49 protein-coding genes, 1 pseudogene and 1 riboswitch (2 of these 51 only partly in view) are annotated in these 57,671 nt (G+C 40.4%); of the genes and pseudogenes, 38 read left to right on the top strand and 12 right to left on the bottom strand.

Features of this window, described 5'->3' with window-relative positions:
- From M3204_RS23980 to M3204_RS04230, 10 genes and pseudogenes are all read left to right on the top strand, one after another.
- Positions 1-26: pseudogene (locus tag M3204_RS23980) on the top strand (transposase) (its annotated part extends 96 nt beyond the left edge of the window); the annotation flags it as partial.
- 702 nt (positions 27-728) lie between these two features.
- Complete coding sequence (locus tag M3204_RS04270) at positions 729-1,805, top strand: MraY family glycosyltransferase (RefSeq protein WP_251478876.1); 1,077 nt, start codon at positions 729-731, stop codon at positions 1,803-1,805.
- A gap of 215 nt (positions 1,806-2,020) precedes the next feature.
- Positions 2,021-3,133, top strand: coding sequence for a DegT/DnrJ/EryC1/StrS family aminotransferase (locus M3204_RS04265; protein ID WP_251478875.1), 1,113 nt, complete (start codon positions 2,021-2,023; stop codon positions 3,131-3,133).
- Positions 3,134-3,229: 96 nt separating this feature from the next.
- Positions 3,230-4,243, top strand: coding sequence for a Gfo/Idh/MocA family protein (locus tag M3204_RS04260; protein ID WP_251478874.1), 1,014 nt, complete (start codon positions 3,230-3,232; stop codon positions 4,241-4,243).
- 13 nt (positions 4,244-4,256) lie between these two features.
- Positions 4,257-5,570: a nucleotide sugar dehydrogenase gene (locus M3204_RS04255; RefSeq protein WP_251478871.1), complete on the top strand. Its 1,314-nt coding sequence runs from the start codon at positions 4,257-4,259 to the stop codon at positions 5,568-5,570.
- A 24-nt stretch (positions 5,571-5,594) separates the two neighbouring features.
- Positions 5,595-6,326, top strand: coding sequence for an N-acetyltransferase (locus tag M3204_RS04250; protein ID WP_251478869.1), 732 nt, complete (start codon positions 5,595-5,597; stop codon positions 6,324-6,326).
- A 123-nt stretch (positions 6,327-6,449) separates the two neighbouring features.
- On the top strand, positions 6,450-7,517 hold the full coding sequence (gene wecB / locus M3204_RS04245) for a non-hydrolyzing UDP-N-acetylglucosamine 2-epimerase (RefSeq protein WP_251478867.1): 1,068 nt from the start codon (positions 6,450-6,452) through the stop codon (positions 7,515-7,517).
- A gap of 34 nt (positions 7,518-7,551) precedes the next feature.
- Positions 7,552-8,661, top strand: coding sequence for a glycosyltransferase (locus M3204_RS04240; RefSeq protein ID WP_251478865.1), 1,110 nt, complete (start codon positions 7,552-7,554; stop codon positions 8,659-8,661).
- 1 nt (position 8,662) lies between these two features.
- Positions 8,663-9,721 (top strand): glycosyltransferase, encoded by a 1,059-nt coding sequence (locus M3204_RS04235; protein WP_251478863.1) that lies wholly within the window; start codon positions 8,663-8,665, stop codon positions 9,719-9,721.
- A gap of 314 nt (positions 9,722-10,035) precedes the next feature.
- Entirely contained in the window at positions 10,036-11,277 is a 1,242-nt protein-coding gene (locus M3204_RS04230) for a glycosyltransferase family 4 protein (RefSeq protein ID WP_251478860.1), read from the top strand.
- Between the two features lie 22 nt (positions 11,278-11,299).
- Here the strand turns inward: M3204_RS04230 and M3204_RS04225 are convergent, their stop codons facing one another.
- From M3204_RS04225 to M3204_RS04205, 5 genes are all read right to left on the bottom strand, one after another.
- Positions 11,300-12,829 carry a SpoIID/LytB domain-containing protein gene (locus M3204_RS04225; RefSeq protein ID WP_251478858.1) on the bottom strand — a complete coding sequence of 510 codons (1,530 nt, stop codon included), beginning with the start codon at positions 12,827-12,829 and terminating at the stop codon, positions 11,300-11,302.
- Position 12,830: 1 nt separating this feature from the next.
- Positions 12,831-13,556 (bottom strand): SH3 domain-containing protein, encoded by a 726-nt coding sequence (locus tag M3204_RS04220; RefSeq protein WP_251478855.1) that lies wholly within the window; start codon positions 13,554-13,556, stop codon positions 12,831-12,833.
- Between the two features lie 118 nt (positions 13,557-13,674).
- Positions 13,675-16,299 (bottom strand): SH3 domain-containing protein, encoded by a 2,625-nt coding sequence (locus M3204_RS04215; protein WP_251478852.1) that lies wholly within the window; start codon positions 16,297-16,299, stop codon positions 13,675-13,677.
- Between the two features lie 180 nt (positions 16,300-16,479).
- The gene (locus M3204_RS04210; protein WP_251478850.1) at positions 16,480-17,493 is read right to left on the bottom strand and encodes an LCP family protein; all 1,014 of its coding nucleotides are present in this window, start codon (positions 17,491-17,493) and stop codon (positions 16,480-16,482) included.
- A gap of 93 nt (positions 17,494-17,586) precedes the next feature.
- Positions 17,587-18,222 (bottom strand): YigZ family protein, encoded by a 636-nt coding sequence (locus tag M3204_RS04205; protein WP_251478848.1) that lies wholly within the window; start codon positions 18,220-18,222, stop codon positions 17,587-17,589.
- A 413-nt stretch (positions 18,223-18,635) separates the two neighbouring features.
- On the opposite strand from M3204_RS04205, the gene M3204_RS04200 reads away from it, so the two are divergent.
- The 26 genes from M3204_RS04200 (at position 18,636) to M3204_RS04075 (ending at position 45,647) form a co-directional block, all read left to right on the top strand.
- Positions 18,636-19,778 carry a sensor histidine kinase gene (locus M3204_RS04200; protein WP_251478846.1) on the top strand — a complete coding sequence of 381 codons (1,143 nt, stop codon included), beginning with the start codon at positions 18,636-18,638 and terminating at the stop codon, positions 19,776-19,778.
- A 106-nt stretch (positions 19,779-19,884) separates the two neighbouring features.
- Positions 19,885-20,568 (top strand): response regulator, encoded by a 684-nt coding sequence (locus M3204_RS04195; RefSeq protein WP_251478843.1) that lies wholly within the window; start codon positions 19,885-19,887, stop codon positions 20,566-20,568.
- 166 nt (positions 20,569-20,734) lie between these two features.
- Positions 20,735-20,887, top strand: coding sequence for a sporulation histidine kinase inhibitor Sda (gene sda, locus M3204_RS04190; RefSeq protein ID WP_251478841.1), 153 nt, complete (start codon positions 20,735-20,737; stop codon positions 20,885-20,887).
- A 127-nt stretch (positions 20,888-21,014) separates the two neighbouring features.
- Positions 21,015-21,854, top strand: coding sequence for a DegV family protein (locus M3204_RS04185; protein ID WP_251478838.1), 840 nt, complete (start codon positions 21,015-21,017; stop codon positions 21,852-21,854).
- Positions 21,855-22,164: 310 nt separating this feature from the next.
- Positions 22,165-23,661, top strand: a complete 1,497-nt coding sequence (locus tag M3204_RS04180; protein ID WP_285856894.1) for a DEAD/DEAH box helicase — start codon at positions 22,165-22,167, stop codon at positions 23,659-23,661.
- Entirely contained in the window at positions 23,658-24,374 is a 717-nt protein-coding gene (locus tag M3204_RS04175; RefSeq protein WP_251478835.1) for a ComF family protein, read from the top strand. Before M3204_RS04180 ends, M3204_RS04175 begins: the two co-directional genes overlap by 4 nt.
- A 32-nt stretch (positions 24,375-24,406) precedes the next feature.
- Positions 24,407-24,811, top strand: coding sequence for a TIGR03826 family flagellar region protein (locus tag M3204_RS04170; RefSeq protein ID WP_251478833.1), 405 nt, complete (start codon positions 24,407-24,409; stop codon positions 24,809-24,811).
- A 77-nt stretch (positions 24,812-24,888) separates the two neighbouring features.
- Entirely contained in the window at positions 24,889-25,155 is a 267-nt protein-coding gene (flgM, locus tag M3204_RS04165; protein WP_251478831.1) for a flagellar biosynthesis anti-sigma factor FlgM, read from the top strand.
- A 56-nt stretch (positions 25,156-25,211) separates the two neighbouring features.
- Positions 25,212-25,694 (top strand): flagellar protein FlgN, encoded by a 483-nt coding sequence (locus tag M3204_RS04160; RefSeq protein WP_251478829.1) that lies wholly within the window; start codon positions 25,212-25,214, stop codon positions 25,692-25,694.
- Between the two features lie 18 nt (positions 25,695-25,712).
- Complete coding sequence (flgK, locus tag M3204_RS04155; RefSeq protein ID WP_251478826.1) at positions 25,713-27,260, top strand: flagellar hook-associated protein FlgK; 1,548 nt, start codon at positions 25,713-25,715, stop codon at positions 27,258-27,260.
- A gap of 10 nt (positions 27,261-27,270) precedes the next feature.
- A complete protein-coding gene (gene flgL, locus M3204_RS04150; protein ID WP_251478824.1) occupies positions 27,271-28,161 on the top strand; it encodes a flagellar hook-associated protein FlgL in 891 nt (296 codons plus the stop codon).
- Positions 28,162-28,205: 44 nt separating this feature from the next.
- Positions 28,206-28,796 (top strand): DUF6470 family protein, encoded by a 591-nt coding sequence (locus tag M3204_RS04145; protein WP_251478822.1) that lies wholly within the window; start codon positions 28,206-28,208, stop codon positions 28,794-28,796.
- Positions 28,797-28,811: 15 nt separating this feature from the next.
- Positions 28,812-29,252, top strand: a complete 441-nt coding sequence (fliW, locus tag M3204_RS04140) for a flagellar assembly protein FliW (RefSeq protein ID WP_251478820.1) — start codon at positions 28,812-28,814, stop codon at positions 29,250-29,252.
- A 6-nt stretch (positions 29,253-29,258) separates the two neighbouring features.
- Positions 29,259-29,483 carry a carbon storage regulator CsrA gene (csrA, locus tag M3204_RS04135; protein ID WP_251478818.1) on the top strand — a complete coding sequence of 75 codons (225 nt, stop codon included), beginning with the start codon at positions 29,259-29,261 and terminating at the stop codon, positions 29,481-29,483.
- A gap of 152 nt (positions 29,484-29,635) precedes the next feature.
- The gene (hag, locus tag M3204_RS04130; protein WP_251478815.1) at positions 29,636-30,451 is read left to right on the top strand and encodes a flagellin Hag; all 816 of its coding nucleotides are present in this window, start codon (positions 29,636-29,638) and stop codon (positions 30,449-30,451) included.
- A 72-nt stretch (positions 30,452-30,523) separates the two neighbouring features.
- On the top strand, positions 30,524-32,287 hold the full coding sequence (locus M3204_RS04125; RefSeq protein WP_251478813.1) for a motility associated factor glycosyltransferase family protein: 1,764 nt from the start codon (positions 30,524-30,526) through the stop codon (positions 32,285-32,287).
- A 16-nt stretch (positions 32,288-32,303) separates the two neighbouring features.
- Positions 32,304-32,666 carry a hypothetical protein gene (locus M3204_RS04120; protein ID WP_251478811.1) on the top strand — a complete coding sequence of 121 codons (363 nt, stop codon included), beginning with the start codon at positions 32,304-32,306 and terminating at the stop codon, positions 32,664-32,666.
- Positions 32,667-33,947 carry a motility associated factor glycosyltransferase family protein gene (locus M3204_RS04115; RefSeq protein ID WP_251478809.1) on the top strand — a complete coding sequence of 427 codons (1,281 nt, stop codon included), beginning with the start codon at positions 32,667-32,669 and terminating at the stop codon, positions 33,945-33,947.
- A complete protein-coding gene (locus M3204_RS04110; protein WP_251478807.1) occupies positions 33,940-35,559 on the top strand; it encodes a CgeB family protein in 1,620 nt (539 codons plus the stop codon). The genes M3204_RS04115 and M3204_RS04110 overlap by 8 nt, the downstream gene beginning before the upstream one ends.
- Before the next feature lie 182 nt (positions 35,560-35,741).
- Positions 35,742-35,838, top strand: a riboswitch (cyclic di-GMP riboswitch).
- A gap of 81 nt (positions 35,839-35,919) precedes the next feature.
- Complete coding sequence (locus tag M3204_RS04105) at positions 35,920-41,013, top strand: OmpL47-type beta-barrel domain-containing protein (protein WP_251478805.1); 5,094 nt, start codon at positions 35,920-35,922, stop codon at positions 41,011-41,013.
- A gap of 246 nt (positions 41,014-41,259) precedes the next feature.
- Entirely contained in the window at positions 41,260-41,631 is a 372-nt protein-coding gene (flaG, locus tag M3204_RS04100; RefSeq protein ID WP_353056026.1) for a flagellar protein FlaG, read from the top strand.
- A 10-nt stretch (positions 41,632-41,641) separates the two neighbouring features.
- Positions 41,642-43,132, top strand: coding sequence for a flagellar hook-associated protein 2 (locus M3204_RS04095; protein WP_353056025.1), 1,491 nt, complete (start codon positions 41,642-41,644; stop codon positions 43,130-43,132).
- Positions 43,133-43,168: 36 nt separating this feature from the next.
- Positions 43,169-43,570 carry a flagellar export chaperone FliS gene (gene fliS, locus M3204_RS04090; protein ID WP_251478802.1) on the top strand — a complete coding sequence of 134 codons (402 nt, stop codon included), beginning with the start codon at positions 43,169-43,171 and terminating at the stop codon, positions 43,568-43,570.
- Positions 43,570-43,914, top strand: coding sequence for a flagellar protein FliT (locus tag M3204_RS04085; RefSeq protein ID WP_251478801.1), 345 nt, complete (start codon positions 43,570-43,572; stop codon positions 43,912-43,914). Before fliS ends, M3204_RS04085 begins: the two co-directional genes overlap by 1 nt.
- A 219-nt stretch (positions 43,915-44,133) precedes the next feature.
- On the top strand, positions 44,134-44,679 hold the full coding sequence (gene hpf / locus M3204_RS04080) for a ribosome hibernation-promoting factor, HPF/YfiA family (protein WP_251478800.1): 546 nt from the start codon (positions 44,134-44,136) through the stop codon (positions 44,677-44,679).
- Positions 44,680-44,804: 125 nt separating this feature from the next.
- On the top strand, positions 44,805-45,647 hold the full coding sequence (locus tag M3204_RS04075) for a DUF1028 domain-containing protein (RefSeq protein ID WP_251478799.1): 843 nt from the start codon (positions 44,805-44,807) through the stop codon (positions 45,645-45,647).
- Positions 45,648-45,685: 38 nt separating this feature from the next.
- On the opposite strand, the gene M3204_RS04070 is transcribed toward M3204_RS04075, so the two are convergent.
- The 7 genes from M3204_RS04070 to M3204_RS04040 form a co-directional block, all read right to left on the bottom strand.
- A complete protein-coding gene (locus M3204_RS04070) occupies positions 45,686-47,485 on the bottom strand; it encodes an Ig-like domain-containing protein (RefSeq protein WP_251478797.1) in 1,800 nt (599 codons plus the stop codon).
- A gap of 297 nt (positions 47,486-47,782) precedes the next feature.
- Positions 47,783-49,744, bottom strand: a complete 1,962-nt coding sequence (locus tag M3204_RS04065) for a cytochrome c3 family protein (protein WP_251478795.1) — start codon at positions 49,742-49,744, stop codon at positions 47,783-47,785.
- Positions 49,745-49,866: 122 nt separating this feature from the next.
- Positions 49,867-50,841: a 6-bladed beta-propeller gene (locus tag M3204_RS04060; protein ID WP_251478794.1), complete on the bottom strand. Its 975-nt coding sequence runs from the start codon at positions 50,839-50,841 to the stop codon at positions 49,867-49,869.
- 19 nt (positions 50,842-50,860) lie between these two features.
- The gene (locus tag M3204_RS04055) at positions 50,861-51,577 is read right to left on the bottom strand and encodes a tetratricopeptide repeat protein (RefSeq protein ID WP_251478792.1); all 717 of its coding nucleotides are present in this window, start codon (positions 51,575-51,577) and stop codon (positions 50,861-50,863) included.
- Positions 51,578-51,589: 12 nt separating this feature from the next.
- The gene (locus tag M3204_RS04050) at positions 51,590-52,765 is read right to left on the bottom strand and encodes a NapC/NirT family cytochrome c (RefSeq protein ID WP_251478790.1); all 1,176 of its coding nucleotides are present in this window, start codon (positions 52,763-52,765) and stop codon (positions 51,590-51,592) included.
- A gap of 32 nt (positions 52,766-52,797) precedes the next feature.
- Entirely contained in the window at positions 52,798-54,189 is a 1,392-nt protein-coding gene (locus M3204_RS04045) for a cytochrome c3 family protein (RefSeq protein WP_251478788.1), read from the bottom strand.
- A gap of 171 nt (positions 54,190-54,360) precedes the next feature.
- Positions 54,361-54,612 (bottom strand): hypothetical protein, encoded by a 252-nt coding sequence (locus M3204_RS04040; protein ID WP_251478786.1) that lies wholly within the window; start codon positions 54,610-54,612, stop codon positions 54,361-54,363.
- Positions 54,613-54,778: 166 nt separating this feature from the next.
- On the opposite strand from M3204_RS04040, the gene secA reads away from it, so the two are divergent.
- Positions 54,779-57,292 carry a preprotein translocase subunit SecA gene (secA, locus tag M3204_RS04035; RefSeq protein WP_251478784.1) on the top strand — a complete coding sequence of 838 codons (2,514 nt, stop codon included), beginning with the start codon at positions 54,779-54,781 and terminating at the stop codon, positions 57,290-57,292.
- 232 nt (positions 57,293-57,524) lie between these two features.
- Positions 57,525-57,671 (top strand): peptide chain release factor 2 gene (prfB, locus tag M3204_RS04030; protein WP_251478782.1). Its coding sequence is split into 2 segments (ribosomal slippage): positions 57,525-57,596 and positions 57,598-57,671, totalling 1,110 coding nucleotides; it runs 964 nt beyond the window's last position; the frame shifts between segments, so codons are not numbered across the junction.

The raw sequence follows: 57,671 nt of genomic DNA, 5'->3' as shown, positions 1-57,671 counted from the left end.
ATGATAAAGTGCCCCACTTCTCAACAGTGTTTATGCTTGGGCGGCCTTTTTCAAATTACACATCCTTCACCAAGTCATAAATATCTATTTTAAAATAGACTTTGGTATAGTTCCACGCTACTTTTAGAAGACCTGTTGATTGGAGTGGAAGGCGCGCAGACTCCTCCGAAAATGCTAACGCATTTCCCTCGTGCGCGTGGGCAGGCCCGATGAAGCTCAATCAATGTCCTGCGGGATCAGCTGGAGAAGTGAGACCCCGCAGGAGCTTGCGACGAGGAGCCACATTTCCCCTACAACCCCAAAAGACTGTAGACAAGCTCGATTTTCCTCGAGTTTGTCGTCTCAAACCTCCCTTTTCTAAGGAGGTTGTATGCGCAGTTGCAACATTAAAGTAATAAAAGTTACGAAAATGAAAACTTCGATGGCAAATTTAACTCGTATGAAATGGCTAATTCGACAAATTTCGTCTAAAGTTAAAACTGTGGGATTAATTATAGAAAAGTCGAGACCATATCTTGAAACTTTTCCGAATATCCGACGTCTATACTATTGTTGTTTGAAACGAATCATTTAGGGGAAAGAAAAGAGAGGCTTTCCAGGAGAAGAAGAAGAAGAAAACCAAACACCCGGGTTCCATTTAAAAAATCGTTGCTTAAATAAGTAAATGTGTTACGATATGAATGGATTGGGAAGGATAAAACAAACTGATACAACAGGTGATTAATTATATGTACATTCAAGCGTTTATTGCTTTTTTTGTCTCCTTGGTCACAGTCCTGGTTGTAACACCGTTAGTAATAAAATTAGCGATAAAAATTGGAGCAGTTGATAAACCGAATTACCGCAAAGTCCATGAAAAAGTCATGCCGCGTTTAGGAGGCCTGGCGATTTTTATTGGCGCCGCAGCTGGTTATTTTGCTGGCGGACTATACAATGAGAAGGTTACGGCCATAACGGTTGGAGCGATTTTAATTGTGATCCTTGGAATGCTTGATGATAAGTATGAGCTATCGGCAAAGATTAAATTTGCAGGACAGATCCTTGTAGCGAGTTTAATCGTCTTCAGTGGACTGACTGTGGAACTTTTGACGATTCCATATGTGGGGAATTTCGAGTTGGGCATTTTGAGTTATCCCATTACAATCTTTTGGATTGTAGCGTTTACGAATGCCATCAATTTAATTGATGGATTGGATGGGCTTTCTGCAGGGATTTCCGCAATAGGGATTGCGACAATTGCTGTGATGGCAGGAATAGCTGGGGCACCGCTGATTTTTACGTTCTCGCTTATCCTGATTGGCAGTATAATTGGATTCCTCTTTTATAATTTTCATCCAGCGAAAATTTTCATGGGTGACACAGGGGCATTGTTTCTCGGATACTGCATTTCGATTTTGTCGTTACTTGGTTTATATAAGAGCGTTACGTTATTTAGTTTTATCGTACCGGTCATCATTCTTGGCGTGCCGGTATTCGATACAACGTTCGCGATTATCCGCAGGATAGCAAACAACAGGCCTATTTCATCACCGGATAAGTCGCATTTGCATCACCGTCTATTAGCTCTTGGGTTGTCGCACCGAAATACTGTACTTTTAATTTATGCGTTTGGAATCCTTTTCGGAATCAGTGCGCTAATTTTATCAGAGTCCACTATGTGGGGCACGATCTTCATCATTTTCGGGCTTCTTGTCATAACCGAAGTCATTGCTGAAGTAATCGGGCTCGTCCATGAGCGATACAGACCATTTTTAACGATTTATAAAAAAATGACTCGAAAAGGGTCATATGGCAGGAATAACTGAATATGCCGTTTGTGTGGCAGACGCACAAACGGTCTCTTTCATTTTTACAAGGTTATTATTTCCCCTGATTCCTGATTTATACATATAAATTACGGATTTCTGAACATCGGCTAAAATAACCTGAAATATTCAAATGTCTAATTAATGATTTTTTATAAAATGTGTTAAACTAAGACGTGATTTTCAATACATTCATATAGCGTGGAGGTAAACAAATGAAAGTACCTATGTTAGACCTTAGTGAGCAATACCAGGAATTAAGATCAGAAGTATTGGAAGTATTGGACCAGGTAATGGGATCTTCGCGTTTCATTCTTGGAGATAATGTAAAAAAATTAGAAGAAGATGTAGCTAAATATAGTAATGTGGCACATGGTATCGGGTGCGGTAACGGAAGTGACGCTATACATATTGCATTACAGGCTATGGGCGTTGGACCTGGAGATGAAGTCATCACTACTGCTTTCACTTTCTTTGCGACAGGTGGAGCAATTGCACGTGCAGGAGCTAAGCCGGTATATGTTGATATTGATCCGGTAACCTTCAATATTGATCCGAAAAAAATTGAAGCAGCGATTACAGAAAAAACAAAAGCAATCATTCCTGTCCACTTGTATGGTCAAATGGCAGATATGGAAAGGATTGCCGAGATTGCAAAGAAGCACAATCTTGGAGTAGTAGAAGATGCTGCACAGGCAATTGGCGCGAAGCATAACGGCAAATCTGTTGGAGAGCTTGGCACTGCGGCTACTTACAGCTTCTTCCCAACAAAGAATCTTGGTGCATATGGTGACGGTGGTATGGTTGTCACTGACGATGCTGACATCGCTGAAAAGTCCCGTGTTATCCGGGTACATGGCAGCAAGCCGAAATATTATCATCATGTTCTTGGTTATAATAGCCGTCTTGATGAATTGCAAGCAGCTGTTCTTAATGTCAAATTCCCTCATCTTGATAGATGGAGTGACTTGAGAAGGGAAAAAGCAAGCACATATACTTCGTTACTTAAAGAAAAACTGGGTGATTTAGTAGTAACCCCTGTTGAAAAAGAAGGCAACTATCACGTGTTCCACCAGTATACATTGCGTGTTGAAAATCGTGATGAGCTACAGAACTACTTGAAAGAACAGGGAGTAGCGACCATGGTATACTATCCACTTCCTCTTCATATCCAGCCTGTGTTTGCAGATCTTGGATACAAGGAAGGCGACCTGCCTGAAACTGAAAAGGCCGCTAGAGAAGCTATTTCTCTTCCGATGTTCCCTGAGTTGAAAACGGAACAGCAAGAATATGTTGTGGCGAAAATTGCCGAATTTTATGGTAAATAATTAGTGGGGAAAGCGCCGCCATATATTAGGGGGCGTTTTCTTTACGTTACATTTTTAGAATTGTGAATTAAATATAAGTGCGGGAGGATTTTTACCTTGATTAATTTTGCGGTAGTAGGCATGGGGCATATAGCCAAGAAACATATTGAAGCAATTGAAAAAACAGAAGGCGCAAATCTGTTTGCAATTTGCGATACTAATCCAGATAGGCTTGAGGAAGCAGGCGATGGTGTCAAAAAATACACTGACCTCGGCCAATTGCTTGCAGAAAATCCGGATATTGATGTAGTCAATATATGCGTGCCATCCGGCCTTCATGCAAGATTGACCAAAATCGTGGCTGAGCACAAGCGCCATATCATTGTTGAAAAGCCAATGGCACTTAAATTAGAGGATGCAGAAAGTATGCTGAAAGACGCGGAACAGCACGGTGTTAAGCTGGCGGTCGTCCACCCGAACCGATTCCGTCCAGCAATCCAGGCGTTAAAGGAAAAGATGGATAGTGGTTCATTCGGTACTTTAAGCCATGCAAACGCAACAGTCCGCTGGAATCGCAACCAGGCATATTATAATCAAGCTGAATGGCGTGGAACGAAGGAATTTGACGGCGGGGTATTAATGAACCAGGCGATTCATGATTTAGACCTTATGCTCTGGCTGATGGGCCCTGTTGAATCCGTCCAGGCAATGGCAGCAACCCGCCTGCGAAAAATAGAGACTGAAGATGTTGCAGCGGCAATTGTCCAATTCAAAAACGGCGCATTAGGTGTAATCGAAGCTGCTACAACAGTTTATCCGCAAAACCTAGAAGAGTCCCTGGCAATTTTCGGGGAAACGGGGTCTGCTAAGGTAAGCGGCAAGACAGCAAATTTCATTGAAACATGGAATTTTGAAGATACTACTGAGGAAGACTCAAAGTCGCTCGCTGACAGGGTCAAGGGAAATCCTTTTGGAAAGCCAGGCCATCAGTGTATTATTGAAGATATGATTGTAGCAATTAACCAGGAAAGAAACCCGATTGTGACTGGGGAAGATGGCCTTGCACCTGTAAAGCTGATCCTTGCAATCCTGGAATCAGCAGAAACCGGAAAAAAAGTAGTACTACAATAAAGGAGAACTTAAAATGAGCCATTATGAAACTCTTACAAAGAAGATTGAAAATAAAGAAGCGGTAATCGGAGTAGTTGGATTAGGCTATGTCGGCCTGCCATTAGCTGTTGAGAAAGCAAAAGCTGGTTATAAAGTTATTGGTTTTGACGTACAGGCTGCTCGTGTAGAGCAAGTGAACATGGGTGTTAACTATATTGGGGATGTTGTCGACCAGGATCTTGCTGATATGATCAAGCAAGGAATGCTTGTTGCTACCACTGATTATGCAATGATCCAGGAAGTGGACGCAGTAGCGATTTGCGTACCTACTCCATTGGATGTCTATCAACAGCCAGATACATCGTATGTTGAAAGTTCTTCAAGAGAAATCGCGAAGTATGCGCACGAGGGAATGCTTGTTGTTCTTGAATCAACTACTTATCCAGGAACAACGGAAGAAATTGTTAAGCCTGCTTTAGAGGAAAAAGGACTAGTTACAGGAGAAACTGTTTTCATTGCTTATTCACCTGAGCGTGTTGACCCAGGTAACAAAGAATTCAAAACGAAGAACACTCCTAAAGTCGTTGGCGGAATCACTGAGAACTGTACAAAGGTTGCGTCTGCACTGTATCGCAATGTTCTTGAGGGTGATGTATTCGAAGTATCCAGTCCTGCTATTGCTGAAATGGAAAAGATTTTTGAAAATACATTCCGTCATATCAATATTGCGCTTGCAAACGAAATGGCTATTTTGTGCGAAAAAATGGGCATTGATGTCTGGGAAGTAATTGATGCAGCTAAAACAAAACCATACGGATTCATGGCCTTCTATCCAGGACCAGGGCTTGGCGGTCACTGTATCCCGATCGATCCTTTCTATCTGACTTGGAAAGCTCGTGAATATAACTACCACACTCGCTTGATCGAGCTTGCCGGAGAAATCAACAACAGCATGCCGGAATACGTTATCACTCGTTCTATGCAGGTATTGAACGAGGATGGAAAAGCACTGCGCGGAGCTAAAGTAGTTATCCTTGGTGTAGCGTACAAGAAGGACATTGACGATGTGCGCGAATCCCCGGTATTAAAAATTGTCGAGCTTTTGAACCAGCATGGTGCAGACTATACAGTTGTTGACCCATATGTTGCTTCATTTAAATCTTGTGGTGCAAAAGTTGAAACTGTAGCTCTTACAAAAGAATTATTAAATGCTGCAGACCTTGTAATGGTAACTACAGATCACACTGATTTCGATTATGAAATGATCGCACGCGAAAGCAAGGTTATTTTTGACACTCGAAATGCTCTTAAAGATATTGAAAAGCCAAACAAATACATTAAACTATAAAACCATGTTAAGGGAGAGCCTTTTATGAATTTTATCGATCAATCGGCTGTACTGGATGAAACTGTAAAGGTTGGTTATTTTTCTGTAATTGAAAAAGATGTTAAGCTCGGAAAAAATGTTGTTATCGGAAACCGTGTTACAGTTCATGAGGGAACTGTAATTGGCGATGATACTACTGTTGCAGATGGAGCGGTCCTTGGGAAACCGCCAAAGCCTGCAAAAACGAGTACTGTGAAATTATCTGACTCGATTCCTGCGCTAGAGCTTGGTGAAGGTGTTACTATCGGAGCCAATGCTGTCATCTACCGTGGGGCTACAATTGGATCAAATACTTTAGTTGCAGACCTTGCAAGTGTCCGTGAAAATGTAGAGATTGGCAATTACGTCATTGTCGGCCGTGGAGTTACAGTCGAGAACTTCGTGAAGATTGGCGATCGTACAAAAATCCAGTCCAATTCGTATATCACTGCTTATACCACATTGGAAGAGCAAGTCTTCATTGCTCCTTGCGTGACAACTACGAATGACAACTTTATGGGAAGAACGGAAGAGCGATTCGATAAAATCAAAGGTGCAACTGTAAAGAAGGGTGCGCGTGTAGGCGGTGCGTCAATTCTTCTGCCGGGAATTGTAGTAGAAGAAGAAACGTTCATCGCCGCTGGCGCGCTTGTAACGAAAAATACAGAGCCAAAGACACTAATCAAGGGTGTACCGGCTAAATTCGTCCGCATGGTTGACGAGCGTGAACTGTTATAGAATGGATTTTTATCCAGGATTGAACGTTTAGGAGCGGATTCGCTCCTTTACGTATTTTAACGAAGGTTTTTATCAGGTTTAGGAAATCCTTAAAATAAGATTACTTATAAAGGAAGGTTCGAGATGAAAATTTTAACTGTACTTGGAGCAAGGCCGCAATTCATTAAAGCTGCTCCTGTCTCACGTGTTTTAAGAGAAGCTCATGAGGAATTGATTATCCATACTGGCCAGCATTATGACAGCAACATGTCTGACATATTCTTTGATGAGCTCAACATACCCAAGCCGGATTACTATCTAGGTGTCGGCTCTGGGAATCATGGCAAACAAACAGGCGAAATGATGGCTAAAATCGAAGAAATCGTCCTTAATGAAAACCCGGACTATTTGATGGTTTATGGCGATACAAATTCAACTCTAGCCGGCTCACTTGTAGCTGCAAAGCTTCATGTGCCAGTCATACATATCGAAGCTGGCTTGCGAAGCTTTAACAAGAAGATGCCTGAAGAAATCAATAGGATCATGACTGATCATGTATCGGAATATTTATTCAGTCCTACCGACACAGGGGTAGAAAACCTGAAGAATGAAAACATCACTAGAAATGTTTATAATATTGGCGATGTGATGTATGATGCCGTTCTTTACAATCAAGGCCTGGCAGAAGAAAAATCATCTGTCCTAGAGGACAACAGCCTCGAGAAGAAGGGATATCACCTAATCACAATTCATCGTGCGGAAAATACAGATGATATCGAAAAAATGAATAATATCCTGGATGCTTTCGCTCAGATAGAAGAAACAAAGGTTTGGCCGATCCACCCACGAACAAAGCATAAGCTTTCAGCATATGGCATCAATTTAGATTCCGTCCCGGGCTTGAAGGTAATCGATCCTGTAGGATATCTTGATATGCTTACGCTTGTTTCAAACGCGAAAAAAATCGTTACGGATTCCGGCGGAGTACAAAAGGAAGCTTACTTCATGAAAGTCCCTTGTGTAACAGTAAGGGAGCAGACTGAGTGGGTAGAAACGCTAGAATCAGAAGCGAATATTCTTGTCGGTACAGACACTGCTAAGATAGTAAAAGCAGTTAATAAGCAGGTTTCTCCAGAATACAAGGATGTTTTTGGTGATGGAAAAGCTGCAGATAAAATTGTAGAAATACTGGCTACACGTGAACAAAATTAAAGCAGACCACTAAATGTCAGTGGGGAGAATGAAAATGAAAACCGTACTTGTATATTATCCTTTTGCTCTTGCCAAAGATGCGAATAGCGGATCGAAGCTTCGCCCATTAGAAATGAAAAAGGCTTTTGAGGCATGGGGAAAATTAAATGATGTCAAAGTGATATTGATTTCCGGGACAACGGCAGAACGGCGCCAGCAGTTTCAGGAACATTTAGCTTCAGGCGCATTGGATAATCTCTGGTTTTGCTATATGGAAAACCAGACAATCCCACTTTGGCTGACAGATCCAGGCCATAAGCCTAAACATCCTTTTATCGACCGGCAGATTCTAAAGTTTTTAAAATCGAAGAATGTTCCAACTGGGGTATTCTACCGGGATGTCTATTGGAAGTTTGACCATATCTATCCGCTCAAGGGCTATAAAAAAACCATCATGCAATCCATTTATAAAATTGAAGAGAAATTTTATGAAAAGTACTGTGATGTCATTTTCCTTCCGAGCTTAGAGATGGGGAAGTATGTGGACATTGATAGGCCAATGGTTGACTTGCCACCTGGCGGCAAGAAAGTGGAGCTCTCTCAAAAGGAAAGCCATGGAGAACCGTTCCACGCGATTTACGTAGGGGCCATAAAGGGAGCAGACTACGGCTTCGATTTGCTCTTGGGAGCCTTTGATATTATTAACCGAGAGCAGCAAAGATGTGATTTAACGATTGTCTGCAGACAGCCGGAATATGAATCGTTAACTGCCCAGCAAAAGGAGCAGCTTACAAAATTGGGAATCAAAGTGATGCACATAAGCGGTGAAAAGCTTGATGAATTGTATAAAGAGGTCGATTTTGCCCTCATCCCGCGCAAGTGTACTGAATACCAGAACTTTTCAATGCCTGTAAAGCTTGTTGAATATTTATCCAATAATCTCCCGATTGTTGCGACCGCCTGTGATGCACAGAAACGTTTCCTTGGAGAAAATGGATATGGAATCATCTGTGGCGATGAGGAAAAATCAATGGCAGCAGCAATCGAAGAAATGATGGGCAGCCTTGAGCAATATCAGGAAAATATCCAACAAACCTTCATGAAAAATCATTCCTGGCTGGCAAGAGTTGAAAAAGTGAAAAGTTCTCTTGTTGGGAGCGAATAGCATGAAAGTCGTTTTATTTTCACCTGGCAAGTCTTCACATACGCACAAATGGGCTATGTATTACAAGGAGCATGGCATTGACGTTACGGTGATTACCTTTAAGGATCACTACTCAGAGGAAAACGCCAAAGAAGTAAAAACTTTGGTATTGCCTAAGTTCTTGCCTGGAAAGCTGTCCTATTTGCCTGCTGTTTTGGCCCTTAAAAAACTGCTCGCTAAAATAAAGCCAGATATTTTGCATGCACATTTCATTTCAAGCTACGGATTTGTCGGAGCGCTAGCCAATTATCATCCGTTCTTTGTCTCAGTATGGGGGACAGATATTTACAAGTTTCCTGCAAAGAGTATGCTGAATCGAAGAATCGTAGAGTTTACTCTTGACAAAGCGGACGTCATTTGCTCAACCAGCAGGACCATGGCTTCTGAAACATCCAAGTATACCAATAAAAAGATTGAAGTCACGCCATTTGGTGTCAACATGTCGCTTTTTTCACCTAAGGAAGGTGGGAATGAAGAGAAACTGGTAATTGGGATTGCAAAGGGACTTGATGACATATATGGATTCCGAGATTTATTCAAGGCATTCGCAATCCTAAAGACCAAGTTTGACAACCTCGAGCTCCATCTCATTGGAGATGGACCAATGCGCGAGGAATATAAAGCTCTTTGCCGCACATTGCAAATTGACGGTGCAGTAAAGTTTATCGGGCGTATTCCTAATACTGAGGTTCCTATATACATGAACCGCATGGATATCGTTGCATTACCTTCCTATGAAGACAGCTTCGGCGTTACAGCAGTAGAAGCAATGGCATGTGGGATCCCTGTCGTTGTATCCGATGTCGCTGGCCTTAGAGAGGTTGTGCTCGAAAATGAGACAGGCCTCGTCGTACCACAAGGCAATCCTGAAGAACTAACAGCGGCCATTGAAAAGCTGTTGAAGGACAAAGACCTTCGGTTGAGGATGGGGAAGAAAGGCATAGAGCATGTCCGTCAAAACTACGACTGGAATGATAATGCAGCATATATGGTTAAACTATATGAAAGTTCTATGAAATAGGTTTGTTGACCGGAATTCATTTACAGCAAGAAAAAAGTGCCGGCAAGAAGGCATATTTGATCCCGAATTCAAGTTGTTGCAAGAAAAAAGATCCTTAATAAGTCATTAAAGGACTTTAATTTTTTGGCTGTGTTAAAGATCATTTTTGATTTTCAGCACCTGATGATTGGAGCGGAGGGAACTCGACTCCTGCGGGATTAGCGGCTCACCGGGCGCCCCGCGGAAAGCGAGTGACCGGAGCGGAAATCAACAGTAAAATTTAACACAGCAAATTTTTTAAATATCTTGAAAATTTATTTAATGGAGTTGGGAAAATGAGAATTATCTATCTATGTCAGCATTTTCCCCCTGAAACGGGTGCGCCCCAAATTAGGGTGTATGAAGTCAGTAAAGAATTGATCCAGCGGGGACACCAGGTGGAAGTCTTAACTGCATTTCCTCATCATCCTAAAGGTGTCATCCCGGATGAATACAAGGGAATGTTTTATTTATATGAAAATTGGGATGGAATACCTGTTCACCGCTCCTGGATTTATCCGTCGCCAAAGGGCAGCTTTTGGAAGAGGCTTGCTTCTTATTTTTCTTTTACATTCAGTGCATTTTATTCTATAGCAAAATCTAAGCCTACAGATGTGATCATTTGTAATTCGCCGCCATTATTCCTGGGAATCACCGGTTATGTCGGAGCAAAGCTGAAAAGGGCAAAATTCGTCTTTAATGTGGCAGACATTTGGCCAGAGTCTGCAGTGGAACTGGGTATCCTGAAAAATAAATCATTTATCCGTCTGGCTGAGGGGCTGGAGAGTTTCCTTTATAAAAAATCATGGAAAATCGCAACTGCGACTGATGGAATCAGGGATTATATGATCAGGAAAGGAAAGGATCCCGAAGATGTATTCCTGCTGCCAAATGGCGTAAATACCAATACATTCAGCCCAATGCCGCAGGATTCAGAATTAATTGAGGAGTTAAACCTTCAAGGCAAAAAGGTGTTTATGTATGGAGGTACGCTAGGTTATGCACAGGGTCTTGACTCGGTGCTGGAGGCTGCTGCCTTGCTAAAGGAAAGTACACCGGACGCCCATTTCCTTTTTGTAGGGGATGGACAGGAACGGGAAAAGCTATTATCCATGAAGGATGAGCTACAGCTTGATAATGTGACCTTTTACGGAGCTGTTCCGGTATCAGAAATGCCAAGAATGTTTTCCGTTGCCGATTACAGCATCGTTTCACTAAGGAATATCGATCTCTTCAAGGGTGCTAGACCGTCGAAGATTTTCCCAGCCATCTCTACTGGCACACCAGTATTGTATTGCGGGGAAGGAGAGAGTGCTTCCATTCTCGAAGATTATAACTGCGGTAAAATTGCCCCTCCTGAAAATCCAGAAGGTATTGCGGCTGCAGTGCGAGAATTGATGAAGATTTCTGATGCTGAGTATAAACTCATGTCCCAGAACGGGCGCGAGTTGGCGATTAATCAATACTCATGGCAAAGTATCGTCGATGATTTAGTCACCCAATTAAATGAAGGTAAAATGGAAAAAGCATCGACGTAAATTTCGTCGATGCTTTTTTATCTTATCTGGATACTGTTGTACCTGTGAAGTAATGCATTAAGATTCTTTCAGCAGTCCAGCCGTTTTCAGCAAAGCCTTTGGCGCCGTATTGACTCATGCCAATTCTGTGGCCCCATCCTTTGCCGTTTAATGTAACGGAGGATACTTCACCATTTCCTTCAGTCGAGATTACACCTGAAGCGGTTTGGATAGAAACATTTGAATCGCTCAATGTGATTTGTCCGCTTGCAGTCTGTACAGTTTGTCCAGAGAGTTCCGGAACAGATACCGTTCCAGAAGTTGTTTGGGCAGTAATATCGATGGCTTTTTTAGCGACATTCATTGTGAACCAGTTTGAATATAAATATCCATAGACACTAGAGTTTTGGATCGGGAAGAGCTTCCTGATGACACTCTCATTGCCAGTGACAGTCTTGTCGCCGGCAGATGTTTTTACAGTCACACTTCCGATTTCCCCGTTAACCCCTTTTTTGGTAACGGTAATTTCATTCAGCTTTGCTGTTTCACTGAATCCAAAGGATTTTAAGATTGTAGCAGCTGAATATGTTTCAGTCCAGGTGCTATATGGGGACTTCTCATAAGGATCGCTTACCGAAGCGAGGTAAGGAAAGGATTCCTTGCTTGAGTTCCATACATCCCATACGTTTGCAGTACGTCCGCCGCTTGTTGAATGGAAAAATGTCTGGATTGGCTTGCCATTATAGCGCACCATTACACCTTTAGTTTCTTCAATGGCCGCATTAGAACGAGAGTCTTCAGCTGTATAGCCTCTATAAACTTGGCTTGCCGCGCTGTCTGTCAGGGTCATCATTTTAGATGCATAGCTTCTTGCAGCGATTGCCTGTGCTTTTACCGCTTCCTTAGGCCAGGAAGCCGGCATTTCACTTGGGACTACACCCTTTAAGTAGTCTTCCATATCGAGGTAGTTGATCACTTGTACCTGTGATCCGTTAGGGTAAAGGTAGAAGCTGCCTCTATAAGTAAGTCCGTTACTAAGTTTTGTAAGCGGAGTGGCGTTAGTTGTATCAAGAGAGACCGTACTAGCTAATACCCATCCAGTAGATGCGCCAGACGTTACTCTGTACCATACTTCATTGCTGCTATTCGTGAAGGAAGACAGGTAGTCAGCTGCCTCACCCGTCTTTAGGGTTTTTATGGCTTCATAATCAGTAGTTGCCCCTCGTCTAATCGCAGTATCAGCTTTAGCAATGACAATTTGCTTAGTACTGATAATTTCTTTTACATCAAAGCCCTTTGCTGCAGTTTCACTGAATCCTATATAGCTAACAGTAATCCCACTAGTTTCTTTTTTAACCGAAAGAACTGTATTTGAAGGAATGGTATGGGTTTTGCTTGTATCTCTGTTGAACAATTGGTATGACGTATTAAGAGTCATGGTTAAACTTGATGCCAGATGTACTGACACATTTACTTTGTTGGGATAAGCCTTTACTTCAACTGCGTGGGCGGGAATCGTATTGCTTCCCAGCAGGATGACGAATATGGCTAAAAGTGAGAATAATTTCTTCACTTTAGTTCACCTGCCCAAGACCACTGAACATCCATCCTCTGATGCCTGTTGAAGTTTCGACATTGTACCATGTTTCGCCTGCAGCATTTTTGAAAGAGCCGAGATACTTCAGGGTTGTTCCCTTTGGAACAAGGGTTATTGCAGCATATTCAGTAGTTGCTCCTCTTCGAATGTACACTTCACCTGTTGTTGTAACTGTTTTCTCAGTGCTTGTTGGCTTTGTAGTAGATACATCGCCTCCATAAACCCAGCCTAACAGTGTAGATGATAGCTGTACTCTGTACCATGTTCCAGAAGCAGCTTTAAAAGAATCTACTACCCTTAATGATGAATTAGCAGTCACAGTAGCTACAACAGCGTAGGATCTGTCAGCACCTTTATGCACTGTTACAGAACTCTTAGTTGCATAAACATAAGCAGGAAGAGTGCCAGTAGTTGGAGGTGGTGTTGTTGTGCTGCCGATCTTAGCCTCTAAGCTATCAATCTCATTCTGCTGTGCTGCGTTTTGTGATTCGAGTGATGTAATTTTTGTCTGCATGGAATTTACTTTAGATTCCAATGCCGATAATTTTGAATTGACAGGACTAAGCTGGGAGTTGACCCAGTCAACGCTTGCAAGAACTACATTCGTGCTAGCATTCATTCCTGCTGGAGTAAATAGGATCGCTCCTGCTCCAACCCCTACAGAAAGCGCACTGGCAGCGATTATCTTTTTATACTTTTTCATTTTAAAAGATTCCCCCTGAAATAATGTTTTAACAAAAATAATTTGGGTAAAATAGTAAGAAATTTCTTTAGTAGATTACCATATTAAGATAGTTATGGATATAGAGTTTCCAATTTCGTTAATTTCCAAAGTATTCCTCTAAGCCGTTTCTGATCCCGACTGCTGCTTTTTGACGGAAAGCATCTGTTGCCAGTAGCTTCTCTTCTGTTGGATTAGACATAAATGCCAATTCAACAAGGATACTAGGAAGTTCATTCATCCTGTTAACATACAAGTTCTGGTTGTATACTCCACGATTGTAAGTGGACAGTGCAGCAACCATATTGGTTTGGATGGATTGTGCCATCTCCGCACTTTGAGGCCCGTTGAAATTAACGCTTGTATTATAGAAAGTTGATGAACCTCTTGAAGTACTGCTGTAAGAATCTGCATGGATACTGATAAAAGCATCATAATCAGAAGCGTTTGCAATATCTGTTCTCTGATACAGCTCTAAAAAGACGTCAGTACTTCTTGTTAAACGGACAATAGCGCCATATTTTTCAAGCTCTTGCTTTAAAAGTAGGGCAGTACCGAGATTGACGGTTTTTTCCATTAAGCCTGAAGGGCCGATTGCGCCACTGTCTTTCCCACCGTGGCCAGCATCAACAACGACTTTCTTTCCTTTTAAGCCTGTTGTAATAACTTTGATCGATAGCTTATCGCTGTCGTTACGGAGGGTATAGGTATATCCAGGTTCAAAAGTAATAATCGCTGATTTTTCAAAGGTGCTTGTTTGTATTACTTCTATTGATTTAATTCCTTTGACACTAAAGGAAGGAAGTGCAATATCGGTCATACCGCCGGTTAGCTTAATGCGGTCGAAAGATAGAACCTGGTAAGACGGCTTGAAGTTTCCTGGCTTATTCCAGATAAGATATTGATCTCCATTGATGACAGGAGCTGTTGGTTCTATTAATCTTTTTAACGAGATTGCTGAAGTTTGAGGTTTGTAAATCCAGCCTCTTAATCCAGCCTGAGTTTCTACATTAAGCCAATTACCCATTGTGCGCAAGACGATTAATGTTTCGTTTTCTGGCAGCGTTGCTATTGTAGAGTAACTTGTAGATGCTCCCCTGCGAAGAGCTGCATTATTCAACGCGTAAAGCAAGTTGTAATCACTCTTTGAAACTACTAGTTCATATTCCGGTACCCAACCGACATTCCCGCTTGCCGATTTAATTCGGTACCAAAGGTCACCCGAGTTGCCTGTATATTGATCCAGAACAGTTACTTTACTGAAGTAAGGAAGGTTTTCAGTAACTTTATAGCTGTATGTAGCTCCTGATCTGAGCACGGCATTTTTTGTCCCTACATATTGAGTAGTAACGATTGTTTTTGTTTCGCTTACTGAAGTTGCAGGTACCCAGCCTAATAAAGTAGGGCTAAGTTCAATCCTTAACCAGCTAACACCATCAGTTCCTGTGTAATGGGCGACAACCTTGGCAGCCTGGTTGAGTTTTAATGTAGCAACCCCAGTATAAGATAGTGACGCTCCGCGTCTAACAGTGACACTGTCTGTTTTGCCGTATACTGTCGCTCCAATTGCAGGAAGGACTGCTGCTGGTTTTACAAAAGCCGTATCCTTAACCCAGCCTAAAAGATTGTTCCCTAGGTCAAGGCGTGACCACTTTTCTCCCTTGGAGTTCGTGAAAGCATCAATGACTTTTACGGTTTGCCCGCTGTTTACGTAAGCCACAGCAGCGTAGCTGTCATCAGCGCCTTTTCTGACTGGTGATTTATCCACCTGGATCGTTTTTGTAATTGCTGTAAACTCAGGTTTTACAAAAGCTGTATCCTTAACCCATCCAAAGACATTATTTCCAAGGTCGAGACGAGACCACTTTTCGCCGTTGGAATTCGTGAAAGTATCAATGACTTTAACGGTTTGTCCGCTATTGACGTATGTAACGACGGTATAGCTGTCATCCGCACCTTTTCTGACAGCGGACTTGTCGACTTGGATCGTTTTCGTAATAGCTGTAAATGCCTGTTTCACAAAAGCTGTATCGTTTACCCATCCAAAGACATTGTTTCCAAGGTCTAGACGAGACCATTTTTCACCTTTAGAGTTCGTGAAAGTATCAATGATTTTAACAGTTTGTCCGCTATTAACATAGGCAACGACAGCATAGCCGGCATCAGCCCCTTTTCTGACAGGAGACTTATCCACTTGGATGGTTTTTGTTGAATAGCTTGGAGCAGGTGCAGTAGTTTTAACATCTACAAAACTAGCTAAAATCCACCCTGCAGTTCCGTCAAATTCAATTTTGTACCATGTTTCGCCCGCAGTGTTTTTGAAGCTATCAATAATTTTTACTTGTTTGCCAGTTGATAGTTTTGCGATGGAGGCATATGATGTATCAGCTCCACGACGAACATTAACATTATCTCCATTGATTGTACCAATACTTCCAATGGCACTTGACTCAGCAAATTTGACTGCTGGGCTCCAACCTAAAACATCACCTAAATCAACTCTGTACCATAATTCACCAGCGGTGTTAGTAAATTGGCCGATGACTGGTACATTTTGGCCGGGGTCAATGTACTCAACAATTGGATAACTTGTAGTGGCACCTTTACGGACTTCAGCTTTCTGCTCGACAACCATATTTGCCGGCAGCTTTAATTCCTCTGCCCATGAAAGCGAAGGAAATAGTAAAGCTGTGGACAATACAGATGAAGCGATTATTTTTTTCACGATTTACCTCCGTTGTAATTAGATTGTTTAACTTGTAACATTTTATCAGAGAATGTCAAATATTCCAATCTGTCGAAAGTAGTAGAATAATAGACATTCATGTTGTTTTTATTATCGGAATAAGGGTTTGAAGGTTTAATGCCAATTAAAGGAAAAAATAAAAACCCCAAAAAATTGGGGTTAATTATCATTTTTTGCAGTATTAAGTTCGGTTTCTTCAAATGAATTGTATGAACTTTCTCCGTCTAATGTCTGGTTGATGGATAAAGTAATCTCCTCTAATGATTCTTGATCAGGGATGTAATAATATACATCATCAATATAATCGTTGTATCCTTTGAGAGAGAGCTGGTTGATTTGTGTATTCTTTAGTTTAGAGTACAGTTTGACAAAGCTAGCAAACTTGGAAGGTGGAATATTTGTTTTTACATTTTCTCCAAGATCATTAAGGATATCATCAATTTTAGTAATAGAGGAGAAGGAGGTTCCTTCGTCAATGATTTCCTTGATTACCTGCTGCTGTCGTTCATTACGGCCAATATCGCCGCGTGGATCCGATTTTCGCATCCTTACATAAGCTAAAGCTTCGTTTCCATTCAAGTCCATTTCGCCTTGATAGTATTTCTTCCATTTTAAACTTCCGGTTAATTGAGCCTTAAAGTCAAAAGGTACATCTACTGTGACGCCGCCTAGAGTATCTACAATATCTTCGAACCCGTCGAAGTTTGTTGTGATAAAATAATCGACTGGTACATCGATCATTTCCTCTACAGTATCAATAGTTGATTCGATTCCGTTGTGTCCGTATGAATGAGTAATTTTATCTTCATATCCGGCATCAGGAATGAATGTCCGAGTATCCCTTGGAATGCTTAACATTGTAATTTCTTCTGTCTTTGGATTTACCGATATCATCATGATGACGTCCGAACGTCCTTTGCCGCCCTCCTGGTTCTCCAAACCAACAAGCAATACGGTAAAGGGGTCTTTCGTGACTTCTACTTGTTCCGCACGCTGGTTTTTTTCAGGACCCAATTTTTGATATATGCTGTCGGTAGCTTTGTATCCACTATAAAATATATCTAAAGCAAATAATATTCCTGCTGCAAATAAGCTTAAGAAAACAAAGAGCAGTGAAAGCCTTACAATCCGCTTCTTCCTCTTTTTTCTCAATACTGCTCTTGAACTGGACATAACTATCCCCACTTCTATGGTCAATTTTACCCTAACACAATACTTTATTTTACCGAATCTTTATTAGAGCGTAAATATATGTTTTTTGAGATATCAAGAAATGATTTCCTCCATATATATAACCTCTCCTGACTTAACCTTCGCCTGACCGTTTGTCATTTCTGTCATCCAATCGATAAATGCATCTGTTTGGCTTTCTTCTACAAATGTTTCAACTTCTACATTATCAAGGTAGTGGATTTCTTTTAATTTATAAATTGAAGATCTTAACTCATTTTCAACTTTACCTAGCCAAGTGTAATCTATATTAGTATGCATGATACGCATTAGTTTACGTTCAACGACACCAGTCGCAGCAATGCCTTCAGAAGTAGCTTTTCCATAAGCGCGGATTAGTCCGCCAGCCCCAAGCTTAATTCCCCCGAAATATCTTGTGATGACGACTACTGTGTCTTTTAAATGTTTTTTCTTTAGGACTTCCAGGATTGGGACGCCGGCTGTGCCGCTTGGCTCACCATCATCATTGGCTTTCTGGATCTGGTCATTTTCACCGATCATATAAGCTGAGCAATTATGAGTCGCATTCCAATTTTTCTTTTTAATTTTCTGAATGAAATCTTGAGCCTGTTCTTCCGTTTCAGCTCTTTCAATATATGCTATGAATCGGGATTTCTGAATCTCGATTTCATGTTCTCCATAACCTTTGACAGTATAATAGCTTGCCAGCAATTTACTCACTCCTTCCTATCTAAATATTTCCCAACTCTATCTATCTATTAAGTAACTTGGTGTATGTTTTCGTCCTTCATTTAAAATGGTACAATTCATTATAAGTCGGCAACATTCAATGAACAATTGATGTCTTATGATTGTAATATAACTTTAATACTTTAAAAGTGTATGAATGCTATAATAGTTAGTGGTCTGACAGGTTGTATAATCTATTATTGGAAAAATGTTTTTATTTTCAAAATGGCGTTTACTTCATAATATTATAGGATATAAGACTTAGGATTGAAAATGAATTCTGAGCCTTTATAACGATTTTAGCGAAAAATGGCATGATTTTCTTGTTGTAAATTAGTAACTATTTCTATTTCGCGCTAAAATATCTTTATGTGCCACCCTTGGGGGAGTTTTATATGGCAATTAAAAAATTTGACACAAAGGCTCTCGACCTGATTCTCGAAAAAATGATCGAGACAGTTGGAGACAGCAAAGACGAAATCTTTCGAATTGGCGAACAATGCAGGACTGATTTTGAGTCTATTACCAATGAATTAAAAGAGATTAAAAGGAAAGTCGCCCAAATCATCAACGATGGAGATAAGCTGGATAGTCAGGTGCGTGCAGCGAGAAAGCGACTTTCTGAAGTGAGCAAGCATTTTAAAGATTACACAGAAGGTCAAGTTCGTGAAGCATATGAAGTAGCCCACAAGCTTCAGATGGATTTAACCATGAACAGGCAGATGGAAAAACAGCTTCGGGAAAAGCGCGATGATCTGGAACGGAGATTGCTTGGTCTTAATGAAACAATTGAACGTGCCGACCATTTGGTTTCCCAAATTAGTGTTGTCATGAACTATATGATGAGCGACATCAGGCAAATGGGAGAGGCGCTTGAAACAGCCAAGCAGAAGCAGGATTTCGGCCTGAAAATAATCGAAGCCCAGGAAGATGAGCGAAAAAGGCTGTCGCGAGAAATCCACGATGGTCCAGCGCAAATGATGGCGAATGTCATGATGCGTTCAGATCTTATCGAAAAGATTTACAATGAAAGAGGCTCGAGCGAAGCAATCAGTGAAATTAGGAACATGAAAAAAATGGTCCGTTCAGCGCTATATGAGGTCCGAAGAATCATTTACGATTTGAGGCCAATGGCTCTTGACGATTTAGGCCTGGTTCCTACCCTCAAAAAATATTTACAGACAATCGAAGAGTATCATAAGACAACCAAAATCCAATTTACCAATATTGGCGAGGATAAGAGGCTGCCTGCCAAGTACGAAGTGGCGCTGTTCCGTATGATCCAGGAATCCGTTCAAAATGCTTTAAAGCATGCAGATGCTTCGGTAATCCAGGTCAAACTGGAAATTAAAAAGGATCACGTAATGGTAGTCATAAAGGACGATGGCAAAGGCTTTGATATAAATGATAAAAAACCTGAGTCTTTTGGTATCCTTGGGATCAAAGAAAGAGTAGAGCTTCTCGAGGGAGAGCTATCCATCCATTCGAAGGTTGGCACCGGTACTCTGATTATCATTCAGGTTCCGATGAATTTATAAAGCAACCAGCTTTGTTGTTTCAAAACTGGCATTACATCTACTCGCGGCCTAAAGCCGCCCAAGAAAGATTAAAAATAGAGATAGAAGCCGTAAGGGAGGCGAATGTATGACAACCAAGATTGTCATTATTGACGACCATCAACTTTTCAGAGAAGGGGTAAAAAGGATCCTTGATTTCGAACCATCATTTGAAGTTGTTGCAGAAGGTGACGATGGCAGCGAAGCGATCGAGCTTGTTGAAAAGTACCAGCCTGAGGTTATTATAATGGATATCAATATGCCTAATACGAATGGCGTAGAGGCTACATCCCAATTGATTGAGAAGTTTCCTGAAGCCAAAGTAATCATCCTTTCTATTCATGATGATGAAAACTATGTAACACACGCCCTCAAAACTGGTGCAACTGGATATCTACTAAAAGAAATGGATGCAGATGCATTAATTGAAGCGGTTAAAGTTGTCGCTGACGGTGGGTCATACCTTCACCCTCGCGTCACACATAATCTTGTAAAGGAATACCGTCGTCTTTCAGCAGATGAAAATGGGTCTGACAAGTACATATCTCAGGTGGAAATTCGCCGCCCGCTGCACTTGCTGACACGCCGCGAATGCGAAGTCCTTCAGCTTCTTGCTGATGGAAAGAGCAATAGGGGTATTGGCGAAGCATTGTTTATCAGTGAAAAGACTGTTAAAAACCATGTAAGCAATATTTTACAGAAAATGAATGTAAATGATCGTACCCAGGCAGTAGTCGTAGCAATTAAAAACGGCTGGGTTGAAGTAAGATAATCTATTAAAAATGCCAAGAACCACATTTGTCGAATCGGCGGATGTGGTTTTTTGTCGATTGCTGTATCTTGTTGTTGGAAAAATACGACGGAAATATCACCAGAGATTTACAAAAACTTAATAAATTCCGATATAATTAGGGAAAAGTAATGAAGGGGTGATCAAAATGACTTCTTTATGGGAATTGACTGATGAAAAATTAATAGAAGCATACAGCAAGGCAACTCTTTTGAAGTTAGACGCTTCCTTTATTGATATGCTGGTAGAAGAAATAGAAAGCAGAGGGCTTGATAATAATCTAAGTTTATCAGTTTCTTGAGGTTACCCTAATGTGCAAACGATTGCCGGTTTTTTATTTTCTCTCCAAAAGATGCAATTTAGAATAAGTTCATATAAAATGGGTTTGTACATACTGGAGAGAAAAGCATAAGGATGGTAATCTTATAATGAAAACAGCAGTTGTAACGGATAGTACAGCGTACATCCCGAAGGAATTGCGAGAAAAATGGAATATCCACATGATTCCGTTAAGCGTGATTTTTGATAATGAAACATATCGTGAAGAAATAGATATCAGTGCGGAAGCATTTTATGAGGAAGTGAAGCAGCGGGATTTGCCGACAACCTCTATGCCGCCGATCGGCGAGTTCGTGCAGCTTTTTGAAAAATTGGCAGGGGATTACGATTCCGTTATCAGCATACATTTGTCCAGTGGTATTAGTGGCACCTATCAGGGAGCTGTATCCGCAGGCGAAATGGTTGAAGGAATCAACGTATCTGTGTTTGATTCAGAAGTAAGTGCGATGCCCCAAGGTTTCTATGCTCTTGAAGCAGCGAAGATGGCTGAGCAAGGCAGAAGTGCGGAAGAAATCATTGCCCGGCTTAATGAGGTGAAGGAGTCAGCTAAAGCATACTTCATGGTCGATGACTTGAGCCACCTTCAGCGCGGAGGCCGGTTATCAAGCGCACAGGCCCTGATTGGAAGCCTGCTGCAGGTAAAGCCGCTGCTGCATTTTGAAGACAAAAAAATCGTGCCTTTTGAAAAAGTCCGTACACGGAAAAAAGCGTTGAATCGTGTCGTAGAACTGTTAGCTGAAGATGCAGGCAGTGGCGGGGAATACCGTGCAGTCGTGATTCATGCAAATCGTGAAGAGGAAGCGCGAGAGTGGAAAAGTGAGCTAGAGGCTCAGTTTCCAAATGTTGAGTTCATGTTAAGCTATTTTGGTCCTGTTATTGGAACTCATCTCGGTGAAGGTTCGATGGGCATGGGCTGGTATAAGAAGTAATACGGAGAAGAATCAACAACAACAAGACATAAAACGTCATTCCGGAGGTTCATTCGGGATGGCTTTTTTTATTAAGGAGGTGAGCAGTTGTGAATTATAATTAAAAACATATCCACAAAACCATCCACTTATCAACAAACAAGCCTACTTACTAACAGCATATCTGTCCTGATTTTAAAGTTATCCACAACAATAACCGCTTACATTCACTTTTCCTCATTTTTAAAATAATTTATCCACAAAACAACCCACATTATTAACAGGAATTTTATGTTTTCCACAAACTAATCCACAAAGGGTGTGATTAATATTGAAATTTTTATTGAAGGAAGGGAAAATTATCCCCAAAATTAAGTTCCCCGTTGGTGAAAATCCACTCACCATTTCGATACTTCCGGAAATTCCTCATATACCTGCAAACCCTTCATTTAGTTATAATTCCGAATTACAGAAGATGCTCGTTGGTAAGCAGCTGTTAGTTGATGAGCTGCCGTTTTCACTTGAGGAAATCCAGGAACATTATGAGAATGGTTATCTAATTTATCGTAAGGGGATCGAAGTGAATAATAATAAGATAAAGTGTGCAAGGTGCGGAACTACGGATCCTGGCGCTTTTGCGGAATTTCCTTGTTCACGATGCGGCGAACTGGATGTATATTGCAGGAAATGTTTGATGATGGGAAGAGTGAGTGGATGCACTCCGCTAGTAAGTTGGACGGGGACTGATCCTAAGTTTCCTGAAAATCCTAATCCTCTTTTTTGGAGTGGCGAGTTATCAGAAGGCCAGACTATTGCCTCCAACCGTGTAGTTAAGGCAATGGATACATTTTCTGAGCTGCTAGTTTGGGCTGTAGCCGGAGCTGGGAAGACAGAAGTATTATTCGCAGGAATTGGGCAGGCGTTATCCACAGGTAAGCGCGTATGCCTGGCCACTCCTCGTACTGATGTTGTGCTCGAGCTGGCTCCTCGTTTGGAGAAGGTATTTCCACATGTGAAAATGGTTTCTTTATACGGCGGCAGTGAGGGACGGCATGAATATGCACAGCTAACCATTGCGACTACACATCAGCTGCTTCGCTTTTATCAGGCATTCGATGTGATTATAGTTGATGAAGTGGATGCTTTTCCTTACTCCATAGATGAGACCCTCCAATATGCTGTCCAGCAATCTAGAAAACCCCAATCAACGATTATTTACCTAACCGCAACGCCGAGCCAAAAGTGGCAACGAGATTGCCGTCTTGGAAAAAGAGATTTTGTTACGATCCCTGCTCGATATCACCGCTATCCGTTGCCTGTTCCGCGTTTTGAATGGTCCGGGAACTGGGAAAAGAAGCTGGGTAAAGGAACACTACCATTAAACATTATCAGATGGATAGAAGATCGAATTACCAGCGGCAAACCAGCCCTTGTTTTTGCTCCGAAAATCAGCGCTATGGAAAAAATACTTCCACTCCTCCGAAAAATGCACCCCCTTATTGAATCCGTTCATGCGAATGATCCTGATAGAAAAGAAAAAGTGATGAAGATGCGTAAAAATGAAATTCCACTTCTACTTACGACTACGATTCTTGAACGAGGTGTTACCCTTCCTAATATTGATGTTGCTGTGATCGGATCAGAGGACCGGATCTTCACTGAAAGTGCGCTTGTCCAGATAGCTGGGCGTGCCGGAAGAAGCTCAAAGTTTCCTAAAGGCGACGTTACTTTTTTTCATTATGGAAAAACAGAAGCGATGGTCAATGCGAGAAATCAAATCATCATGATGAACAAGGAAGGAATCAAGAAAGGGTGGATCGATAGATGAGACTATGGGGTGGAAAGCACTGTTTACTTTGTGATAATGAAATTGAATCAGAGGTTTCATGGAGAAGTTTGTTTGCTCAAGAGCAACCAAGCAGGGTTTGTGGATCATGCCATGAAAAGTTCGTGCAAATCAGTGGGGAGACCTGCACGATTTGCGGACGGCCCTTGACTCTTTTAGAAGCGGAGTACCGCAGCGGAAGCGTATGCCTTGATTGCAAGCGGTGGGAGGACGACGAACGATGGACCGGGAGCCTGGATAAAAACATTGCGTTATATACCTATACTAATTTTACAAAAGAAGTGATAGCCAGATTTAAATTCCGCGGGGACTATGTGCTTGCTGAGATTTTTACTGCGGATTTTCTTAAGGCTTTGCAAGTTTTCCAATATGATTATATAGTTCCAATCCCGTTGAGCGAAGAGCGGCTTTATGAACGAGGATTTAACCAGGCAGAGGCTGTCATCAGAGCGGCTGGAATTGTACCGTCTCGTGTATTGACTAGGGTACATACTGAAAAGCAATCGAAGAAATCCAGAAACGAAAGAATTCATTTAGAGCAGGTCTTCAATGTGGAGTCTGATCTGGATTTAAGGGGTAAAACAATTATGATTGTTGACGATATATATACTACAGGGTCAACGCTAAGGCATGCGGCTAAATTGTTAAAGGAAAATGGAGCTGTGAAAGTATATTCACTTACTTTGGCACGCTAAAGATCTATGATAAAATTGAAGGAGGAAGGACATTGGATCTTATAAATTGTCCTGATTGCGGAGAAATCTTCGTTAAAAATAAATTTAGAGATATTTGTGAAAAGTGCTGGAAAGCGGAACAGGCGGCATATGACACAGTTTCAAAATATATGAGGAAAAGAGAAAATCGTGCGGCAACTATGCTGCAGGTAGTAGAAGCAACGGGTGTACCGGAGGAGCTAATCCTAAAATTTATTAAAACAGGAAAATTGCAGGTCACAAATTTTCCGAACCTTGGATATCCTTGTGATAAATGCGGCACGATTATTCGCGAAGGAAGACTTTGCGGCTCATGTGCTGGCGAGATTAAAGCAGATTTAAAAATTGTGGAGCATGAAGAGCAGAGAAAAAAGGAATTGGCAAAACGCACTGCGACTTTTTTCACCCATAGAGATTAGGCAAAAAGATTTATTAAATAACTCCTTTTGCTTGCCGATAATACTAATAGAATCGTTCTGAAAGCGAGGGTTAGAAAATGAAAATAAATAATATAGGCCCATCAGGGATCAATCCGTATAAACGCCAGATGAACAAACTAGATGCAGCAGCAAATACTCAGGCCAAGAAGGCTGATAAAGTAGAAATTTCTTCAACGGCAAAGGAAATGCAACAGCTTTCCCAGGTGTCCGTACATCGCCAGCAAAAGGTTGAGGAATTAAAAATCCAGGTAGAAAACGGCACTTATAAATTGGATCCTAAAGAAACAGCAAAAAGCATAATCAATTTCTATCAGAAAAAATAGAAGGAATACTCGTCTTGATGGCGAGTGTTTCTTTATGCCTGAAAGGAGGGCGGTCAATGTTGGGTGAAACTCTTATCCCTATTATGAAAAAAATGCTTAAACTTCATAAGAGCCTTTATGAGCTGTCAGTCAAGAAAACAGACATCGTAAAAAAAGGCGACATGGCAGCCCTCGACCAGCTTTTGAAGGATGAGCAGGCCCACGTTGCTGGAATTAATAAGCTCGAGCAGGAAAGAATGGCATTATCCCAGGAGATTTTACCTGCTGTAGAAAATCCTTCGCTGCTGGATATAGCTAACCAGACGAATCCGGTAGATAAAGATCAGCTTTTACAATTGAGAGATAATCTTGTAGAAGTCATTGCTGACATTAAAACTCGAAATGAACTGAATCAGCAGCTGATTCACCAGTCAATGCAGTTCATCAACTTTTCTAGAAGTCTAGTAATGCCGCAACAGAAGGAAATTAATTACGGACCACCTGCCGGGAAGAAAGTTCAGTCAGAAAAATCGCCGGGGATGTTCAACTCAAAAGCATAACAATTGGAGGAACGAAACATGCGTTCAACCTTTATGGGATTAGAAACAGCGCGCCGCGGGATGTTCACGCAGCAAAGCGCTCTACATACAACAGGACACAATATATCGAATGCCAACACGCCAGGATTTTCACGTCAGCGCATCAATTTTGAGCAGACAGAACCTTATCCATCTGCATCACTCAATCGTCCGCAAATTCCCGGGCAGGTTGGAACTGGTGTCAAGGCTGGGTCTATCCAGCGTGTGAGGGAAAGCTTTCTGGATGTACAGTACCGCAGCGAAAATAATAAGCTGGGATACTGGGAGACTCGTGCAGAAGCTTACAACAAGTTGGAGGAAGTGCTCAATGAACCTTCTGACTCTGGTCTCGCGAAAACGATGGACCAGTTCTGGCAGTCACTCCAGGATTTATCGGTTGATCCTACTAACCCTGGTGCTCGGTCAGTAGTTCGCCAGCGAGGGATTGCGGTTGCTGAAACTTTTAACTATCTGCATAATTCACTTTCATCGATTCAACGGGATTTGAAGAATGAGATATCAGTAACGGAAAAAGAAATCAATTCGATCACTTACCAGATTAGTAAAATTAACGGCCAAATCGCTGACGCAGAGCCACATGGTTATTTACCTAACGATTTATATGATGAGCGTGACCGTTTGATCGATCAATTGTCCTCCTTAGTGAATATTAAAGTTGATTACACAAGTTCTGGAGGAGACTCACTTAAAATGGCCGATGGGCAAGCAGTCATTAAAATGGTGAGCGACAGCGGAAAAGAACTTGGAATCCTGGTTAGTGGTGATCGCAACAATGAAGTAACTATGAAATTCGATGGTCCGGAAGAATCGGTTGGAACTGTTTCAATCGGTCAATCGGAATTTAAGTATACTGAATTGAATTCGACAGGAAAGCTAAAGGCTTTAGTAGATTCGTATGGTTATGAAAATGGCGGCAAAGTGACAGGGGTTTATTCAGACTTGCTGACAGAATTGGATAACCTTGCTTACACATTCGCAACAAAGTTTAACGATGTTCATAAAGAAGGTATGAGTCCAAACGATATTGCGAGTAAAACCAAAGCGAAAAATCCATTTTTTGCTGACGCCGAGAATACAGTTATTCAGCGGAAGGGCTTTGCGAGCAGGATTGAATTAGCTAAAGCAATCGAAAATAGCTTAGACAACATCGCCACTGCAGATGGAAGCAGTGTTGCAGGTGCGACAATCGGGGATGCAACAAATATTTTAAAACTTGCCAATATTATTAATGAAAAATATGATTATGCCCTGGATAATGAACAGGCAAATTTCCGCAATTACTATGAAGGTGTTATCGGCGGTATGGCTGTTAAATCACAAGAAGCTGTACGTCTTACACAAAACAGCGGTTCACTAAGAGAAGCAGTCGAGGGGCGCCGCAAATCTGTAAGCTCCGTATCATTAGATGAAGAAATGACAAATATGATCCAGTTCCAGCATGCCTACAATGCATCAGCCAGGATGATCACACTCCAGGATGAAATGCTTGATAAAATTATCAACGGCATGGGAACCGCAGGAAGATAGGTGATATAAAATGCGCATAACTCAATCAATGCTTTCTTCCAATTCGTTAAGAAACCTAAGCGAAAGCTATCGGAGAATGGGACAATACCAGGACCAGCTTTCAACGGGCAAGAAAATAACTAAGCCATCAGATGATCCGGTTGTAGCGATGAAAGGTATGTTTTACCGCTCGAACTTGACCGAAGTCGAACAGTATAAGCGTAACCTTTCTGAGCTCTATTTGTGGATGGAAAATTCCGAGGCGGGGATCGAGCAGGCTAATAATGGGCTACAACGAGTTCGCGAGCTAGTTGTACAGGGGAAAACGGGATCTCTAAGTCCGAGTGACCGTGACGCAATAGCTCGTGAGATTGAGCAGATTAAAATTGACCTGGTCCAAGTGGCCAATACACAGGTTTCTGGCCGATATATTTTCCACGGAACAGATACGGATCACCCTCCGGTTCCGACCGGGAATCCGCCAAAGGTTGCTGCGAACTTGGCTGATCCATCAATTAATACGTATAAAGTGGAGATTTCACGGGGTGTTTCGTTACGAGCTAACGTGAATCCGGCCAATGTATTCAATCAAGAAATGTTTGATGTTGTCCAGGGAATCCAGACAGCTTTGGAACAAGACAAGCCTTCTGATTTGGACGGCTTGCTAGGCAGACTCGATAAAACAATGGATAATCTCTCTGCTGAACGTTCAGAGCTTGGCGCTCGCTATAACCGTCTTGAAATGATTGATGACCGGATAGGCCAGCAGGAAGTTATGGCAAACAGGATTCTCTCAGATAACGAAGATGCAGACATCGAGCGTGTCATAACCGACTTAAAGACCCAGGAAAGTGTCCACCGTGCTGCCCTTGGAGTTGGCGCCCGTATTTTACAGCCGACACTATTAGACTTTTTAAGATAAGCTATTCTCATTGGGAATAGCTTTTTTTTCTAGGAGGGAAGAAAATGCAGCTTCCGCAAATTAGATTGGAATCCACCTTTGCTCAAACGGAAATCAATACTTATAAATCTGTGCTTGAAATTGAGCAGCCTAAATCAGAGTTGAGTATTCAACAGCCCAAAGCCGATCTTAACATCAACCGAACACCATCCAGGTTGACTATCGATCAGACAAAAGCAAGAGAAGATGTCGACTTGAAACATATCTCCCGCAGGATTGAAGAAGCTGCCCAACGGGGATATCAGGACTGGCTTTCAGGCCTCGCGCGCGTATCGCAGGATGGGGATGAACTGATGATGATTGAAAACGGAGGACATACAATAGCCGCGCAGGCTAAGCGAAACAGCGAGTCACCAATGCTCGAATTCAACATTGGATGGATCCCCTCTGCAGGAGGAGTGAAAATTGGGTATGATCCAGGGAAAGTGGACATCAATTGGAAGGTGAATAAGCCTATTATTGAAGCTGCAATTAATAACCCAATTATCAACTATACTCCAGGAAAAGCGGAGGTTTCGCTCAAGCATTATCCTACATTAAAAATAGATTTTGAAAACCTAAGACATGTCGGTATTAATTACGAACAATCTATTTAAAGGAATGATTTCAGAATGAATATAGATACTAAATATCATGGAAGCCTAGAAATAAACTCTAATGAGATTTTAAACTTTGAAAAAGGAATACCGGGTTTCCTGGAGGAAAAGAAATTTATTTTACTTCCTCTGTCAGATGATGATACCTTCTCCGTTCTACAATCTGTGACTACATCTGAGCTAGCATTTGTTCTTACAAGCCCGTTTAACTTCTTTAAAGACTATGATTTTAAATTAGAAGATCAAGTTATCGAGGAATTAGAGTTGGAGTCTGAGGAAGATGTATTGGTTTATTCAATACTTACTGTTCAGGACCCTTTTAATAAAACTACGGCAAATCTGCAAGCTCCAGTGATTATAAATGCAAAAAATCAAAAAGCAAAACAAGTCATCTTGCATAACGAACAGTTCAACACAAAACACCCAATCTTTGAAAAACCAGAAGCGAAGGGGTGACCGAATATGTTAGTGCTAACAAGAAAAAATGGCGAAAGTATAAAAATTGGAGACGACATTGAAATCACAATTATCGCATCTAAGAACGATCAGGTAAAAATAGGCATCAAGGCACCCAAAAATGTAGATGTATTCCGTAAAGAAATCTTTGATCAAATCCAAAGCGAAAACGAACAAGCCTCAAAAGATATATCTTCAATTATCCAGTTTATAAAAAACAAAGAAAAATAAACAAAAAAATATTAAAAACTATTAAATATCTTTTTATCAAGTCGATAAAACTATTGTAAGAGAAAATAAGGGCGGCCGACCTTATAGACTCAGACAAATAAACTATTTGTTCACAAGGACGTGAACAACAAATTCAAGGAGGAAATTAAGCAATGAGAATTAATCACAATATTGCAGCTCTTAACACATACCGTCAATTGAACAATGCTAACGGCGCACAAGGAAAATCAATGGAAAAGCTTTCTTCAGGTCTTCGTATCAACCGTGCTGGAGATGATGCAGCTGGTCTTTCAATCTCTGAAAAAATGCGTGGCCAAATTCGTGGATTAGAGCAAGCTTCAAGAAATGCTCAAGATGGTATTTCATTGATCCAAACTGCTGAAGGCGCACTTAATGAAACACATGCAATTCTTCAAAGAATGAGAGAATTGTCTGTTCAAGCATCAAACGACACAAACGTTACTGCTGACCGTGTTTCTATTTCTGATGAGTTAAAAGAACTAAAAAGCGAAATCACACGTATCGCAGATGAAACTGAGTTCAACACACAAAAGCTAATCCAAGCAAGTGGAACATATAATTTCCAAGTAGGAGCTAACTCCGGACAAGTGATTGCACTTTCAATCACTACAATGAGCGCAACTGCATTAGGATTATCTTTAGGTGCAATTACTGTTTCAAGCAACGGTGCAGCTAATACTGCTATTACTAACATTAACAATGCAATTGAATCAGTGTCTACTATGCGTTCTAAACTTGGTTCTGTTCAGAACCGTCTAGAGCACACAATCAGCAACCTTGAAACTGGAGCAGAGAACTTAACTGCAGCTGAATCTCGTATCCGTGACGTAGATATGGCAAAAGAAATGATGTCTCAAACTAAGAACTCTATCCTTTCACAAGCAGCTCAAGCGATGTTAGCACAAGCTAACCAGCAGCCTCAAGGTGTTTTACAATTACTTCGTTAATCGTTAGAATGAATTTTATAATTAATAAAGGCAGCCAAATTTTTGGTTGCCTTTTTTAAAAGGATGAATTGTATGGACAACTATGAAAAAGAGAATAATGCATACTTAATTAGATTGGAAGAGAGCAAGCGTCAACATGTTCAAACTTTAAAGGTTAATAATTTGTATATCCATAGTAAATATTCTCCACTCGATGAAGCGAAGAAAATTGTTGAATCATCTTATAAAAAAAATCATCTTCATATACTGTTTGGGTTCGGTTTAGGTTATATATCACATGAGCTACTAACTAAATTCAGTGACACAGACAGTTTGCTGATTATTGAACCTAACCATGAACTGTTAAAAACTTCATTACAGTACATGGACAATGCTCAAATACTTAAGGATAAAAATGTACAAATATGTGTTGGTGAGGACTTAAACAATCTCAAATATCAGCTAAATTCTTTTTTTAGCGAATACATGGGGAGATTTACATTTATAAATACTCCTAACTATCCCAAGCTATACCCTGAATTTTATAAACTAGTATTAGAAACTGCCAAAGAACAATTGATGATGGAAATAATAAACAATAATACAAGGCATCTATTTTCAGAACAATGGCAAGAAAATTATATATCAAATTTGTATGAGGCATTTCATGCCCATAATTTTTCGAATTTGACTGGTAAGCTAACTTGCCCAGTAATAGTAGCATCAGGTGGGCCATCATTGACAAAACAGCTTCCTTTGCTTAAAGGGTTAAAGAATAAGGCTCTTATTATATGTGCCGGCTCCACTATTAATTCCTTGCTAAGAGAAAACATTGAGCCTGACCTAGTAGTATCGGTTGATGGAGGAATACCAAATTATAACCATTTTAAAAACCTTCAAATTGATAGTATCCCACTAGTTTACCCATTGATTGTTCATAAAGGTATTCCTAAAGGGCATAAAGGCAAACATATAATATTCAATATTAGTGATCATACTTTAATCAATAAATGGACAAATAAATTGTTATCTCAAGAAGTTGGTTTAGTACAGACTGGACATTCAGTTGCTAATTTCAGTCTTGATATTGCTTACCAGCTGACAAGTGGACCCATTTGTTTGATTGGACAAGACCTTGCATATACGAATAATCAAACCCATGCAGAAGGCAACCAGGGTTTTTCCATTATAGATAAAGCAAAAGAAAATCAAAGGAAAATGTTTCGAGTTGAAGGGTACTATGGTGAAGAGGTCTTAACTGATTATGTTTTCCTCGGCATGAAGAATAGCTTTGAGAATCACCTTGCCAAGATTCGGGAAACGGATCTTGCACGGAAAATTATTAATTCTACAGAAGGCGGCATTAAAATGGAAGGCTTTAGCCAAATGCCTTTTAATGAATTTATTGAAACATTTTGCAGCAACGACTGTAGTAAGGAAATTGGTGCTTTAATCCCTGCAAAGAAAATGGGGGATTGTAAGAAATTCCACAAAGAAATTATCACGCTTTTAGAGAAATATGAAGAAGTAATAAAGTTAGCAGACAAGTCTATTGACATATTAAATGGTGTAAAACGAAATAATTATATGTTTAATAAGAAATTTAACAAAGAACTAGAGAAGGCAGAGGATAAATTAAAAATTCTTTTAGAGAATGAGTTTATATATTATATCTTGAGGCCGGTCATGTTCAAGGTACAGCACAGCTTTTTAGAAGAATTAAATGAGACTGAAGAAGAAACCAATAGAAGGATATATGAAAAATCTTTGCTCTTATACAAAGGGATTAAAGGTGCTGCCGAGCAAGGAATAACATGGATTAGGGAGTTAAATGGAAGAATAGAACAAAATCTATAAAAATGAGGTTATCAATATGTCAAATCAACAACTCATTCAAGAAACTCTGGACAGCTTACAGGAATTCTTACCTAAAATTGCTGATACATGTCTATTAGTTGCAGATCAATTAAGAAAAGATAATGAAAGTGAAGCATTCCATCATATCAAAGAATTTATTGAAGCGATTGATTGGTCTACACAAGCCGTAGTCGGAATTAAAAATTTAGGATACTCTTTAAATGTTGATACTCAGGAAATTAATGAACATTTAAGAGAAGTAGAGGATGGCTTATCTGTTAATGATCAAGTGTTAATAGCAGATTTATTTGAATATGAGTTCCATCCTAAAATTCAAGACTGGATCAATAGTGTAAATAATTCAAGGGCAAATGCATAAATGGAATGGGAAATCCAAAAAACCCGCACTGCACCAACTGTATTAGTGGTGAAGGACAAGCAAAAATATTACATCCATAGCAAATATGATCCAATTAAGGAAGCAAGCATTTGGGTCGAAGGACTTGAATTGGATTCTTCTGAAAAAGAATTAGTGATTATAGGAGTTGGGATGGGTTATCACCTTCATTCACTGTTTGAAAAATATCCCAGTTTGCATATTCATGTTTTTGAATTTAACTATGCATATATGAAATGGTTATTCGAAAATGAGATATTGTCCCAAATTATACAAAATAAAAATATAACTTTTTATTATGAGATGGAGAGTTCTTTCCTCCTGAAACAATTAGCTGAGGTAATTGATAGAATACAGGGTAATCTATTGATCTATAAGCCTTCACTAATTTTAATTGAACAGGAAGAAATTAAACATATACTAGATTCATATTTAGTAAAAAAACGGACTATTAATGAGCAGGCAGGGTCTCTCGCTGAAAACTATCACTCGAATTTACAATTGAATGACCATAATATTAAATCGTTGATAGGGATGTATAGTGACCAGCCTGCAGTTTTAGTTTCTGCTGGCCCGTCCTTAACAAAGCAATTGCCTTTATTAAAAGAGGCTAGCCTAAAGGGAATGCTTGTAGGTTGCGTTGGGACAGCATTAAAGCCTCTAATTAAATATGGAATAATGCCGGATTTCATCATGATTTCAGACCCGAAAGACCTGGTAATGGAGCAGTTTTCCGAATTGACCAACTTACAAGTACCATTATTTTATCTTAGTACCGCAAATCATAATGCGATTAAGAACTATCAGGGTCCAAGGTATATAGTTTTTCAAAGAGGATATGCAGAATCTGAAAATCAGGCAATAAAAAACAAAATACCGTTAATTGAAACAGGTGGTTCAGTAGCCACGTGTCTTCTTGATTTAATAGTAAAATTAGGAATAACAAAGGTTGCATTGGTCGGGCAGGATCTTGCGTTTTCTAATAATGAAACTCATGCAGCTAACACTCATGCGTATAATAAAGTAAAACATACAACTAATTTGATACACGTAATGGATTATTTTAATAGTGAACATATTTGGACATCAAGAAATCTGTTTATCTATTTAAAATGGTTTAGCAATTACGTAAATAAGCATGAAAAAGTTGAATTCTTCAATTGTACAGAAGGTGGAGCTTTTATTAAAGGGTGGAACCATATTCCTTTTAGTGAGTTCATTGCTGTCAACTCGGCATCAATTCGGAGTGTTAATAATGGCTGAAAAAATGATACGATTAGAAAAAGCAAGAAACGGGAGTTTTACATGTCAATATAAAATAAATAATGAGTGGAAGTATTTGTATTCAAAGTACCATCCTGAGAGGTCAGTTAAAGAGGTTTCAATAAATGAAGATACAGACCTTATTGTCATGTTGGGTTTAGGGCTGGGATATGAACTTCTTAACATAAAAGAACAAACATCCAAACAGATTGTTGTGATTGAGTATGACCTGGAATTTTATAATATTATTCAAAGTCATCCAGCGCTAGCAGCTTCAGAGATAACAACGTGTACTCAATTGTTATTTGGTGATGAATACAAAGAGTTGAATTTAGACAAAAGAAGGATTCAGGTTTTTGTCAATGATACTTTGTTTCAGTGTAATCCACATTTTTATAATAGTGTCCTAAAGTTTTTCTTTAAAAATAACAAAAGAGAAAACATTATTTGCATGATGGAACACCCAACAATTTTAAACGATTGTGAAGAGGCGTTCATTGATTTAGGGTATTCAACCAAAATTTTAGCTTGGGAGCACAAAGATACTTTAATAAGAAAAATTGCAAAGATGAATCCTGCTTTTTTATTCACTATTAATTTTAGTGAAGTAATGGCTCTAATCAGTGAAAGCTTAAAAATCCCCTATATTTCTTGGACTGTTGATACACCTGCCTATTCTTTGTATGATTTAAAAAACCTGACAAATACATATAGCATATTCTTTGTTTACGATGAAGCAATTGTATCGGACTTGAAAATGAAGGGTATAAAAAAAATATATTATTTACCTGTTGCAGCTAATATAAAGAGGCTTGAGAATCTCGAATTATCCGAAAAGGATTATGAAAACTATACGAGTGAGATATCTTTTGTAGGAAGCAATGGTGCAAAAAATGAATATAAATCCTGTATTCAAAAGCAGCTATCATTAACCTTACAAAATCGTGTGGATGATTTATTGAGCCAGCAATCGTTTAGTGACACTTTTGTGCTCAAAAACATAATCGATGAAGCTATTGTAAATGAAATTGAGGCAGAATCAGGATATCCGATAGATAATAGAAACCATCCATTGCTGTCCAGAAAAGATAAGCTTGCTTTTTTATTGGGCAGACACCATTCATTCATTGAGCGGAGAGACATAGTTACCGAAATTTCTTATAAGTATAGGATGAATGTCTATGGAGATGAGGAATGGATTGCTGAAACAGAATCCAACCGGAAATTGCATTATATGGGATATGCTGAGCATTTTAATGAAATGCCAAAAATTTTTAGATTATCAAAAATTAATTTGAATATTACGAGGGCTTTTGTTGAAACTGGCTTGCCAATGAGGGTTTTTGATGTCCTTGGATCCAAAGGCTTTCTTGTAACAAATGATAAAAAAGATATAAACCGGCTATTTAAGAATGGACGCGACCTAGTAGTTTATCGAGATTTAAAAGATTTAATGGAAATAGTAGAATATTATATGATAAATGAGAGTGCCAGAGAAGAAATTATCATGAGAGGATTTAAAACAGTTAAAGCCAATCACACTTATAGTATAAGAATAAAAATAATGATGGATTATGTTTATTCAACTCTAGATGGCTTTGTTTTGGAATAAAAAGTTCATACTTTTATAATAAGTTGTACCTAAAAGATTTCGATGTTTTGTCGGAATCTTTTTTATTTCTTACCCGGCAAAAAGTATTTGTAATAGGGTAAAAAAGTAAGTAAATAATACTTTTGGACTATGTAATATAGTTCGTCCTATGGTTATAATAGACTAAAAAACACAGTAATCCAAAGTGAAAAAGGCAAACTGTAGGAAACTATAGGACGCAAAGCCAAGGGCCTGTACCGCAAAGTTTAAGGGGAATGCGGATGGTAGCCGGTTGCCGCAGGGATTCATAGTCTTTTTACCTATGAACCTTGTTTGAGGTTCTTTTTTATTTGGAGTCTGTCCAAAAGGTGGGACTATTGAATGAAAGTTTTTTTCTACAGAAAACTCATGGTTTTCGCATTAATCCTCATGACTTTTCAGGCATTCTTTCCTCTTGTTAATGCTTTTGCCACTTCAAATGCATTACCTCCAAGCAATGTGGCCGCGCAGTATATTACTCCGGATGATGTAAAGCTTACATGGTCTGCAGTATATGGAGCTACTGGGTACAATGTATATGAAATATTAGATGGCCAATTGCTGCTCCGCGATAAGACAACAAGTACTAGTTATAATCTGAACAATTTGGCCGAGGGAACTTACCGATATGTTGTTTCAACAATAAGTTCTATTGGGGAATCTGGACCGAGTGCGCCAGTATCGGTGGAAGTGGTTTATCCAGTAATGGCAACCCCGGATGTGCCTGTTTACACCATATCTAATGGAAATGACCTAAACCTCAGCTGGGGAACGGTTCAATATGCAGAAAAGTATAATCTCTACCAAATATCAGAGGATGGAAAGCAGACACTTATAGCCTCGCCAACAGGTAGAAGTTATAAAATAACTAATGTACCGGAAGGGAAGTATATTTATACTGTTTCCTCCTGGAATTCCTTGTATGGGGAATCTGCTCTTTCAGAACAAGTAACAATAAGTCTTGATCATCCGGTGATGGAAGCTCCAAATGACCTTACATACTCATTATCAAACGGAACTGATATCACTTTAAAATGGAGTTCTGTTTCATACACTACAAAATACAATCTGTATGAGATTACTGATAACACGCGAACCTTAAAAAGTACGCTTACAGGGACTAGCACTAAATTATCCGGTTTGTCTTCGGGTGAATATATGTTTGAAATTCGTTCCTATAGTGATCGTTTTGGTGAGTCTGCGGATGGCAGACAGTTAAAAGTTACAATTGGTGATGTAGTAATGTCGGCACCAGAACACTTGACTTATAAACTTCAAAACATAAATGATATCGTTTTTTCGTGGGATAGTGTTTATGACGCTACCAGCTACAAAATCTATCAGTATGTTGACGGGGAGAAGATTCTAAAAAACAGTGTATCTGGTACAACCTATACTGTAACAAATGCTCCCGAGGGAGAGCATACTTATGAAATACATTCTTTTTCATCCGTTTATGGTGAATCAGAGAATGGCAGCAAGCTTGCAGTTCCTGTAGTCCATCCAACTGTAATGCCACCAACCAATATGACAGGAACAGTTAAAGATGATAAAGACATTACTTTAACATGGGACATTGAAGAACTGGCAACGAATTATAGAGTATACCAAATGGTAGATGGAAAGAAAGTGTTAAAAAACACTATTACTGGTACAAGCGTTACATATTATAATTTGACGCCTGGTGAATACACCTATGTTGTTCATTCCTATTCTTCCCGATTTGGTGAATCATTAGAGGGATCACAATTGACCATAATGGTAAATGGAAAAACGATGTATCCTCCAACAAATCTCACCTACACAGTAAACAATGGAAACGATGTAAAACTTAACTGGACTGCAGCTGAGAATGCGACTAACTATAAAATCTATCAGGTAATTGATGGAGTAAAATTTTTTAAAAGTACAATTACGGGAACAACTATCACCTACACCAATTTACCAGAGGATGATTATCAATTTGTCATTCATTCAAATTCCTCTATTTTTGGTGAATCTAAAAATGGTGTCGAAGTAAAATTCCCGTTAGTTCACCCGACAATGGAAGCTCCGGAGGATGTAACCTATAAAATTAGTAATGGCAATGATTTAGTCCTGAATTGGACTGCTGCTGAATATGCGGCAGCATATAAGGTATATGAACTGATAGATGGTGTGAAAGTTCTAAGATATTCCGGTTCCGCATTCGGCACAACCATATCAAAACTTACAGCAGGAGAACACTCATACGTCATCCATTCCTATAGCTCGCGTTTTGGGGAATCTACCGAAGGGAAAGAGGTAGCAGTTACGATCAATGAATATACAATGGATGCGCCAGCAAACTTAACGTACACAGTAACAAATATAAATACTCTAAGCTTAAAATGGGATGCTTCATTATATGCAAATCGTTACAAGGTGTATGAAATCATTGATGGCGAAAGAATTCTGAAAAGTACTGTCTTAGGTACAGCAGCAACTATCAGCAATATCGCTGAAGGAGAACATAGGTACCAGGTTCATTCTCATAGTGACCGTTTTGGCGAGTCACCTGAAGGAGCTCCCGTTACAATCGATATTGTCTTTCCGGAAATCAAGGCCCCTCAGAATATGAGCTACAATATCCAAAACGGGAATGATATAGTCCTGAAGTGGGAAGCTGCAAACTATGCTACTAGCTATAAGGTCTATGAATATATCGATGGTCAGTTGTATTGGAAAACTACAGTTACTAGCTTATCGGCGGTTATTCCCAATATATCCGAGGGTAGTCATACTTACTTTGTGTACACAGTAAGCTCGCGTTTTGGGGAATCTGCTAATGGCAGTATTCAATCTGTAGAGGTTATCTACCCCACAATGGAGGCACCGCAAAATTTAACTAATACGTTTGTAAATGGAAATGATATTACGCTTAGATGGAATGGTGCTCCTTATGCTAACAGCTACAAGGTATATCAAATCATAGATGGCGAAAAGGTTTTGAAAACAACTGTAACTGGTACGTCAGCTGTTTTTGCGAACATGCCAGAAGGAAATTATGAATTTGAAATTCATTCCTTCAGCAGCCGATTTGGAGAATCACAAGTAGGGACTGACATTTCATTTGATTTGATTTTTCCAATCATGCAAGCTCCTGAAAACATCACATATACTATCACGAATGGAAACGATATTACATTGAAATGGAATGGTGCTGCCTATGCAACTTCCTATAAGGTTTATCGAGTAGCTGATGGACAAAAGGAGCTGGTCAGTACAGTTACAAAAACTGCGGTTTCATTTCTTAATATGCCTGAGGGAGAATATCTATATGAGATCCATTCCTATAGCAGCCGTTTTGGGGAATCTCCTGAAAGCAATATAATAAAGTTCACGCTGGTATGGCCCGTTGTTCAGCCACCACAAGTAACTGGTACTGTCTTTAATATTAATAATATTACATTGGCATGGCCAACTGTTCCATGGGCAAATGAGTACAGGGTTTATAAAATAACAAATAATGCTAAGGAGTTAATATATAAAGGCAATGCACTTAGCTATAAGGTTTATAATCTATCTGAACAGACTCATACTTTTGAAGTAACAGCCTATAGTACTCGTTTTGGAGAATCAACCCTATCGAATCAAGTAACTGAAACGATCATCTATCCAATTATGGGAGTACCGGAACCGTCTCTCGCGCTTTTAGGTGAAACAAGCGCAAGGATCTCCTGGGATTTTGTAACTTACGCCAATGGATACAACATTTACGAGCTATTAGATGGAAAGCCAGTTCTCGTAGCAGGGCAAGTAAACAATTTATCTTATACGGTTACTGACCTAACGTATGCTAATCACGAATACTTTGTAACTTCGTACAGTAACTCTTTTGGGGAATCGAAGCCGTCGAAAGTCGTATTGGCCAAATTAATAATAGATACTGAAGCACCTGTTACATCATCGAATATTTCAACAGCCTGGAAAAAGGACAGTGTGATTGTAGAACTGACTGCAAGTGATAATGAAACCGGGATTGCAGCGACTTACTATTCTCTAAATGGAGGAAGTTTTGCAGAGGGTACAACTTTAACGGTTTCCGGTGAAGGTATCTATCAAGTAGCTTACTACAGTGTTGATAAAGCAGGGAATAAAGAAGAGGTTAAAACTGAAACTGTTAAAATAGACAGTCAGGCTCCATTTACAGAGTCAAACATCGAAGAAAACTGGCAGAGTGGCGGTTTCACGGTTAAACTTGTTTCCGAAGACTCATTAAGCGGAGTATCTCAAGTCTATTATTCTATTAATGGTGGAGAATTTAAAGAAGGTACAACTGTAAATATACCTGCGAATGGGATTTACGAGGTTTCCTACTACAGCATCGATATTGCAGAGAATAAAGAAGTTGTCCGTACAGATATATTAAAGATAGATAACTTCGCCCCAGCTACTTCTACAAATATTATAGGCAAATGGTATAAGGATGGCCTTAATGTTAAGTTCAGTGCGAATGATGATTTCAGTGGGGTTGCATCCACGTATTATTCAGTCAACGGATTAGAGTTCATTAAAGGGGAGGAAGTACTCCTGGATGTTGAAGGAATTTATGAAGTTTCCTTTTACAGCATCGATAAAGCTGGAAACAGAGAAGCGGTTAATAATCAAACCGTAAAAGTAGACAATACAAAACCAGTGACCAACGACAATACTTCGAACCTTTGGTATAACAGTAATGTAAATGTAGTGCTGAGTGCGAATGACAACTTAAGCGGTGTAGTTGAAACATTCTACTCGGTAAATGGTTCAAAGTTTGTAGCTGGTACAAACTTTGAGGTAACTGAGGAAGGAATCAATGAAATTACTTACTATAGTGTGGATGCAGCTGGGAATATAGAAGATCAAAAGTCTACGCATGTCAGGATTGATAAAACGGCTCCAACAGTTATTGCTAATTTGGACAAAGAGTATGTACTTGGTTCAGATTTCTTAATTTCCTATATTGCAAAAGACAAGCATTCAGGAGTCGCATTTGAGGAGGTAAGTGTGAATGGAGTTGCTTACAATAATGGTGAAGCCATTCTTCTAGACAAGCCTGGTATATACACCTTAAATGTTAAAGTAACAGACCATGCAGGATGGACTACTACCTATGAAAAGGAGTTTGTAGTCTATATCCCGATTATGCTTGAAGTCATTCCAAATGCAATTAAAGGGAACAAAGGAATTTTTACAGTTAAAGCAAATCTTCCTGAAGAATTTGCAGGTGCTTCATTTAATATTTCTACAGTTACTCTAAATGGAGTAACTCCTGTCATAAATCGTAATGGCTTGGCCAAGCAAGCAGAAAAAGGCCATTTTAAGTTCGAACGTGAAGCTTTTGATTGGGTACCAGGCAAAGTGAAATTGGAATTCCGTGGGTATCTAGATAACGGATATCTGATTACCGGGTCAAAGATTGTTGATGTAAAGTGATTGACTTGCATAGCCCCTCTATTCCGAGGGGTTTTTATTTTTTCAAAAATATATTTTTCGAAAAGGGATTGTTCTTTTCATATAGTTTCTAATATTTTAGTAAAGTTTTGGATGCCATTTATTCTCAAGTTGATAATTTAATATAGAAATGAATATGTTCTGAAAAGAAATTATATTGAACAACACTAAATAAATGAGTTTAAGTTCCGATATTACTATAAAGACAGTTACATTCAGGGGGAACTAATGATGATTGAACGATTATCATCAAACCAATTTTCCTCACAACTCAGAAATCCCGAGATCGGTGAGACAAACATCCAGAAACAGGAAAAACTAGTAGAATTTTTACCAAATGCACCGTTTGAAGAGAAAAAAGAAAGTAATAATTTTCCAAAAGAAAAAGTTGTAGATATCGTAGACAGCTTAAATAAATTTATGGAGAACTCTCCAACATCATTGAAATTTGAATATCATGAAAAGTTGCATGAGTATTACGTTAAAGTTGTTGATGATAAAACAAATGAAGTTGTAAGGGAAATTCCACCTAAAAAGATGCTTGATTTCTATGCGGCAATGACGGAGTTTCTTGGACTGATGGTAGATAAAAAAGTCTGAGGTGATATAAGTGGCAGGTATACGAATTGGCGGGTTAGCCAGTGGAATGGATATAGATCAGCTCGTAAGTGATTTAATGAAGGCCGAGCGTATTCCTTTGGATAAATTAAGTCAGAAAAAACAGTATATGGAATGGCAGCGGGATGACTATCGGGATATGAATAAGGCCCTGTTTGAATTTGATCAGTTGATATTTGATGGTATTTTGAAACAAGGATCTTATATTAAAAAGACTGTTTTAAACTCCAATTCAGATGCTGTTTCAATTAGAAATATTACTTCGACTGCTGATTTTTCCGGAACAATTGAAATTACAAGCTTGGCATCTGCTGCAAGTATGTATTCACAGTCATCTGGCCTAAATCCGACGGATAAGTTAAGTACTCTGGGTATTAATGGAACAAAATTAACGTTTCAGTCAATTGGCAAAGATGGTCGACTCGAAAGTGCTTCTGTGGATATCAATCCTTTAAACGATACAATCGAAACTGTTATTTCTAAAATTAATACTCAGACAGGTGTGTCAGCTTATTATGACAAGACCGAGGGAACATTGTCACTTATTGCGAAGAACACAGGGGATACATCAGGATCACCTGAAATTATCCTGGGTGGTGACAGTAACTTCTGGTCGGCCTTGAAGATGGAAACGAATAATGAAGCAGCGAGTTCACTTGGAGTTGGAACTTTAGGAGCAAATGCAAAGCTGAAGTACAATGGCATGCCAATTGAGCGGTCCACCAATACATTCAATATCAATGGTGTAGAATTTACTTTAAAGAACAAGACTACTCAGCCAGTGACTTTTTCATCTGCACCAGATACTGAAGCTGTTTTAGACACGATTGTTAAATTTGTTGATAAATATAATTCCCTGATTGATCAAATCAAAGGTGAATTAGAAGAAAAACGATACCGTGACTTCCAGCCGCTAACCAGTGAACAAAGAGACACAATGGATGAAAAAGACGTCGAGCGATGGGAAGAGAAAGCAAAAAGTGGAACTTTACGTGGAGATTCCATCCTTTCCAATTCATTAAACGAGATGAGGATGGATCTTTATACAGCTGTTCCGGGTATAACAGGATCTAACCAGCTGGCTGAAATTGGTATCAAAACTTCAAAAAACTATCGGGATGGCGGTAAATTAATCATAGATCCTGAGAAGTTGAAAGCAGCAATAAATGAAAATCCTAATGCTATTTATGAATTATTTTCTAAAGAAGGTACAGGTGATAATCAAGGGATTGGCAGAAGATTACGTGAAACCATCAAAACAACCATGACCAATATCGAAAAAAGGGCTGGTAAAGCTACTAGCACTAATAACTCTTTTACCCTTGGAAGGAACCTGGAAAGCTTGGATAAACAAATCAATCGCTTTGAAGATCGACTTGTTCAAGTTGAAAATCGCTATTGGAGGCAATTCACAGCTATGGAAAAAGCGATCCAGCGTGCGAACAGTCAGTCAATGTATTTGATGCAGCAATTTGGCGGCTGAAATTAAAATGCCCTTTCACAAAAAGGAGAGTAAAACATGGCAGTAAATAATCCATATAATTCTTATCAGCAAAATTCAGTTACTACAGCCTCACCAGGTGAGCTTACGCTAATGTTATATAATGGGTGCTTAAAGTTTATAAATCTTGCAAAGAATGGTATCGAAAATAAAGATATTGAAACAAAAAACACGAACATATTGAAGGCTCAGAAAATTATCCAGGAATTAATGGTGACTTTGAATATGGATCTCGAGGTCTCGCAAAACATGATGTCCTTGTATGAATATATAAATCACCGTTTAATTGAGGCTAATATAAAAAACGATGTAGCGATTCTCCATGAAGTAGAACTCTTTGTAATGGAATTCCGAGATACATGGAAGCAAGTTATTCAGTTAAACCGTCAGAGACAGCATAGTCAGGGTGGCATGGCTTAGTGAATGCAATAAATGAATTTTACAAGATAACAGTTGAGTTGGTTCGACTGTTAGAAAACTCACAGGCTGAACGTGACGTTAAAATATTGCAAGTTGAAGCTCTCATGGCTCAGCGTGAAACACTTATAATGGAGATAACTCCTCCATACTCACAAGAGGAGATGGAAGTTGGGCGAAAATTAATTCAAGTTAATGCTAGGCTTGAACAAGTTCTGCAAGAAGAAAAAGTCTCTATTCAGAAAGACATTAAAGCTCTGCAAATAAAAAAAGAATCCAGCTGGAAATATGCTAATCCGTATCAAAATGTTTCGCCGGATGGCATGTTTTATGATAAAAAAAAATAGATAATCCATGGTTATTTGTAAAACGGAGCAATTCTTCTTAATGAACCGCCCAATTTCGGGCGGTTTCTTCATTTCTATACACCCTCTTACAAAATATCCACTATCTCGACGGTAAAAACAGACATAAAATCGTCAAATCTTCTGACTGTTTTTGCAGGAGTTCTTTGGGGTAAAATAGAATTAGTAATACATAGTCATATCCCAAAGGAGGAGTCCACTATGAACTACAACATTCGTGGAGAAAACATTGAGGTAACTCCAGCAATCAGAGAGTATGTTGAGAAGAAGGTTGCTAAGCTTGAGCGTTATTTTACGGAGTCACCCAATGCTAATGTAAATGTGAATTTGAAAGTTTACCAAGATAAAAAATCAAAAGTTGAAATTACAATTCCAATGAAGGACCTTGTGCTTCGCGCAGAGGAGCTTCATGACGATATGTATGCAGCAATCGATTTGATCACGGACAAACTGGAGCGCCAAATCCGCAAGCACAAAACAAAGGTCAACCGCAAATTCCGTGAAAAGGACAGCCTGAAGGACTTCGCGCCAATTTTCACGGAAGTTGAGCAAGTCGAAGATGAAGATGATCTGGAAGTAGTCCGTACGAAGAGCTTCGACCTGAAGCCAATGGACAGTGAAGAAGCAATCCTGCAGATGAACATGCTGGGCCATAGTTTCTACGTATTCACAAACGCAGAAACAAACCAAACAAACGTTGTTTATAAGCGTAACGACGGCCGCTACGGTTTAATTGAAGCTCAATAAAGAGTAAGTCAGCTGAATAGTTTCAAATTGTACCCACAGTCAGAAATTGGCTGTGGGTTTCATATTGCCTTCGAAAGGAAAATTTATATCGAATGTCGAAATGAATTTCTTAGGAGGCGATGATAATGACATTTTCAATCGTAGGTTATGATCCTCAGGAAAAAGAATGGGGAATTGCTGTACAATCCAAGTTCCTAGGCGTTGGCGCGGTCGTGCCGTTTGCCAAGGCAGGAGTCGGAGCTGTGGCTACCCAATCATATGCAAACACCGCATACGGCCCTCAGGCGCTGGAATTGATGGATCAGGGAAAATCTGCTGAGGAAGTAATGGAGCTGATTACGAAGGACGATAAGGATAAAGAAATGCGCCAGGTCGGTTTGATTGATGCCGAAGGGAACGCAGCCACTTTTACAGGTACATATTGCTACGACTGGGCAGGCGGAGTAACAGGCAAGCACTTCGCTGCACAGGGTAATATTTTGGTAGATGAAAAGACAGTCCAGGCAATGGCGGAAACCTTTGAATCTACAGAAGGTTCACTGGCACACCGTCTGCTAATGGCTTTGGACGCCGGCCAGCAAGCGGGTGGCGATAGCAGGGGCCAACAGTCAGCAGCGTTGCTCGTCGTCAAAGAGAAGGGCGGCTATGGCGGCTACAACGACCGCTTTATAGACCTGCGCGTCGATGACCATCCTGAACCAATTAAAGAACTCATCCGTATTTATGGACTGCAGCAGCTCTATTTCACGAAGTCAAAGCCGGAAAACGTTGTGGCTATAGAAGCTGAAGTAAAGGATGAAGTGGTGAAGCACCTTAAACGCCTGGACTATTTAAAACCAGATCCGTCCGACGAAGAGGAGCTTCACAAGGCGTTGACTTCCTATATCCATACCGAGAACTTCGAGGAGAGGGAGCAGGAGAGAGGGAAGATTGATCTGGAAGTTTTGGGGTTTATGAAAAATCAATAAAAAATAATCCCTCCGATTAAACTCGGGGGGATTATTTATTATGGGGAAGATTCAGTTGGTGTTTCAGATATAGAATCAGGTGATGGAACAATTGGTGTATCCGCTCCTGAATCATTTGTTGATTCAGGTGTATTACCGGATGTGGGATCAGCAGTTATACTATTTCCTGAATCTGTAGCTTGCTCACTTGTACTAATCGTTCCGGTATCTAGATGTGCTCGTTTTGGCGCATGCGCGGCTTCCAGGAAAGACTGGGACGTACCGCCATGACATTTGGAGCAGCTTTCTAAATTCGATGCTTCATGACCGGGAGTTGCTAAGGTAAATCTGGCTGTAACCCCATAAATTGCTGTTGATCCATTATGGCATTTAGTGCAGAAGGACCGTTCTTTTGCTGCATCCCAATCACCAGATGCTTCTGAAAAATCCATTCGATTCTCGTGTCCTAGCTTATCCCTCAGAAGCTTAACATTATTGGAACCATGGGTATCATGGCATTCGGCACAAGGAATCTGGCCGATAAGCGGGCTGCCATCCATTGCAGTTAACGTATGGCCGGAGACTATGCTTTCATCGTAATATTGGATTATGTTTGTCTTTGCTTTTGAACCATCATGGCAACGAAGGCATAACGCAAAGTCATCTTTCAAACCTGACGCAGTTGTTGACTTGCGATATTGAAAAACATTGTATTGGACTTGGGCGGCATCCTTTTTGAATGTTGTTGCCCTGTCATGGCATTTTTCACAAAGAATATCCATCGTGTCATGAGTTTCATTAGTAGAATTTGGATGGTCATATGTCCAATGGTCTTTGAACATATTTGGATTACTCTCTGACCAGGTCAAGTGCGGGTTATGGCAGCCAGTGCAAGTTCCGCTCTTTTGTGCAAGCTCTGGATTTAAATTGAAATTGTGTTTATGTGCTTTGTCCATGTTCTCCGGCATTGGCGCTGCGGTACCATCATGACAGGCCATACAATAGTTATCTGTATTCGGTTTAGCATATTTTTCATTTTCTAGTTTAGAGCCTTTTGAAACGTGGGTACCATGGCAGTTCACACATGTATTGACATTATGAGTGTAGTTCCCGTGCGGGTCTTCCATTTCTGGAATACTTGCGGTTGTGAAGCTCCAGTATCTTGGAAAAATTTTATTACCGGCATCGTCAGTAATCGCAGGATTTACTGAAACAAAATATTTTTTATTAGGCATTAATGCAGTGGTAGGTGTGAAGGTGATCATTTGCGATATCGAATCAAAAGTTGAGGATCCTATAACTGAACCTTCATTGGTATAGACGAAAATAGGATCCGTAACCCTCATTATTTTTATTAACTGATCATCACTCAAAGATACCCGAATGCTAGTATCCAAGGGTACGTGAGTCTGGTCCATAGACGGGAATACATTTGAAAGAACAAAAGGCCTGGATAGATTAACAGAAAATGTAACTGATTTTGTATCTGTTTTTCCTGCTTCATCAGTTGCTTTTATAAAATAGGTGTAGTCACCGTTTGTTAGATTGCTAACTTCATAGGTCCATTCACCAGTACTCGCTAGCGGAACAAGAGTATTGAGTACCGTGTTATTTGAATCCAAGACTTCTAACTTAATTAACTCTGGTAAAGTAACATCATCAGTAACCTTCCCGGAGATCAATACATTATTTGTGTTAACAAGAGTATTATTTTCAGGGGAAACGATGGTAATGATGGGGGGAGCAAGATCCTCTGCATTTGCCTGTTCAGTAAACAGGGGATTAAGGAAAAAAAGCAGCACAATGAACAGCAAAATAATATATATGATAAAAGGATGGCTTTTAAAATAGGAGCTCATGGCTGATCACCTTTTTCCTTTCTGGCATCTAAAGTAGATGTTGTTACAAGAAGTTTGAATTAAGGAATTGTGGGAGAAAGTCCAAAACAAAATGGGGGAAATCCCTAATTGCTGTATATTTTTATTATAACTATAATGATAAAGTTCATTAAGAGACGAAATGTGAAGGTTCATTGACGAATTTATGAACCCGTGCTTTAATGGAAAAAACAAGGCAATAATAGTAACTATTACTGCCTTGTTTACCTGTATTTTTCTCTGGGCTATCAAATAGTTGCCGCTATTTGGTAGCTTTTTTTATGGAGTTACAATAGATGGATCGACTGGTTGTGTTCCATCAGGATTGAACATTGAACCATTATCTACAGCGCCTTGTTTAATTTTACCAGGCATTGCCGGCTGGTCGCCTAATCCATGTGGATCATTGTCATCTCCGAAAGAGCCAGTATTCTTTAGTTGTTCAGCTTTAGAATCTGTGTGACAGCCCCAACATACGGACATGTTAGTATAACGCTTAAGAGCTGAAGATGGGTTTTGGTCTAACATATAGTCATTAGCATCTTCAATAGTGGCAAATGTTCCGTTGTCAACCAACTGCTGAGCTGTTTCTCCATGTGCATCCATCATAACGGTTACGTCTGTACCATGTGCATAGTGACAGCGTACACAAGTGTAGCTATCGCTTGTTGTAGTGTGGCGATATGCTTTTTCGAAGGTACCTGTTTCAGAACCAGATTTAGCTAGGTAATCAGTGTGGCAAGACGCACAGTAAGTAGACATTTGTACACCTTTACCACCAGCAGTTGAAGCATAAAGAGCATTCACGTTGGATTGGTAAATTGGAACACCGTTAGCGTCCCCGAACTTAGCAATTTCTTGAAGATCTAAGTCGACTGTGTAAGCACGGCCTATATCACCTTTAGTAAGGTTATCAAGAATTGTATCTCCATTTTTCGCGTAGATAAATCCTTTAGACCAAACGATCTTTAAGTTTGCATTCCAATCTTGGTCATGGTTATCGACTACACCGGTATAGTGCTGAACATCTCCCACTGTAGCTAATGTAGTATCTGGTGCTTTAACTTCGGTGTTAGCCGTTGTTACCCAGAAACGAGTGTAGTAGTTTTTATTTGGAGATGCATGTTTATATCCATATAACCAAGGCTTAGTGGATTTAACATAAGCGGTTCCGCCGCTGTTTAAATCATAAGCATAAATAACTTTTGTTGTTGCAGGATCTGCTCCGTCAATATCTGCAGCGACTAATCCGAAGTTAGTAGCTGTTCCTCTAACTAAAATAGAAGTTTCTAAAGCATTAGCAGCAGGTACAGGCCAATCATAAACTTTTCCGTTTTTGATACCAATACCGCCTTCTGTTTTTACAGCAAGGCCCATGCCATTTGGATTATAATGTAATAAACGATCAGAATAAGAACCGTGTGGGCTATGGCAGCTCGCACAGTTGAATTCGTTAATCCAAGCACCAGAGTTTGCAGATAAGTTACCACCTGGTGCCGCTTTTGCTTGAACTGAACCGTCAGCTAAGTGGATAGACATGTTACCTTCAGCAGTTCCCCCGAAAGTACCAGCGTTAGAATGTTCGAATACGTTGTAGAATCCTAATGTACCGTCATGACATGCTGTACAAGTATTGTATACGCCATCCTTGAACAATAAGCTCTTGGAGGCACCTGTGTGCGTTTGGTGACAGCTTGCACAGGAGTTAGTATTGTTTTGATACTCACCATGTGTTCTGTGAGTTCCAGTTGTTCCGTCGTTCTTTGTCATTCCTAATGACTTGATCACATCGCCATTAGTAGTACCGTCATTTGTAGTAACACCGGAACCGGTTTGGTTAGCGTTTGACATTGCATTGTCTACATCTTGTAAAACCATTGCTTTGTTGTTTGCAGGTGTGAAAACATTGAATACAGTTACACCAGTATCGTTTGTTCCCCCTACAGTTGTGATTGTAAATGCATACTTTGTGCTGTTAGATGTTGGTAAAGAGACAGTTCTATTTGCTGTATCAATAGTTGCATCTGTAGTTTTATCAACATTATTAGTAACATCCTTGACTGTAACTGTGTAATCTGTAGCTGTTGCATCTGCATTCCAAATTACTTTTACAACACCTTGATCATCAAGAGTTGCTTTGTTGATTGTTACACCTGTTGCAGCAGCCATCGCGCTAATGCTAAACACTAGCACTAAGGCAAACATGGTCAGCAACGACGCCCCTAATTTTCTCTTCGACATTTTGCAAACCTCCCTTATAAATTAGCGAATATACTTCCTTTATAAAACAATCGCCTTGTTCCAGGCATCACCTCCTTTAAGGAGAAATGGGTACTAATTTATAAGTTTGGTATTATGGTCGTTTAATAGTAAACGGCAACGCGCTGGTTTAATGTGTCTGTGATATACAGGTGATCGGTATCGTCAATAAACAGGCCGTTAGGGAGGTAGAACTGTTCATTTTGGTCGCCGATCCCGCCGAATTGGAATGCTTTTTTGCCTTCTTGGTCAAACGCGTATACATAATGTGTTAAGTTATTTACCACGTAGATAAAGCCGCGGGAGTCGATGTCTATTCCGCGAGGGTTTACAAGGGTTGATTTGCCTTTTCCGTCGTCAGAGCCATTAATTTGCTTCCTAAATTTACCCGCTTTATCGAAAATCTGTATACGCTGGTTACCAGTATCGACTACGTAAATGTTTCCTTCATCGTCGGCGGTCACAGAGTTTGGTGCGCGGAAATCGCCTTCAGCCTGGCCTGGCTTTCCGATTGTGAGTAGGAGCTTGCCATTAAGATCAAATACATATACCTGGCTTTTTTCGATATCTGTTAAATACATCTTTTCATCGATGATCCTTAATCCTCCAGGAGCCTTGATCACTTTGTTTTTCCCATCTGCTTCTTTAAAGTAGTCTATGAATTTACCTTTGCTGTCAAAGATGGAAATAGTGCCGTTAAATAAGTCTGCTACATATACACGTCCTTTTTTATCTCCAGAGATTCCATAAGGGAACATAAACTCTCCTGGTCCGTCGCCTTCCTTGCCGAACTGGAAGATCGGGGTGCCGCCGGCATCAAATACTTGAACACGTTTGTTTTTTGTGTCAGAGATGTATAGGAATTCTCCTACTTTAGAAACATCCATTGGCTTATCAAGTGCACCTTTATCAAAATCTCCGTAGATTAAATGACTGAAGGCAGGGGGGCCATTTGGATCCATCCTTGGTGTTATTTTTGCTACTTCATTTCCTAGGTTTAAAAAGTATATTGCCACAAAGGCAGCCGCCGTCAGCGAAACGATGATCCCCATCCATATATAGACCGTTTTCTTTTTCAAGGAAATTCAGCTCCTTCTATTAGTTGTTCTCGTCTTTGGAGGCGACTCTGTCCAGTGCTTCCAAAGCAGGCTTGTGTAAAGGGTCATAACTTAAAGCCTCTTTATAAATGTCGGCTGCTTCTTCCGGCATGCCTTGCTCCTCAGCAATCAATCCGATTTGATAAATAATATCCACGTTACCAGGCATCAGCTGATTTGCCTCGTTTAGGGAATTTAATGCATCTTCGTACATTTTTAATTCCCTATAGACAATTCCTTTTTGCATCTGGCCTTTATAGTCACGGGGAGCAAGGTCAACGGCTTTTTGAGCCATTTTCAGCGCTTCGTCAAAATTTTTCTCATCGTTATAAACAATAGAAAGGTTCAAGTAAGCATCGAAGCTTTTTTTATCAAGGTCTAGAGCAATCTTTAATTGTTTAATAGCATTATCGTTGTCATCAGTTACAAAATACGTATATCCAAGATTAATCCGGTTCTGGGGATCATTTGGATTTTGGTCTACTAGGCTTTTATAATACTTTAGCTGTTCTTGAGCACGGTTCATATCAATGTCGGACCAGAAGTATTTTTGGCTAATATAGTATCCTGTGCCGACTGAGACAACGAGAGTCAGGAGCAATATGGTCAGCGACTGCCACCATTTGAATTTTTTGTTCTTTAGGCTTTTTGGTTTTTTTGAAGGTACTTCTGGTTCCGGCTTTACCGGTTCCTGTGATGGATTGATTTGCGTTTCCATAAGATCCCTCCTCTAATTCTCTTTCTTAGTATTTTCTGCGTGGCATCCTGCACACTTAGGTTGGTTATGGCAGGTATAACAGGATTGCTGCAGCTTCTGGGTAGGAGAGAGCGGCACTGGATGCCGTTCCCGCCAAGGTTTGTTCCTGTGGCTGCTTGGATGGCAGGTATTACAGGATGGCGTAGTTACTGGTGTATTTGCTATATTGTTATACTCGTGGCATGCAAGGCATTTTTTCTCATTTTCCTTCGCCAGACCGCCATGTTCTATCATGAAATAGGAGGTATGGCTTTCCGGGCGTTTCGCGTGGCAGGCGAGGCAATAAGTATTTTCCTTCGCATAATCATAATGGCTTTTTTGAGGTTTTTGGTTTTGTTTTAAAAATTTATCGAGACCGCGAACTTCTTCAAAACCGTCAACTTTTTCTTTCGACATATCGGAATGGCATTCATTGCATTTCTTTAAATCCTTTTCAGCCTGAGAACCATGAGTTTTCAGCTTAAAGGTTTTTTCTTGATGCGTTTCCGGATACATCCCGGTCGTATGGCAGGCAGTGCATTCCAATGGAGCATTCCTGAGTTTGTGGCAATCCATGCATGTCGACATGTCAGGCTTTACAAATTTTGTTTCCTCCATAATCGACTTCCCGAGCAAATCATCCCACTTTTCGTAATCGCTTTGGAAAGTCATTTTTCTGTCCGCGATTTTGCCGTGGGCAACTCCGCTGTGGCACTGCATGCAACTGATGCCTTCTGACTTATGTTTATCGTGGGGGATGATTAAATCTCCTGATGGAGTGAAGTTCCTGGTGTTGATGTTGTGACAACTTTCACAAGCTGAGTCTGGGATTTCCTTTGGCATCCTGATTGGTGCTTCGTACAACTTCATTTGTTTCTTGATTGCTTGCTCGATGGTGTTTCCTTTTTCTTTCGCTAGGTTTTCGAAGCCTGGCCCTGTATGGCAGGACACGCAATCGACTTCAGCGTGGGAGGAGTTCTTCCAGGTGTAAAATTCCGGCTTCATTTCATGGCATGAGGAACAGAAGGAGGAGCTCGATGTTCCTTTTGTTCCGATATAACCTACTGAGAAGAAAATCACCAGGAATAAAAGTGTGAGTGCTCCGATTTTAATTAATTTAAGCCGCAAGGAGGGAGGGGTCCTTTGTTCTTCGATATGATCTTCTTCCATGTGATCCCCTCCTTACAGCATTTCAATTGATGCTATTTTTTCTTCTTTTCATCCTTAAAACCGGTACGGTGACAGTATTCACAATAGACATCTGTTGGTGCTTTGATTTCCGCGGTTTCTTCAGGTTTTGTCCTGTCGTGGCAGACGTAGCATTCGGCTTTTTGATCGTTTGTCTTTGCTTTCGGTGCGTGTGAGGTCAGCCATGTGTCGCTGTCGGCGTGGCCTGGTGGACGCTCGCCGTGGCAGGTGCTGCAGAAATTGCTTTGGCGTGAGTCGTCTTTGACAACTGTTATGCTAGGTACGTATTTTGGATCTGATGCGCCAGCTTCTATTAAACTGAGAATATCCTGTTTAGGAACTTTCTTAATCCACTTCGTATCATTGTGGCAGTCAAGGCATTTATTGAGCTCATCAACAGCGAAGCTGCCGTGATTTTGATTCCATTTTTCTATGTCGTGATTCTTAGGAACGCTGACTTCCTTGTGGCAGGTGAAGCATTCCATTGAGATCTTGACGTCTTTTTTCTGTTTGCCGATTGCCTGAAGAATGATATCCTGACTGATTTTATCGTCGTGTGCTTTTTGCTCTTCTGGAGTCAAGGTAGCTAATTCAATGGTTGCTGCTTCAGCATGGCCTTCTTCAGTTCCTTCTTTATCACTTTCTTCATGCTTTTTGCCATGTGTGTTCTCAGGGAGGCTGTATTGGATGTCCAGCCAAGGCTCTTCGCCTTTGTTGACCTTATCGTGGCAGTCGATGCACGTTCCCATGTTCGGCCTCATATATTCTGTTTTTACCAGCTTCTCAGCATTTTCTTTTGTCCAATAACCAAGGTTTTGCTGAGTGTTCAGTCCACGGTCGACGACCTTGGCGTGGGCAACGCCGCTGTGACAGGTGATACACGGGATGTCTTCCTTTATATGTCCTTCATGGTTGACGATCAAGTCGCCTGTTGCAGTTACAAGACGGTTTTTAGAGTGGCACTGTAAACAGTTATTGCTTGGTACGGCAACCGTCTGGACAATTGGATCAGGAGGTCCGACTACGTGGTAATAAACTTCCTTCAAAGACTCCACTTTATGGACAAGCTCATTGACGATACCGGGGTCAACGTGGCATTCAACGCATTGAATCTGGCTGTGGGCACTTTCCTTGAATGTAATGAACTCCGGAGCCATTTCATGGCAGAAGGAGCAAAATTGTGGGTTGTTAGTGGCAGATATGGCGGCGTAAGAACCACCTAGTATCACAATGCTGCCAAACAGGACAACGAATAACGCTCTCCAGCGATTAACTGGATTCTTCCAATCTATATTTCTGAATCTTCTCCAGAGCCTTCGGATCAATCCGGGCTTTTTCTCGATCTCTTCGATTTCTACTGTCTGGTTTTTTATCTTTTTCTTTTTCCAGAAGCCCACCGTGCTCATCCCCCTTTACCTGGATAGGCTTTAAATTTTGTTTTGTGTGATTCTTCCCTATTACAAAGTATCTAATAAACTTAATGCACATCACATGGATAAAATGTGAATAAAATTACGTTTTTTAACTTTTAACAAATAGTTCACAAATTCTCCTATAAACTGTTTAGAACCCTTTATTTATCGTGTTTTTATAGTGTTAACGGTAAAAGGGTTGATAGGTTTTATTTTGCATAAATATGTAACTAATATTATAAACTTGAAAAATGCTGAAATACTGCCATTTCTCATTTTTACTTTATTGTCAGAATTATTTCTAATCACAGAAAAGAATAGATTATACAGTTTCGACAGCATTTCCCATGATGCGCGATTTTCTTGCTCGAAGTTGAGGAGTGAAACAAGCGCCATCGCTTTGCCATACTTTTGCATCAGTTGTCACCCCCTGGCGTAAGTGGTAAGATAGTATAGAAATAAATCGAATTTTTCAAAAGGGATTCGATGCTTTTACAGCGAATCTTTTTTCTTTGGGGCAAATTTTAACGAAACCACTATTTCATAAATACAACGAGATTCATTAGATAAAAGGAGCGTCTGTATGGGGATTTTAACGAAAATTTTCGACCAGAATAAACGCGATATCAAAAGACTGACAAAGCTTGCGGACCAAATTGATGCGCTTGCAGGCGATATGGAAAAGTTTTCGGACGAGCAGTTAAAAGATAAGACTGCTGAATTCCAAAATCGCTACCAAAACGGCGAGTCTACTGATGATTTGCTTGTTGAAGCATTTGCGGTTGTCCGAGAAGCGGCAAAACGCGTGCTCGGCCTTTATCCGTATAAAGTCCAGCTTATGGGTGGTGTAGCCCTTCATGAGGGTAACATCGCAGAGATGAAGACTGGTGAAGGTAAAACTTTGACAGCAACGATGCCTGTTTATCTGAATGCGATCACTGGCAGAGGCGTCCACGTCATCACTGTCAACGAATACCTTGCGAGTCGTGACGCCACTGAAATGGGCCAGCTGTATGAATTCCTTGGCCTGACTGTTGGATTGAACCTTAACAGCATGACAAAGGAAGAAAAACAAGAAGCATACCGTGCTGATATTACTTATGGTACGAACAATGAATTTGGATTTGACTACCTGCGTGACAATATGGTGCTTTACATGGAACAAAAGGTTCAGCGCCCGCTGCACTTCTGTGTCATTGATGAAGTTGACTCCATCCTGATCGATGAAGCGCGTACTCCGTTGATCATTTCAGGTTCGGCGCAAAAATCTGCTGCATTATATATGCATGCGAATGCGTTTGTTCGCACATTGAAACGTGATGAGGATTTCACATATGATGAAAAAACGAAGGGTGTACAGCTTACGGAAGAAGGGATTACAAAGTCTGAAAAGGCATTTGGAATCGAAAACCTTTTTGACATTAAGCATGTTACGCTGCTTCACCATATCAACCAGGCAATGAAGGCGCATGCGAGCATGCACCTCGATGTTGATTACGTAGTCCAGGACGGCGAAATTGTCATCGTTGACCAGTTCACTGGACGTCTGATGAAGGGCCGCCGTTACAGCGAAGGCCTACACCAGGCAATCGAAGCCAAAGAAGGCCTTGATATCCAGAATGAAAGCATGACGCTTGCGACAATCACATTCCAGAACTACTTCCGTATGTACGAAAAGCTTTCCGGTATGACTGGTACAGCGAAGACAGAGGAAGAGGAATTCCGCAACATATACAATATGAACGTAGTCGTCATCCCGACGAACCGTCCGATTGCCCGTGACGACCGTCCGGATTTGATTTATGCGTCGATGCAAGGGAAGTTCAAGGCAGTAGCTGAGGATATTGCTGAGCGCCATCAAAAAGGCCAGCCGGTCCTTGTCGGTACAGTTGCGATTGAAACTTCGGAATTAATTTCCGGTTATTTAACGAAAAAAGGCATTAAGCATAATGTCTTAAATGCGAAAAACCATGAGCGCGAAGCGGAAATCATTGCTGAAGCTGGTCAAAAAGGCTCGGTAACAATCGCGACAAACATGGCCGGCCGTGGTACAGATATCAAGCTTGGCGAAGGCGTGAAGGAAGTTGGCGGTCTTGCGGTTGTCGGTACAGAGCGCCACGAAAGCCGTCGTATCGATAACCAGCTCCGCGGACGTTCTGGACGTCAGGGAGACCCTGGTGTCACTCAGTTCTATCTTTCAATGGAAGATGAGCTGATGCGCCGCTTCGGTTCTGACAATATGAAAACGATGATGGAGCGGCTTGGCATGGATGACACCCAGCCAATCCAGAGCAAGATGGTTTCTAAAGCTGTTGAATCTGCACAAAAACGTGTTGAGGGCAACAACTTCGATGCTCGTAAGCAATTGCTTCAGTATGATGATGTACTTCGCCAGCAGCGTGAAATCATCTACAAGCAGCGTGATGAGGTTCTTGAATCTGAAAACCTTCGCGGCATCGTTGAAACGATGATCAAGTCTTCATTGGAGCGCAATGTTGCTGCCCATACGCCAGCAGGCGAGGACATGGAAAAATGGCAGCTCGACAGCATCATCGATTACGTGAACGGCAACCTCCTTCACGAAGGTGATATCACAGTAGAAGATCTTCGCGGCAAAGAGCAGGATGAGATTGTAGAAACAATCCTTGCCAAAGTGAAAGAGCGCTACGATGAAAAAGAAGAGCAGCTGACTGACGAGCAAATGCGTGAGTTTGAAAAAGTTATCGTGCTTCGTTCCGTTGACTCGAAGTGGATGGACCACATCGACCAGATGGACCAGCTTCGCCAGGGAATCCATCTCCGTGCATACGGTCAGATCGATCCACTGCGCGAATACCAGCATGAAGGCTTCGCGATGTTCGAGAACATGATTCTTTCAATCGAAGAAGATGTTGCTAAATACATCATGAAGGCTGAAATCCGCAGCAACCTGGAGCGTCAGGAAGTTGCTAAAGGCCATGCGGTGAATCCGAAGGAAGACGAAGGCGGCAAAGTGAAGAAAAAGCCTGTCGTAAAGACGATGGATGTCGGACGCAACGACGCTTGCATCTGCGGCAGCGGCAAGAAATATAAGAACTGTTGCGGCAAGGCGGAATAATATAAACACACCAGACTAACTAAGAGGCCGGCGGACGTACCGCTGGTTTCTTTTTATGAAGCTTCCTATACGTTGAGTGTTTCTTATTTTAGGAAAAGGCCTAATAGACCAAGCTAATATTAGTAAAGCCGAACTCAAAGCGAAAGCACTTTTTGTGAAGAAAGCACGTTGTTGTGAATTCTTTTTATAAAAACGATATAATAGTAAATAACATTCTTATGAGGTGAACGATATGGAATTAGCGGATATCAGGAATGAGCTAGAAAAAACAGCTAAGAAATTAGCGGACTTCAGGGGGTCTCTTTGACCTCGAAAACAAGGAAGCTCGCATTGCTGAGCTAGAGGACGGCATGCTGGCACCAGATTTCTGGGATGATCA

Source organism: Mesobacillus subterraneus, from assembly GCF_023715485.1.
GTDB classification, from domain to species: domain Bacteria; phylum Bacillota; class Bacilli; order Bacillales; family Cytobacillaceae; genus Mesobacillus; species Mesobacillus subterraneus_B.
This window is presented reverse-complemented; position numbering and strand designations above follow the sequence as displayed.

What these genes read in the sequence shown, in the direction of transcription:
- M3204_RS04185 (WP_251478838.1), top strand. Translation starts at nt 21,015, where the DNA reads ATGAAAACAGCAGTTGTAACGGATAGTACAGCGTACATCCCGAAGGAA.
- flgK (WP_251478826.1), top strand. Translation starts at nt 25,713, where the DNA reads ATGCGTTCAACCTTTATGGGATTAGAAACAGCGCGCCGCGGGATGTTC.
- M3204_RS04070 (WP_251478797.1), bottom strand. Translation starts at nt 47,485, where the DNA reads ATGAGCTCCTATTTTAAAAGCCATCCTTTTATCATATATATTATTTTG.
- M3204_RS04250 (WP_251478869.1), top strand. Translation starts at nt 5,595, where the DNA reads ATGAATTTTATCGATCAATCGGCTGTACTGGATGAAACTGTAAAGGTT.
- M3204_RS04115 (WP_251478809.1), top strand. Translation starts at nt 32,667, where the DNA reads ATGGAATGGGAAATCCAAAAAACCCGCACTGCACCAACTGTATTAGTG.
- fliS (WP_251478802.1), top strand. Translation starts at nt 43,169, where the DNA reads ATGGCAGTAAATAATCCATATAATTCTTATCAGCAAAATTCAGTTACT.
- flgM (WP_251478831.1), top strand. Translation starts at nt 24,889, where the DNA reads ATGAAAATAAATAATATAGGCCCATCAGGGATCAATCCGTATAAACGC.
- hag (WP_251478815.1), top strand. Translation starts at nt 29,636, where the DNA reads ATGAGAATTAATCACAATATTGCAGCTCTTAACACATACCGTCAATTG.
- M3204_RS04230 (WP_251478860.1), top strand. Translation starts at nt 10,036, where the DNA reads ATGAGAATTATCTATCTATGTCAGCATTTTCCCCCTGAAACGGGTGCG.
- M3204_RS04235 (WP_251478863.1), top strand. Translation starts at nt 8,663, where the DNA reads ATGAAAGTCGTTTTATTTTCACCTGGCAAGTCTTCACATACGCACAAA.
- flaG (WP_353056026.1), top strand. Translation starts at nt 41,260, where the DNA reads ATGATGATTGAACGATTATCATCAAACCAATTTTCCTCACAACTCAGA.
- M3204_RS04125 (WP_251478813.1), top strand. Translation starts at nt 30,524, where the DNA reads ATGGACAACTATGAAAAAGAGAATAATGCATACTTAATTAGATTGGAA.
- hpf (WP_251478800.1), top strand. Translation starts at nt 44,134, where the DNA reads ATGAACTACAACATTCGTGGAGAAAACATTGAGGTAACTCCAGCAATC.
- M3204_RS04045 (WP_251478788.1), bottom strand. Translation starts at nt 54,189, where the DNA reads ATGAGCACGGTGGGCTTCTGGAAAAAGAAAAAGATAAAAAACCAGACA.
- M3204_RS04220 (WP_251478855.1), bottom strand. Translation starts at nt 13,556, where the DNA reads ATGAAAAAGTATAAAAAGATAATCGCTGCCAGTGCGCTTTCTGTAGGG.
- csrA (WP_251478818.1), top strand. Translation starts at nt 29,259, where the DNA reads ATGTTAGTGCTAACAAGAAAAAATGGCGAAAGTATAAAAATTGGAGAC.
- M3204_RS04050 (WP_251478790.1), bottom strand. Translation starts at nt 52,765, where the DNA reads ATGGAAGAAGATCATATCGAAGAACAAAGGACCCCTCCCTCCTTGCGG.
- wecB (WP_251478867.1), top strand. Translation starts at nt 6,450, where the DNA reads ATGAAAATTTTAACTGTACTTGGAGCAAGGCCGCAATTCATTAAAGCT.
- sda (WP_251478841.1), top strand. Translation starts at nt 20,735, where the DNA reads ATGACTTCTTTATGGGAATTGACTGATGAAAAATTAATAGAAGCATAC.
- M3204_RS04255 (WP_251478871.1), top strand. Translation starts at nt 4,257, where the DNA reads ATGAGCCATTATGAAACTCTTACAAAGAAGATTGAAAATAAAGAAGCG.
- secA (WP_251478784.1), top strand. Translation starts at nt 54,779, where the DNA reads ATGGGGATTTTAACGAAAATTTTCGACCAGAATAAACGCGATATCAAA.
- M3204_RS04200 (WP_251478846.1), top strand. Translation starts at nt 18,636, where the DNA reads ATGGCAATTAAAAAATTTGACACAAAGGCTCTCGACCTGATTCTCGAA.
- M3204_RS04105 (WP_251478805.1), top strand. Translation starts at nt 35,920, where the DNA reads ATGAAAGTTTTTTTCTACAGAAAACTCATGGTTTTCGCATTAATCCTC.
- M3204_RS04075 (WP_251478799.1), top strand. Translation starts at nt 44,805, where the DNA reads ATGACATTTTCAATCGTAGGTTATGATCCTCAGGAAAAAGAATGGGGA.
- M3204_RS04110 (WP_251478807.1), top strand. Translation starts at nt 33,940, where the DNA reads ATGGCTGAAAAAATGATACGATTAGAAAAAGCAAGAAACGGGAGTTTT.
- flgL (WP_251478824.1), top strand. Translation starts at nt 27,271, where the DNA reads ATGCGCATAACTCAATCAATGCTTTCTTCCAATTCGTTAAGAAACCTA.
- M3204_RS04145 (WP_251478822.1), top strand. Translation starts at nt 28,206, where the DNA reads ATGCAGCTTCCGCAAATTAGATTGGAATCCACCTTTGCTCAAACGGAA.
- M3204_RS04120 (WP_251478811.1), top strand. Translation starts at nt 32,304, where the DNA reads ATGTCAAATCAACAACTCATTCAAGAAACTCTGGACAGCTTACAGGAA.
- M3204_RS04160 (WP_251478829.1), top strand. Translation starts at nt 25,212, where the DNA reads ATGTTGGGTGAAACTCTTATCCCTATTATGAAAAAAATGCTTAAACTT.
- M3204_RS04270 (WP_251478876.1), top strand. Translation starts at nt 729, where the DNA reads ATGTACATTCAAGCGTTTATTGCTTTTTTTGTCTCCTTGGTCACAGTC.
- M3204_RS04240 (WP_251478865.1), top strand. Translation starts at nt 7,552, where the DNA reads ATGAAAACCGTACTTGTATATTATCCTTTTGCTCTTGCCAAAGATGCG.
- M3204_RS04040 (WP_251478786.1), bottom strand. Translation starts at nt 54,612, where the DNA reads ATGCAAAAGTATGGCAAAGCGATGGCGCTTGTTTCACTCCTCAACTTC.
- M3204_RS04055 (WP_251478792.1), bottom strand. Translation starts at nt 51,577, where the DNA reads ATGGAAACGCAAATCAATCCATCACAGGAACCGGTAAAGCCGGAACCA.
- M3204_RS04175 (WP_251478835.1), top strand. Translation starts at nt 23,658, where the DNA reads ATGAGACTATGGGGTGGAAAGCACTGTTTACTTTGTGATAATGAAATT.
- M3204_RS04210 (WP_251478850.1), bottom strand. Translation starts at nt 17,493, where the DNA reads ATGTCCAGTTCAAGAGCAGTATTGAGAAAAAAGAGGAAGAAGCGGATT.
- M3204_RS04195 (WP_251478843.1), top strand. Translation starts at nt 19,885, where the DNA reads ATGACAACCAAGATTGTCATTATTGACGACCATCAACTTTTCAGAGAA.
- M3204_RS04265 (WP_251478875.1), top strand. Translation starts at nt 2,021, where the DNA reads ATGAAAGTACCTATGTTAGACCTTAGTGAGCAATACCAGGAATTAAGA.
- fliW (WP_251478820.1), top strand. Translation starts at nt 28,812, where the DNA reads ATGAATATAGATACTAAATATCATGGAAGCCTAGAAATAAACTCTAAT.
- M3204_RS04065 (WP_251478795.1), bottom strand. Translation starts at nt 49,744, where the DNA reads ATGTCGAAGAGAAAATTAGGGGCGTCGTTGCTGACCATGTTTGCCTTA.